Source organism: Hyphomicrobium sp. (assembly GCF_036780825.1).
Classification (GTDB): domain Bacteria; phylum Pseudomonadota; class Alphaproteobacteria; order Rhizobiales; family Hyphomicrobiaceae; genus Hyphomicrobium_C.
In genome coordinates, this window is record NZ_DAIQCD010000024.1 from 1 (window position 1) to 40,775 (window position 40,775).

38 protein-coding genes and 1 pseudogene are annotated in these 40,775 nt (G+C 64.4%); 15 read left to right on the forward strand and 24 right to left on the reverse strand.

Annotation, left to right across the window (positions count from 1 at the left end; genetic code table 11):
* Positions 1–197 precede the first annotated feature (197 nt).
* Entirely contained in the window at positions 198–2,366 is a 2,169-nt protein-coding gene (locus V7P99_RS10535) for a DUF1217 domain-containing protein (protein ID WP_333794775.1), read from the reverse strand.
* Positions 2,367–2,701: 335 nt separating this feature from the next.
* Positions 2,702–3,121, reverse strand: coding sequence for a MarR family winged helix-turn-helix transcriptional regulator (locus V7P99_RS10540; protein ID WP_333794776.1), 420 nt, complete (start codon positions 3,119–3,121; stop codon positions 2,702–2,704).
* A gap of 262 nt (positions 3,122–3,383) precedes the next feature.
* On the opposite strand from V7P99_RS10540, the gene V7P99_RS10545 reads away from it, so the two are divergent.
* The 8 genes from V7P99_RS10545 (at position 3,384) to truA (ending at position 10,910) form a co-directional block, all read left to right on the forward strand.
* Positions 3,384–4,418 (forward strand): helix-turn-helix domain-containing protein, encoded by a 1,035-nt coding sequence (locus V7P99_RS10545; RefSeq protein ID WP_333794777.1) that lies wholly within the window; start codon positions 3,384–3,386, stop codon positions 4,416–4,418.
* Between the two features lie 105 nt (positions 4,419–4,523).
* Complete coding sequence (gene recR / locus V7P99_RS10550) at positions 4,524–5,129, forward strand: recombination mediator RecR (RefSeq protein WP_333794778.1); 606 nt, start codon at positions 4,524–4,526, stop codon at positions 5,127–5,129.
* A 191-nt stretch (positions 5,130–5,320) separates the two neighbouring features.
* Positions 5,321–6,709 carry an MATE family efflux transporter gene (locus tag V7P99_RS10555; protein ID WP_333794779.1) on the forward strand — a complete coding sequence of 463 codons (1,389 nt, stop codon included), beginning with the start codon at positions 5,321–5,323 and terminating at the stop codon, positions 6,707–6,709.
* A 101-nt stretch (positions 6,710–6,810) separates the two neighbouring features.
* Positions 6,811–7,935 carry a glycosyltransferase family 4 protein gene (locus tag V7P99_RS10560; RefSeq protein WP_333794780.1) on the forward strand — a complete coding sequence of 375 codons (1,125 nt, stop codon included), beginning with the start codon at positions 6,811–6,813 and terminating at the stop codon, positions 7,933–7,935.
* Between the two features lie 70 nt (positions 7,936–8,005).
* Positions 8,006–8,527, forward strand: coding sequence for a peptide deformylase (gene def, locus V7P99_RS10565; protein ID WP_333794781.1), 522 nt, complete (start codon positions 8,006–8,008; stop codon positions 8,525–8,527).
* Between the two features lie 141 nt (positions 8,528–8,668).
* Positions 8,669–9,619, forward strand: a complete 951-nt coding sequence (fmt, locus tag V7P99_RS10570; RefSeq protein ID WP_333794782.1) for a methionyl-tRNA formyltransferase — start codon at positions 8,669–8,671, stop codon at positions 9,617–9,619.
* Between the two features lie 74 nt (positions 9,620–9,693).
* On the forward strand, positions 9,694–9,951 hold the full coding sequence (locus tag V7P99_RS10575) for a hypothetical protein (protein ID WP_333794783.1): 258 nt from the start codon (positions 9,694–9,696) through the stop codon (positions 9,949–9,951).
* Positions 9,952–10,097: 146 nt separating this feature from the next.
* On the forward strand, positions 10,098–10,910 hold the full coding sequence (gene truA / locus V7P99_RS10580) for a tRNA pseudouridine(38-40) synthase TruA (protein WP_333794784.1): 813 nt from the start codon (positions 10,098–10,100) through the stop codon (positions 10,908–10,910).
* Between the two features lie 34 nt (positions 10,911–10,944).
* Here truA and V7P99_RS10585 read toward each other — a convergent pair whose 3' ends face one another.
* From V7P99_RS10585 to V7P99_RS10595, 3 genes are read right to left on the reverse strand one after another with little or no spacing between them, the layout of a single operon-like run.
* Positions 10,945–12,378: an ATP-binding protein gene (locus tag V7P99_RS10585; protein WP_442909895.1), complete on the reverse strand. Its 1,434-nt coding sequence runs from the start codon at positions 12,376–12,378 to the stop codon at positions 10,945–10,947.
* 10 nt (positions 12,379–12,388) lie between these two features.
* A complete protein-coding gene (locus V7P99_RS10590; RefSeq protein WP_333794785.1) occupies positions 12,389–13,114 on the reverse strand; it encodes a response regulator transcription factor in 726 nt (241 codons plus the stop codon).
* A complete protein-coding gene (locus V7P99_RS10595; RefSeq protein WP_333794786.1) occupies positions 13,111–13,686 on the reverse strand; it encodes a MarR family winged helix-turn-helix transcriptional regulator in 576 nt (191 codons plus the stop codon). The genes V7P99_RS10590 and V7P99_RS10595 overlap by 4 nt, the downstream gene beginning before the upstream one ends.
* 273 nt (positions 13,687–13,959) lie before the next feature.
* Between V7P99_RS10595 and V7P99_RS10600 the strand changes: the two genes are divergently transcribed.
* The 4 genes from V7P99_RS10600 to V7P99_RS10615 all read left to right on the forward strand — a co-directional run bounded on the left by V7P99_RS10600 (position 13,960) and on the right by V7P99_RS10615 (position 17,531).
* Positions 13,960–14,856 carry a branched-chain amino acid aminotransferase gene (locus V7P99_RS10600; RefSeq protein ID WP_333794787.1) on the forward strand — a complete coding sequence of 299 codons (897 nt, stop codon included), beginning with the start codon at positions 13,960–13,962 and terminating at the stop codon, positions 14,854–14,856.
* A gap of 146 nt (positions 14,857–15,002) precedes the next feature.
* Entirely contained in the window at positions 15,003–15,287 is a 285-nt protein-coding gene (locus V7P99_RS10605; protein WP_333794788.1) for a hypothetical protein, read from the forward strand.
* A gap of 60 nt (positions 15,288–15,347) precedes the next feature.
* The gene (locus V7P99_RS10610; RefSeq protein WP_333794789.1) at positions 15,348–16,946 is read left to right on the forward strand and encodes a phytoene desaturase family protein; all 1,599 of its coding nucleotides are present in this window, start codon (positions 15,348–15,350) and stop codon (positions 16,944–16,946) included.
* A gap of 174 nt (positions 16,947–17,120) precedes the next feature.
* Positions 17,121–17,531 (forward strand): hypothetical protein, encoded by a 411-nt coding sequence (locus V7P99_RS10615; protein ID WP_333794790.1) that lies wholly within the window; start codon positions 17,121–17,123, stop codon positions 17,529–17,531.
* A 153-nt stretch (positions 17,532–17,684) separates the two neighbouring features.
* Here the strand turns inward: V7P99_RS10615 and V7P99_RS10620 are convergent, their stop codons facing one another.
* From V7P99_RS10620 to panB, 3 genes are all read right to left on the reverse strand, one after another.
* Positions 17,685–19,052 (reverse strand): outer membrane protein assembly factor BamB family protein, encoded by a 1,368-nt coding sequence (locus V7P99_RS10620; RefSeq protein ID WP_333794791.1) that lies wholly within the window; start codon positions 19,050–19,052, stop codon positions 17,685–17,687.
* A gap of 71 nt (positions 19,053–19,123) precedes the next feature.
* Positions 19,124–19,864: a tetratricopeptide repeat protein gene (locus V7P99_RS10625; RefSeq protein WP_333794792.1), complete on the reverse strand. Its 741-nt coding sequence runs from the start codon at positions 19,862–19,864 to the stop codon at positions 19,124–19,126.
* A gap of 264 nt (positions 19,865–20,128) precedes the next feature.
* Positions 20,129–20,998: a 3-methyl-2-oxobutanoate hydroxymethyltransferase gene (gene panB, locus V7P99_RS10630; protein ID WP_333794793.1), complete on the reverse strand. Its 870-nt coding sequence runs from the start codon at positions 20,996–20,998 to the stop codon at positions 20,129–20,131.
* A gap of 369 nt (positions 20,999–21,367) precedes the next feature.
* Here panB and V7P99_RS10635 point away from each other — a divergent pair, with 369 nt between their 5' ends.
* Both V7P99_RS10635 and V7P99_RS10640 read left to right on the forward strand, forming a co-directional pair.
* Positions 21,368–23,050 carry a L,D-transpeptidase gene (locus V7P99_RS10635; protein ID WP_333794794.1) on the forward strand — a complete coding sequence of 561 codons (1,683 nt, stop codon included), beginning with the start codon at positions 21,368–21,370 and terminating at the stop codon, positions 23,048–23,050.
* A 123-nt stretch (positions 23,051–23,173) separates the two neighbouring features.
* Positions 23,174–23,547 (forward strand): annotated as a pseudogene (locus tag V7P99_RS10640) (IS5 family transposase); the annotation flags it as partial.
* Positions 23,548–23,659: 112 nt separating this feature from the next.
* On the opposite strand, the gene V7P99_RS10645 reads toward V7P99_RS10640, so the two are convergent.
* The 4 genes from V7P99_RS10645 to V7P99_RS10660 all read right to left on the reverse strand — a co-directional run bounded on the left by V7P99_RS10645 (position 23,660) and on the right by V7P99_RS10660 (position 26,818).
* Positions 23,660–24,076, reverse strand: coding sequence for a universal stress protein (locus tag V7P99_RS10645; protein ID WP_333794795.1), 417 nt, complete (start codon positions 24,074–24,076; stop codon positions 23,660–23,662).
* 157 nt (positions 24,077–24,233) lie between these two features.
* Complete coding sequence (locus V7P99_RS10650; RefSeq protein WP_333794796.1) at positions 24,234–25,055, reverse strand: SDR family oxidoreductase; 822 nt, start codon at positions 25,053–25,055, stop codon at positions 24,234–24,236.
* A 231-nt stretch (positions 25,056–25,286) separates the two neighbouring features.
* Complete coding sequence (gene folE / locus V7P99_RS10655; protein WP_333794797.1) at positions 25,287–25,889, reverse strand: GTP cyclohydrolase I FolE; 603 nt, start codon at positions 25,887–25,889, stop codon at positions 25,287–25,289.
* Positions 25,890–26,173: 284 nt separating this feature from the next.
* Entirely contained in the window at positions 26,174–26,818 is a 645-nt protein-coding gene (locus V7P99_RS10660; RefSeq protein WP_333794798.1) for an alpha/beta family hydrolase, read from the reverse strand.
* Positions 26,819–27,149: 331 nt separating this feature from the next.
* Between V7P99_RS10660 and mepA the strand changes: the two genes are divergently transcribed.
* Positions 27,150–28,313 (forward strand): penicillin-insensitive murein endopeptidase, encoded by a 1,164-nt coding sequence (gene mepA, locus V7P99_RS10665; protein WP_333794799.1) that lies wholly within the window; start codon positions 27,150–27,152, stop codon positions 28,311–28,313.
* Positions 28,314–28,377: 64 nt separating this feature from the next.
* Here the strand turns inward: mepA and V7P99_RS10670 are convergent, their stop codons facing one another.
* The 12 genes from V7P99_RS10670 to V7P99_RS10725 all read right to left on the reverse strand — a co-directional run bounded on the left by V7P99_RS10670 (position 28,378) and on the right by V7P99_RS10725 (position 40,545).
* Complete coding sequence (locus V7P99_RS10670) at positions 28,378–29,229, reverse strand: metallophosphoesterase (protein WP_333794800.1); 852 nt, start codon at positions 29,227–29,229, stop codon at positions 28,378–28,380.
* A gap of 117 nt (positions 29,230–29,346) precedes the next feature.
* Positions 29,347–30,720 (reverse strand): glycolate oxidase subunit GlcF, encoded by a 1,374-nt coding sequence (gene glcF, locus V7P99_RS10675; RefSeq protein ID WP_333794801.1) that lies wholly within the window; start codon positions 30,718–30,720, stop codon positions 29,347–29,349.
* A gap of 70 nt (positions 30,721–30,790) precedes the next feature.
* Positions 30,791–32,011, reverse strand: coding sequence for an FAD-binding protein (locus V7P99_RS10680; protein ID WP_333794802.1), 1,221 nt, complete (start codon positions 32,009–32,011; stop codon positions 30,791–30,793).
* Between the two features lie 94 nt (positions 32,012–32,105).
* Positions 32,106–33,605: an FAD-binding oxidoreductase gene (locus tag V7P99_RS10685; RefSeq protein ID WP_333794803.1), complete on the reverse strand. Its 1,500-nt coding sequence runs from the start codon at positions 33,603–33,605 to the stop codon at positions 32,106–32,108.
* A gap of 173 nt (positions 33,606–33,778) precedes the next feature.
* A complete protein-coding gene (locus V7P99_RS10690; protein ID WP_333794804.1) occupies positions 33,779–33,970 on the reverse strand; it encodes a hypothetical protein in 192 nt (63 codons plus the stop codon).
* A gap of 254 nt (positions 33,971–34,224) precedes the next feature.
* Complete coding sequence (locus V7P99_RS10695) at positions 34,225–35,271, reverse strand: D-alanyl-D-alanine carboxypeptidase family protein (protein ID WP_333794805.1); 1,047 nt, start codon at positions 35,269–35,271, stop codon at positions 34,225–34,227.
* A 122-nt stretch (positions 35,272–35,393) separates the two neighbouring features.
* Positions 35,394–35,999, reverse strand: a complete 606-nt coding sequence (gene leuD, locus V7P99_RS10700; RefSeq protein WP_333794806.1) for a 3-isopropylmalate dehydratase small subunit — start codon at positions 35,997–35,999, stop codon at positions 35,394–35,396.
* A gap of 206 nt (positions 36,000–36,205) precedes the next feature.
* Positions 36,206–36,637 (reverse strand): hypothetical protein, encoded by a 432-nt coding sequence (locus V7P99_RS10705; protein ID WP_333794807.1) that lies wholly within the window; start codon positions 36,635–36,637, stop codon positions 36,206–36,208.
* 148 nt (positions 36,638–36,785) lie between these two features.
* Positions 36,786–37,262: a hypothetical protein gene (locus tag V7P99_RS10710; protein ID WP_333794808.1), complete on the reverse strand. Its 477-nt coding sequence runs from the start codon at positions 37,260–37,262 to the stop codon at positions 36,786–36,788.
* A 275-nt stretch (positions 37,263–37,537) separates the two neighbouring features.
* Complete coding sequence (locus V7P99_RS10715; protein ID WP_333794809.1) at positions 37,538–37,954, reverse strand: metallopeptidase family protein; 417 nt, start codon at positions 37,952–37,954, stop codon at positions 37,538–37,540.
* A 111-nt stretch (positions 37,955–38,065) separates the two neighbouring features.
* Positions 38,066–39,475 carry a 3-isopropylmalate dehydratase large subunit gene (gene leuC / locus V7P99_RS10720; protein WP_333794810.1) on the reverse strand — a complete coding sequence of 470 codons (1,410 nt, stop codon included), beginning with the start codon at positions 39,473–39,475 and terminating at the stop codon, positions 38,066–38,068.
* 167 nt (positions 39,476–39,642) lie between these two features.
* Positions 39,643–40,545: a LysR family transcriptional regulator gene (locus V7P99_RS10725; protein WP_333794811.1), complete on the reverse strand. Its 903-nt coding sequence runs from the start codon at positions 40,543–40,545 to the stop codon at positions 39,643–39,645.
* Positions 40,546–40,775: the final 230 nt, after the last annotated feature.

Below are 40,775 nucleotides of genomic sequence, written 5' to 3' on the forward strand. Positions count from 1 at the left end.
AAATTAATATGCAACTGCAGATTGCATCTCTATGAGGAGAACACGTAACGGACCGGGGAAAACGCACAAAACGCCATTGACCAGAGCATGGAGAATTGACCGGCAATATCTGGAGGAGATCGCCCCTTATGCTTCGGCAGCCCGCAGAGAGCGGGCTTGGGGCGGCGGTCGAGACTGCGGGCGCGCGCAGGAACTTTCTAAATCCGAACCTTCATGGACTGGATGCTGGTGAGCAGATCCATACCAATGCCGAGCTCCTCCTGTCCTCCCAACAGCATGGAGGGGATGGAGGAAACGGACTGCGGGTTCTCGATGTCGTAGAGCGCCGCAAACCGGGCCAGGAACTTCTCCACCTTCGCCGGGTCTTTGAAATCTTCGATATTGATGCGGCTCGAGATCATCTTCGCCAGAACATCGATGTCCGCCTGCGCGGCCTCATCCGGCAATCCGAGCGCCGTCATCACAACCTCGAGCAGCGCCTTGTCGGCCAGGATGCCGTAGGCGGAGGTGATGCTTGAGGCTTTGCGCTGGAAATAGAGGGCGAGACGCACGCCCTGATTATCATCGCCGGCCTTCTGCTCCATGGTCTGGCGGATGTAGAGATCCTGCGTGTCCTTCAGCGATGCGGGATCCTGCACCAGTCCAAGCGCCGTCCGCCTCGCCCGGCCATCTGTTCCGAAGTTGAACGCCTCGGCCACCTCGCGAAGACGCGTGTTGCTCGCTGTATTAGCAAAGCTCTTCGGGTCGTCCAGATCACTCATCAGCGCCTGCCGCAGCATCGCATCGGAAACGTCGTTCCCGAGGCCGTAGGCGGTGCGAATGAAGCTGACCAGACGCTGATTCGAAAGAAGTTGCTCCACACTCTCGATCGTGTCGATGGTCTCGCTGTAATAGTCGCTCTCGACCTGCCCGGCCGCCTTCTGATGATCATAAGGCCCGAGCGTAGCTGTATAGAGATCGATCGTTGACGACTTGAGGGACGCGAACTGCGCCTGCAGCGCCCCCTGCGGCTTTCCATCGGCACCGAAGTTGAACGCCTCCGCAAGCGCGACATAACGCGAATCCCGCAGCCGGTTTGCGTAGCTGAGTGGATCGCTCGTATCGCTCGTCAGAACCTGCCGGATCTTCGTCTTCGACTCATTGTCGGGATCGAGCCCGAACGCTCTCATGACGTAGCTGAAGACTCGGTCATCCTTGAGGATGTCGTCGACCGACAAAAATACACTCATGGCGAACCGGTAGTCGCGCGTGTGCAGGTCCTCGCTTTCAAGCGACTTCGCCTCATAATTGGCGAAGTATCCGTCGATCAGGCTGTCCTGCTGCTCGATCGTCTGCGCTGAAACGCCGGCATCGAGCGAGCCGTCGGCATTGAAATTGAACATCGCCGCAAGCTTCGCGTACTCCGGCTTGCTGTTTGCGTAGCTGTCAGGATCCGAGAGGTCGCTGGTCAGGATGTCCCGCACCATCTGGCTAGAGACGAGCACCGGGTCGATCCCCGCCGCGACCACCGCGTAGTCGCGCAGCATGTGGTTGCCAACGAGATCATCGACCGACGTCACGCCTCCGATGAGGCTCGTATAGACGCTCGTCTTGAAGGCAGCCGCTTGCGGGGATGCGCCGGCTCCCGTCTCCTCGTAGTTGAAATAGATCGTCTCGGTCAGTTGCGCCGTCGTCTGCGCCTGCCCGCCAGGCGCGACGCTGCCGTCACTCTCGAATGAGAATGCCGCCGCGAGCTTTTCGTACTTGGCGTAATTCGGTGAGCCCTCGACGACGGACAGGTCGCCGCTGATCACGGCTTTGATCGCCGTCTCCGACGCGATGCTCGCATCGATGCCAAAAGCTGTCAGCGCGAACTTGAAGAGCCGTTCGTCATTGACGAACTGGTCCGCCGACGAGATCGTTGCCATGCGCGCCTGATAATATGCGACTTCCTCCGCCGCCGCCTGGCCCTTCCGCAGCCGCTGCTCCGAATAAAGGCCCACGATGCTTTCGAGGTCCGAAGGGTCCTGCAGAACCAACGTGCCAGTCTTCACGTTGCCATCGGCGTCGAAGTTGAAGGCGCGCGCAAATTCCAGGTACCGCGTATCCACGAGCTTGCGGACGAAGCTGTCCTCTTGCGTAAGGTCGCTCTCCAGCACCTTGCGCATGAACGCCTTGGCATAGGTCATGTCCTCCAGGCCATGGGCCTTCATCGCGTAAGCGTAGAGGCGCTGATCCTTGAGAAGGTCGTCGACGGATTTAACTTTGCCGATGTTTTCCGTGTAATAGGCGTGCTCTCTGGCCACCTGCGCGTCGGAGAGCGTCCTCTGCACCGATTTGACGATATCGGCCGTGTACATGCGGTAGGAGAGAAACGTGGAGATCATCGCCGGCCCCGTAACGCAATCTTGCGGATCGAGCCTGATTCTCCGAGATCGGTGCGGATACGCACTGACTGAGAACGTGAATCAGCCTCTCAAACAATGACCTGGAGCGCGTTCACGCCAAAACGGCAATCCATCAAGCGTGTAAGCACACCAGACACGGCCGCGCGGCTCTCTGCACGAATCAGCTGCGGCCGGCCGAGTTTGGCCGAGCGAGCTTATCCGAATCTGCCCGCGCGTCGGCGAGGCCGCGCCGAAACGCGGCCAGACCGAGCGGATCGAGTCTAGATCGAAGCTGTAACGGGTCTCTTAACGGCGCATCGGAGGGTGCGTCCGGGCTATTTCTGAGCTTCCGCTTCCGCGAACTGGCGGGATGCCGTGGCTGCCGGCTGGGAGACCGTGCCGACGATCATGCCGAGACTTGTCAGGAACTCGCCCACATGCCGGCCGTCGAGGGCCGAGAGGAGCTTCTCCTCGATCCGGCGGACGATGGGCGAAACCGTCCGGAAAAGCCGCAAACCCTCCTCGGTGATCTTGACCTCGTAAGCCCTCGCATCATCCTGGTCGCGCTGCCGCTGAATAATGCCCTTCTTCAGCATGCGCCGGACAATGTCGGCCATCGTCGATCGATCGATGCCAGTTGCGTCTACGAGCTTGCTCTGGCTAAGGCCCTCGCCGGATGCCAGGGAGAAGAGGACGGCGTATTGGCGCGGCGTGAGATCGTAGCTCGCCATATCGTTCTGGTAGATCTCAGTCACCACCTGCACGGCCCTGTGGAAAAGATGGAGGGGCGACTGTCCAAGTTCTGCTTCTATCGAATTGCACGCCATAGTTGCCCTACCGTCCCCTTTTGCTCGCAAAGATAGCTACATGCCGAGGTGGTATTCCGTTTAAGTCGAAAACCTTCCGTCGACTTCTCAGTCGAGAAAACGTATTGAAATAGCAAAGGATGCGACGGCGCTCGCACCACGCAGCTTTATATGTCGACTGCTGGGGCACTGGGGGCAGACGAGCAATCGGATGATCTTTTCAACCCACGACGTTCATCCTAGGGAACGGATAAGCTATTGGCTCGAGGTCGCGACCCGTGGTTTCGTCGAGCACGAGTTCGGAACTGACGATGCGGCGACGTTTTCTGGGCGCGTGACGCTCGCAGCGTTGCCGGGTCTCGGATTGGCGACATTCGACGCCACGTCCGCGCGCGTCCGCCGCACGGAGCGCAGCGCGTCCCGCTCCGACAATGGCGATCTTCTGATCAACGTGCAGCGGATCGGCGAAAGCCGCGTTTCCCAGGATGGCCGCGATTCCATCGTCCGCGGCCGGGCCATGTTCCTCGTTGATTCGCAGCGCCCGTTCGAGATCGACCTCCGGACCTTTTGCTCGAACGTGGTTGTACGGGTGCCCCGTGCCGAGCTCGAGGCCCGCATGGGCAATCTGGCCGGTGTGACCGCGCGCCCGATCACGACCGCAAGCGGCGTCGGGTCTGTGGCGATGGGCTTTCTCGAGCTCTTGCCGAAGGAAGCGGGCAAGGTCGGCGACATCGCGGGCCTGAAGATCGCCGCGCAGGCCTTGGACCTTGCCGCGCTGGCATTTTCCGCTGAGGAGAACATGGGCACGTCCCTGTCCTCCGCACGGGCGACCGCACTTCTCCGCCTCAAGGCGACCATCGAGCGGCTCCTGATCGATCCCGGCCTCAAACCCGTGCGGGTTGCAGCGGAAACCGGGATTTCCGTGCGCTACGCCAATGCGCTGCTGGCCGAGGAGGATACGTCCATCGAGCGCTACATCGCAGACCGCCGCCTGGATCGCTGCCGCCGTGCCCTCGAAGATCATACGCAAAGCCACCGCGCCATCGGCGAAATTGCCTTCAACTGGGGGTTTTCCGACCTCTCGCACTTCGGCCGCCGCTTCAAAGCCCGATATGGAATGACTCCGACGGAGTACCGGCGCCAGGCGGAAGCCGCGGCCGCCAAGCAGCGGGGGGATTGGCCGGTTCCGGCTGCGGACATCGCCAATCGCCGCAATCGGGAAAAACGACCCTGCGAATCCTGCTGACCGGACCCCTATCCGCCCTGTCCTCGCCGGCGTGCGACGCGATGAGCGGCCGGTAGCTAGCGGAAAGGTCTTGGCAGCGCGCACAAGATCATCAACAAGACTGGAATGTCGAAGAAAATAGCCGGGCCCGAGATCGAGCGGCTCATTCAGCTTCTGGCCCGCCTGCCCGGCCTCGGGCCGCGCTCGGCGCGCAAGGCCGCGCTCGCACTCTTGAAGCGCCGGGAGGATCTGCTCGTCCCCCTCTCGGAAGCGCTCGCCACCGCCGTACGCACCATCGTCATGTGCCCGGTCTGCGGCAGCCTCGACACGGTGTCGCCCTGCACCATCTGCCGCGATGAGCGGCGCGACCGGGAGGTGATCGTCGTCGTCGAGGAGATGGCCGACCTCTGGGCCCTCGAGCGCGCGGCCGTCGTCAACGGCACGTATCATGTGCTCGGCGGCCACCTATCGCCTCTCGACGGCATCGGTCCGGAGCGGCTCAACATTGCGGGTCTCCTCGACCGCGCCGCCTCCGGCCCGGTCAAGGAGATCATCCTGGCGCTTAATGCCACTGTTGAAGGTCAGTCGACCGCCCACTATCTGACGGAGCAGCTGGCTCCCACCGGCGTCATCGTCTCGCGTCTCGCTCAGGGCGTCCCAATCGGCGGCGAGCTCGACTATCTAGACGAAGGCACGCTGGCTGCCGCAATCAAGGCTCGTAAACGCATCTAGAATGCGCCCGGCCGGGACGTACGATCAAACAAGAAGCTTGGAACCGTTCCGGCATCCTGCTTGAACCGGAATGGTCTTAGAGTGCTTCCGGAAAAGTGGGAAAATAAATACTTAGAGCCGTTCCCCGATTCCGCCGAAACCGGAACGGCTCTAAAGCTCCCGTCCGCGGGCCGCGGAGCCAGAGGGTTTTCATGGACGCTCGACCGGAGATGGCCGCGCAGCCGCCTGCGCCACCGATATTCGCCTCGGGCTCTTTGCTGCGCCACATTCTGGTCATGAGCGGCGCCGGTGGCGTCGGTCTCGGCGCCATCTTCCTGAGCGACCTCGCCAATATCGTCTTTCTATCCTGGCTCGAGGACCAGGCGGTGCTTGCGGCCGTCGGATACGCCAGCTCGATCCTGTTCTTCATGACATCGGTCGGCATCGGCCTCGCCATTGCAACGAGCGCCCTCGTCTCGCGTGCACTCGGCGCCCGGCGAACCGTCATGGCTCGCCGCCTTTCGGTGAATGCGCATCTTGCCAATCTGGTCGTCGGCGTCGCCGCGGCGGTCCTGATCTATCTGACCATTCCGTGGCTGCTGACGCTGCTCGGCGCCACGGGGCACACTCATGATCTTGCCGCGCGCTATCTCTACATTCTGACGCCGTCGACGCCCGCTCTCACGCTTGCGATGGCGTCCGCTGCCGTGCTCCGCGCGGCGGGTGACGCACGCCGTGCCATGAACGTCACGCTCTACGGTGCGCTCGTCAACACGGCGCTGGATCCGATCCTCATTCTCTTCGTCGGCCTTGGCATGGACGGTGCCGCCTGGGCCACCGTCACCGCCCGCCTCGTCTTCATGGCGGTTGGACTTTATGGCGTGATCCGCGTGCATGGCCTCCTAGCGCGTCCGCGCCTGAAGGCGTTCATCACCGACGTGCCGGCGTTCGCCGCCATTGCCGTGCCCGCCATCCTGACCAACATCGCAACACCCGTGTCCAATGCCTATGTCACGGCAGTCATCGCCATCTATGGCGACGAAGCGGTCGCCGGCTGGGCCATCATCGGACGCATCCTCCCCGTGGCCTTTGGCGCCATCTACGCACTTTCGTCATCGATCGGCCCCATCATTGGGCAGAATTTCGGCGCCCGCGAAGGCCAGCGCATGCGCCACGCATTCAAGCTCGCGCTGGCCGTCAACGTTGCCTTCACGGCCGTTGCCTGGTTGCTCCTGGCCTTATTCTCACAGAGCCTCATCAGCGCCTTCAGCGCCACAGGCGAGGCAGCGAGCCTGATCCATCTCTTCAGCATCTGGCTCGCGCCTTTGTTCACGTTCATGGGCGCTCTCTTCGTCGTCAACGCCGTTTTCAACACGCTCGACTTTCCCCATTACGCAACACTGCTCAACTGGGGCCGCGCGACGATCGGCACCATCCCACTGGTCCATCTGGGAGGCTGGTTCGCGGGCGCTCAAGGCGTTCTTTTCGCGCACATGGCGGGGGGCGTCGTATTCGGTGTGATCGCCGTATGGCTTTGCCTGCGTCTCTTCGAACGCCTGCTTGCCGAGGATGCAGAAAGCGTCCGCGCGTCCCTCCACTGAGGATCCAGAGCCTTCGAACCTGTGCATGCTGCGCCGGCAAGGCCCCCCTGCCCTGTTGATCGGCGCACCGCTCATATAGGCTCGGCTGCAATCGAATCGGCATGATCGGCCCGCGCAGCGCAGTGACCCAGCCAATCTCGGAACGGATCGCGATCGTCGCGCCTTCTCTCGAAGCCGCCGCCATCCTGCGGCGCGACTTCATCGCCTGGCTCACCGGCCACGGACACCGTGTGCTGTGCCTCACGCCGCCTGGCGCCGGCCGGCATATTCTCGCTTTGCGTGCAATCGGCGCCCAACATCGCGTCGTAGAGCTGCCGCACCCCACCCTGCGCATCCTGGCCGACTGGCAGCAGATCACCGCGCTCACCGCACAATTTCGCGATTGGCAGCCCAATATCGTGTTGGGCTCCGGCCTGCCCACGCTCATGTTCGCCGCCCTCGCGGCACGTCGCGCCGGCGTGAGGCGCGTCGTGAGCCTTATCAACGGCCTGCCGAACGACGGCATTGCAAGTCTCGGCCGCCGGCGCTTTGCGCACGCCCTCCGCGCCAGCGACGCCGCCGTGTTCCACAACCGCGAAAACTTGGCAACGCTGACGCATCTCGGCCTCCTCTCTCCGAACCTGCAGACGCTCGTGGTGCCTGGCAGCGGCGTCGATCTCAAGCGCTTCCGCGCCAAGCCCTTGCCTCCGCAAGAGAAGGGGCTCGTATTCCTCATGCTCGCCCGGCTCGAGCGCCGCCGCGGCGTGCTCGAGTACAAGGCCGCCGCCGAGCACCTCAAGGCGCAATGGCCCAACGCGTCGTTCCGCTTCGCCGGGCCGCCGAGCACGGCTCCCGACGCCATTGCGCCCGAAAGTCTCGCTGACGGCGGGGCCGTCGAATATCTCGGCGAGCTGGAGGACGTGCGCCCCGCCCTCGCAGCCTGCCATGTCTTCGTCTATCCGTCCTATGGTGAGGGCATGCCGCGCGCCGCGCTCGAGGCGTTGGCGACGGGCCGGCCGGTCATCACCACGCATACGCCGGGCTGCTCGGACGTCGTGGACGAAAAGGTTTCGGGCTGCCTTGTGCCGCCTGCAGACACGGCCGCCCTCGCCATCGCCATGGAAAGCTATCTCCGAAACCCGCATCTGCTTCCGGCGGGCTCGCGCGCCGCCAGGCTCAAGGCCGAGCGCCGTTTTGACGCCAAGCGGGTGAACACCGCCCTGGCCCGCAGTCTCGGCGTCTCCTGACCAGAGCCGCGGGTCCCGTAGCGTCGATCCTCGGATTGACCCGCCAAGCGGACTTCCTTATTTCATCTTCATGTCCACCTTACCCATCATATGCCTACCGGATCCCCTGCTTCGCCAGGTCTCGGCGCCCGTCGAGCGCGTCGATGCTGAGCTCCTGAAGCTCGCCGACGACATGCTGGAAACCATGTACGACGCGCCGGGCATTGGCCTCGCGGCGATACAGGTGGGGGTACCGAAACGGCTCATCGTGCTTGACGTCTCCGAGGACGAGGATCAGCCCGATCCGATGACGCTCATCAACCCTGAGATCCTCAAGATCGACGGGGATCTGGTGCACGTGCACGAGGAGGGGTGCCTCTCGATTCCCGACGTCCGCATCGAGATCGAGCGGCCGGCGAGCGTCGTCGTGGGCTATCTGGACCGCGAAGGAAAGCCGCGGGAGCTTCCTGCCGAGGGTCTTCTCGCAACCGCCCTCCAACACGAGATCGACCATCTGAACGGCAAGCTCATCATCGATTTCCTGTCGCGTCTGAAGCGCGACATGGTCGTGCGCAAGTTCAAGAAGCTGGCCCGCGAAGCGCCGGCCGATTAGCTAGAGCAAATCCCATTCAAGCGGGATCGCCCGAAATGGCTGAAGATGTTCGCTCAAACAAGACGATAGAGACTTTGCAGTGAGCGCAAGCGAACGGAAAATGCTCTAGCCTCTCCTCCCACTCTCGCGCCGGAACACCCCATGCCGCTCAAGATCGTATTCATGGGAACGCCTGATTTCTCGGTTCCGGCGCTCGATGCCATTCGCGACGCGGGCCACGAGATCGTGGCCGTCTACAGCCAGCCGCCACGTCCCGCCGGACGTGGCATGGCGGAGCGTCCCTCCCCTGTCCACGCTCGCGCCGAGGCTATGGGCCTCCCCGTACGCACCCCGCGCTCGCTCAAGGAGCTGGAGCAGCAAACGCTCTTTGCCGACCTTGCGGCCGATGCCGCTGTCGTCATCGCGTACGGTCTCATACTGCCACCGGCTATCCTCGCCGCCCCCCGGCTCGGCTGTTTCAATGTGCACCCGTCCGCCCTGCCGCGGTGGCGCGGCGCAGCCCCCATCCAGCGCGCCATCATGGCCGGCGACACCGAGACCGCCGTGATGGTGATGCAGATGGACGAAGGGCTCGATACCGGCCCCGTCGACCTTTCGAAAAGCGTACCCATCGGCCCGGACACGACCGCCGGCCAGCTCCACGATATCCTGGCGCGCCGCAGCGCTGCGCTGATCGTGCATGCCCTGGCCGAGTTGGAGCGGGGCAAATTCGTGGCCGTTCCGCAATCAGAGAATGGCGTGACCTACGCCGCCAAGATCGAGAAGAAAGAAGCCGAGATCGACTTCACGAAATCGGCGTCCGAGGTGCACAACCATATCCGCGGCCTGTCACCCTTTCCGGGAGCCTGGTTCGAAGCGACCCCGCAGGATGGAAAACCGGAGCGCATCAAGGTGCTTCGTTCGACCCGCGCCGAAGGCACTGGTGCGCCAGGTGAGATCCTGGACGATGAAATGACCATCGCCTGCGGCCAGGGGGCAATCCGCCTCCTCGAGGTGCAGCGCGCCGGCAAGCGTGCCATGAACACGCAGGAATTCCTGCGCGGTTTTCCCATGCGGCCCGGCACGCGCCTCGGGCAGCCGAACGCGCATTAAGCATCCGCGCAGAACTTCCCCTCCGATCGGAGCGTTGCCTTTTACTCTGCCAGCATGCTCTCTGGAGAAGATCGATGATCCGCATGCTTGCCGCCGCCTCGGCGACCGTTTTTCTTTCTTTCGCAGCCATCTCGGCAGGCGCCGGCGAGTCCACCACGACGCGCATCATTCCCCAAAACGTCTACGGCGCCACCGTGACCGTCGAGCGGGGCGTCCGCGTCACGCGCCCGCTGCCGCCCGAAGGGCACGTAATCGTCAACCCCGGCAATCGCACACCGCTCAGCCTCAACATCTACGAGCCTGGCGTGCCGTTCGTGCAAGAGCGGCGTTAGAGCCTGATCGTTCGAGGGTGGCGCGGACACGCACCCATCGAGAACGTGAATCAGTCTCCTCAATAGAGCGCACGAGAAGCTTGAGGCGCGCCTCAGAGCCCGCTAGGCAGGGCCATGATGCCAAGAAGCGATAGTTCACGCGCCCCATGCCCCGCTACCGTCTGACAATTGAATACGATGGAACGCCTTTCGTCGGCTGGCAGATTCAGCCCGAGGGCACGTCCGTGCAAGGAGCGCTTGAAAGCGCGATTACCAAGCTGACGGGCGTTTCCGCCGGCATTCGCGGGGCCGGCCGCACCGACGCAGGCGTTCACGCGCGCGGGCAGGTGGCCCATGTCGATATCGAGAAGGCGTGGCCCGCTGACAAAATCCGCGACGGACTCAACTTCTACCTGAAGCCCCTACCGATCGTCGTGCTCGACTGCACCTCCGTGTCACCGGATTTCGATGCCCGCTTCAGCGCCACAACCCGCCATTATCTCTATCGCATCCTACCCCGGCGCGCGCCGCCGGCCCTGGAGCGTCATCGTGTCTGGTGGATACCGCGCACCCTGAATGCGGAAGCCATGCGCGAGGCCGCCGCCGTGCTCGTCGGCCGTCATGACTTCACGACCTTCCGCGCGTCCCAATGCCAGGCGAAGTCTCCGCTCCGCACGCTCGATCGCCTGGACGTTACGCGAGACGGCGAGGAGATCTGCATCTTCGCCTCGGCCCGTTCGTTCCTGCACAATCAGGTGCGCTCCATGGTGGGCAGCCTGAAGCTTGTCGGCGACGGAAAATGGTCGAAGGAGGATCTTGCGCAGGCGCTCGCGGCACAGAACCGTGCCGCTTGCGGCCCGGTGGCTCCCGCAGCCGGCCTCTATCTCATGTCTGTCGACTATGACCGGCCGCTGGACGAGGCGCCTCGTGCGAGCGAACAACCTAGAAAGCCAAGTCCACCAAGCGTGAACACGCTCTAGAGCCACGCTCGCTTCGGAGCGAGCGCGCGCACCATCAGAGCGGCACCGAGATGATGGCGCGCAGGCCCCCCATCGAGCTTTCGCCGAGTGTGACCTCGCCACCGTGGCTCTTGGCGATATCGCGCGCGATCGCGAGACCGAGGCCGCTGTTACCGTCGTCCTGGTTGCGCGAGCGGTCGATGCGGTAGAATGGCCGGAACACGTTGGCGCGCTCGGACGGAGGAATGCCGGGCCCGTTATCGTCCACCTCGACGCGCAGCCATGAGCCCTCCGTCGCCGCGCGGATCACGATCTGGTCGCCATAGCGCACCGCGTTCGAAACCAGGTTGGTGATCGCGCGCTTGAAGGCCTGCCGCTTGAGCGGAAGCATGATGTCGCCCCGCCGGCGCCGGAGCTTGAGCTCGATGGCCGTACCGTAAACCTGGGCTTCCTCGTGCACCTCCTCGAGAAGTTCGGTGAGGTTCGTCATCGTCGCCTCCTCGCCGCCGTCGCCGCGCGCAAACGCGAGATAGTCCTCGAGCATGTGGGCCATTTCGTCGACGTCGGACTTGAGCGACTGCACCTCCGGCGTCTCGCCCATGAAGGCGAGCTCGAGCTTGAACCGCGTGAGCACGGTACGAAGATCGTGGCTGACGCCCGCGAGCATGGTCGTGCGCTGCTCGACGTGCTGGCGAATGCGGCTGCGCATTTCGATGAAGGCGGTTGCCGCCTGACGCACCTCGCGGGCGCCGCGCACCTGGAAGTCGTCTGCCATCGGCCGCCCCTTTCCGAAGGCATCGGCGGCATCGGCAAGACGCAGGATCGGCCGGATCTGATTCCTGAGAAACAGAATAGCGACAGTGAGCAGGATCACGCTCGATCCCACCATCCAGAGCAGGAAGATGTGCGAGTTCGAGGCGTAGGTCTGCGTGCGCACGGCGAGGAAGCGCAGGATCGATTCCGTATGCTGCACCCGGATTTCGACATGGCGCGACTGACCCACCGTATCGATCCAAAAGGGACGCTTGACCTGCCGCGAGATCTCCTTCGAGAGCGCTCGGTCGAGCAGATCGAAGAACGGCTTCTGGCGCGCTTCGGGCAGGTCACCGGGCGGCAGGATCTGCATCGAAAGGCTAAGCCGCTCGCGGGCGATGCGAATGATCTCGTCGTACTCGCTCGTCTCCGCCTTGTCGTAGAAATCGATCAGCGCCGCAATGTCGCGCGCCGTCGTCTCGGAGAGGCGCCGGGTCACGTTCTGCCAGTGGCGCTCCATGAAGACAAACGCGATCACGCCTTCGAGCACCACGATGGGAGCGATGATGATGATGAGCGCGCGGGCATAGAGGCCCTTGGGCATTTTCTCGGCCATGAGGCCGACGGCGCTCTTGTACCAGGACTTGAGCGTTGCCAGCGCCGGCGCCGACGCGTCCATGACGGAGCGGAGCGCCCGGCCGGCGCGGCCCGATGCGGACGTTGAGGGGCCGGGCATATCCAAGGTGTTAGTCCGCGTAGAGAATGTAGCCCTTGCCGCGCACGGTCTGCAGGTAGACCGGATTGGAGGGATCGGTTTCTATTTTGCGGCGCAGTCGGTTGATCTGCACGTCGATGGCGCGGTCGCTGCCCGTCGCATCCTCCGTCGAGAGCTCGTGGCGCTGGATCGGCACCCCCGGCTTCTGCGCGAACTGGCGCAGAAGATCACGCTCGCGCTCGGTAAGCTTGATTGTTTCATTGTTCCGCTTGAGCTCGCCGCGCGCGATGTGGAACACGAGGGTGCCCATGCGCAGCTCGTCGGACTGGTTGGCCGGCGTGGTCTGTGCCGCCTGTCCGCGCCGCAGGATATTGCGCAGCCGCAGGAGAAGCTCACGCGGCTCGAACGGCTTCGAGATGTAGTCGTCCACGCCGACCTCGAGCCCCTCGATACGCTGCTCCGGCTCGGCGCGCGCGGTCAGCATGCAAATCGGGATGTCGCGCTGAGCCTTGATCTCCCGCGCAAGCTCAAGCCCGCTGATGCCCGGCATCATGACGTCGAGCAGAACGATATCGAAATCAAGCCCGCGGAGCGAGGCCTGGGCCGTCTCAGCGTCCGCCGCTGCCGTCACGCGGAAACCCTGCGAATAAAGATAGCGCGCGAGCAGGTCGCGGATTTTCTGATCGTCGTCCACGATCAGAACGTGCGGCGCGTCGTCCGGGAGCGGCTCCCTGCGTTGACTGGCTAACGAGGTCATGACCCGTTCTCTTCGCTCAACTTCTCGCTCTCTCGAGGCGTGCGAACCAGCCTCTCGACCTGCGCGCGATCCTCCTCGGAGATCATGGCGCAGAGAAAGCGCTTGATGGTGGCTTCCGCTTCCGGCCCCGCCGCCTCGAGCGCCGCTTCAATCCGCCCGACCTGAAGGGCTGTCATCCGATCGGAAAGCCGCGCCCCCTTGGGCGTCACGTAGAGCAGCCTCTCGCGGCGGTCCTGGGCCCCGGCCTTCTGCGTGATGAAGCCTTCACCGATGAGCTGCTTTAGCACGCGCGCCAGCGACTGCTTGGTGATCTTCAGGATCTCGAGAAGGTTGGCAACTCTGAGGCCGGGGTTCCGGTGCACGAAATGCAGCACGCGATGGTGCGCGCGCCCAAACCCGTATTGGGCCAGCGCGGCGTCCGGACCGCTGGTGAAATCCCGGTAGGCGAAAAACAGGAGTTCGACGTGCGCGATCAGATCCGGCTGCTTGCCAGCGGCCGGCAAGCCTTCCGAACCGGTGCGTGGCCGTCCGGCGCGGCGTGTGAGAGAGGAGGCGCGAGTTATGTCAGCCATGTTGACATATTTGAAGCCCATTGATACGTCTGGCAAGTCATTTTCGGACAGGGCGATCGATCGGATCGCGGCCGCGTGGGAGCGAGGCTCCGTTGCCGGCCATCGGTCGCGCCGCGGCTAGGACGCGGCGGTCTGCGAGCGCCTGGCACGAAAAGGCCCATGGCAAAGAGCCCCGGCAGGAGCACGGCGCACGAACGTCGGCGATTGCCGGTGATGAGGGTCATCGTGGCCCTGCCCGCCGCCCAGGATTTGCAAACCGAACAGGACGTAGCCATGGCTGAAATCGTTCCTTACCACGATCGCAACGGTTTCATCTGGATGGATGGCAAGCTCGTACCGTGGCGCGAAGCCAACGTCCACATCCTCACGCACGCGCTCCATTACGGCAGCGCCGTCTTCGAAGGCCTGCGGGCTTACGGCGGCGAGATCTTCAAGCTCACCGAGCATTCCGAGCGCCTTGTCGAGAGCGGGCGCATCCTCGAATTCGAGATCACCCAGAGCGTGGCCGAGATCGATCAGGCTTGCCGCGACGTGATGGCCGCCAACAAGCTCGTCGACTGCTACGTGCGCCCCATCGCCTGGCGCGGCAGCGAGCAGATGGGCGTTTCGGCGCAGAAGACGAAAATCCATCTCGCCGTCGCGGCCTGGGAGTGGGGCTCCTATTTCCCCATGGAGCAGCGCCTCAAGGGCATCCGCATCGGCTTCGCCAAGTACCGCCGCCCCGACCCCGCAACGGCGCCGACCCGGGCCAAGGCCGCGGGCCTCTACATGATCTGCACCATCGAGAAGCACCGCGCCGAGCGCGCGGGCTATGCCGATGCCTTGATGCTCGACTGGCGCGGCCGCGTTGCCGAGTGCACGGGCGCCAACATCTTCCTGATCAAGGACGGCGTGCTGCATACGCCCGAGGCGGATTGCTTCCTCGATGGCATCACGCGCCGTACGGTGATTGCGCTCGCCAAGAAGCGCGGGTTCGAGGTGCACGAACGCGCCATCATGCCCGAAGAGCTCGGTTCGTTCTCCGAGTGCTTCATCACCGGCACGGCCGCCGAAGTGACGCCCGTCTCCGAGATTGGCGAATTCCGGTTTACCCCTGGCCAGATCTCCGAGACGCTGCTCAACGACTATATGGCGCTCGTGCAGCCCGATAAGACCCTCGCTGCCGAGTAGGCCGCCGCTTCCCGAAATCCGATCCACATTTACAGGTGACGGCATCTGTCGGCACCTCTCGCCGCGCTTCGCGCCTGTCTCCGCTTGCCCGATGCCGAAAAGTGGCAGAAAGTAGGCGCCATGGGGTCTGGCCACGGAGTGAAGTCATGGCGATCCTGCAAAAAGCCGTATACGGCGGCGCGACTTTGGCCATCGTTCTCGGGGCGGCCATGCTGACGGCAGGCCCCGGTATGGCGCAGGAAGGGCCCGGCGGCGCCATTAATCCTGGCCGCGACTGTCAGACCATCACCACCTGCCGCTTCACCAAGGGCGGAAGCTACCGCGGCTGCCTCTCTTCTTATAGCTGCCGCGTCTGCCGCTATGTGGCCACGAAATGCGCCACCGGCGGCAACGGCCGGCGCTGTCTCACCTCCGTTTGCACCTGGGGCTGATTGCACTTGAGGCTCGCCCCGATGTAGTCCTCTCGGAAGCAACCGGGAGGGCAGCGAAGCGTGCATGACGTGGCGATTATCGGCGGCGGCCACAACGGTCTCACCGCGGCGGCGTATCTGGCGGGCGCGGGCCTCAAGGTCGTCGTGCTGGAAAAGAATGCGAACGTCGGCGGCGCCGCTTTCACGGAGGAGTTCGCGCCCGGGTTCCGCAACTCGGTTGCCGCCTACACCGTGAGCCTTCTGAACCCGAAGGTCATCCGCGACCTCGACCTGCCGCGCCATGGACTTCGCGTCGTCGAGCGTCCGGTGGCCAATTTCTGGCCGGTGGATGCGGAGCGCGCCTTGCTGATGCCCTACGGCCTCGCCGCGCGCCAGCGCGCCATTGCCGCCTTTTCCGAGCACGACGCGGCGCGCCTTCCCGATTACGACGCCGCCCTCGACCGCGCGGCCGCCGTGTTGAAGGGGCTCGTTCTCGAAACGCCACCCAATGCCGGCGGCGGCTTGCCGGCGTTTTGGAAGTCCGCGCGGCTCTCCCGCTCGATCCTCAAGCTGCCCCGTGAGGCGCAACGTGACCTCGCGGGCCTTTTCACGGAAAGCGCCTCGGATTTCCTCGCCCGCTGGTTCGAGAGCGACATCGTCAAAGCCGCATTCGCCTTCGATGGCATTGTCGGCACCTATGCCGCACCGTCGACGCCGGGCACCGCCTACGTGCTGCTCCACCATTGCTTCGGCGAGGTGAACGGCAAGGCCGGCGTGTGGGGGCATGCCGTCGGCGGCATGGGCGCCATCAGCGCCGCCATTGCCGCCACTGCCGTCGAACGGGGCGTCACCATCCGCACCTCTGCGCCTGTGCGTGAAATCGCGGTTGAGAAGGGCCGCGCCGCAGGTATCGTCTTGGCCGATGGAGAGCTTATCCGTGCGCGCGCCATCGCTGCCGCCGTGCCGCCAAAGCTCCTGTTCTCGCGCCTCGTGCCCGAGGGCGCCGTCGCGCCCGCGATCCACCGCCGCCTCGCGACGCTGAAATCGGGCTCCGGCACGTTCCGCATGAACGTCGCGCTGTCGGAGCTGCCCGACTTCACCTGCCGCCCGAACCGCAACGGAACCGAGCACCTCGGGTCCGGTATCGTCATCGGCCCGACACTCGATTACCTGGAGCGCGCCTGGCTCGACGCCCGCATCGAGGGCTGGTCAAGAGAGCCGGTGGTCGAGATGCTGATCCCCTCGACGCTCGACCACACGCTCGCGCCGCCTGGCCGCCACGTGGCAAGCCTGTTCGTGCAACATGTGGCGCCCCACCTGCCGGCGCCGCGCTCCTGGGCCGATCCTGCCGAGAAGGAACGATTCGCCGATCTCGTTATCGACACGGTGACGCGGCATGCGCCGAACTTCCGCTCGGCTGTCCTCGCCCGCCAAGTGCTTTCGCCGCTCGATCTCGAGGAGCGCTTCGGCATGATGGACGGCGACATTTTCCATGGCGCCCTTTCGCTCGATCAGCTCTTCGCGCTTCGTCCCGTCCTTGGCCACGCCGATTACCGCATGCCTTTGCCCGGCCTCTATCTTTGCGCGTCCGGTGCCCACCCCGGCGGTGGCGTCACCGGTGTTCCGGGGCACAATGCAGCACGCGAAATCATTCGTGATTTCAAGCGCCGGTTGCGGTGAAAAAGGACCTGAAAAATCTCCTTTTTATGCCCCCTTAGGCTCGCATGTGAGCTATCAAACATATGATATAGCAGCGAAAAATCGTATCAATCCGGGTCCGGATTTAACGGTTTGTAAAGCCATTCAGCGGAGCTTCGAGTTAAGTGAATCGCAATGATTCTGAGGAGCTGCGAGATGGGCAAGCTTTCGATCTACATGGCCATGAAACGGGACTTGGCGTTCGAGTTCGAGCGGGAATTGCGCGCCGTGCGTAACCTGATCCTCGGCGTCACGCGGCTTTCCGGCACCGAATATACGATCGAACTGATCGGCAATGAGGGCTTCGTGGGCGGCAGCCGTGCCCGCGCGGCGTTCATCGAGGCATTCCATGCCGCGACCCACGAGGCGCTGGTGAAGTACGCCCACGATCTCGCCCACGAATGCCTTGAGCACGGGATGGACCAGGAGATCGTGAGCAGCGCCCTTGGCGGCCAGCCACCTTTCCAGGCCGGGCGGCCCATGCGCGAGCCGCAGCAGCATGCGCCTTCCCCGCACATGCCGACACACGACGGCTCCAACACCGTCCGCTTGGCCGCATGCGCCTGACCGGGCGGGACACACGTTTGAACCCTGATGACCCTACCTGGGGGAAGTTGGTCTAGAACCGTTCCGCTTTAAGTGGAATCGGGGAACGGCTCTAAGTTTTTGTTTAATCGTGCTTCTTCTCGGAAAACCGGTTCCCACTTTTCCGGAAGCACTCTAATTGAAGGCGACGAGCTTGGCCTCGTCGGTCAGCACGAACATCTTGCCCTGCGCGACGACCGGCGGAATGTAGACCGCGCCGCCGATGGCCATCTGGCCCGTGACGCGTCCCGTGGCGGCGTCCACGCCGGCGAGCTGTCCCTCCTTAGAGGCGAGCCACAGCGTACCGTTCGCGAGCACCGGTCCCGCCCACGTCTTGGAACCGGGCAGCTTGAGCGTCCATTGCGTGCGCCCGTCCGTGCGGTGAAGGGCCATCAGCAGCCCCGACGTATCGACGACGAACACGCTGTCACCGGCAACGAACGGCGGTTGCACGCCGGGGATGGTGAGCGACCAGAGGCGCTCACCGCTCTTGGCGTTCGTGGCGACCATGCGCCCGCCATGGCCAATGGCGAAAACGATGCCGTTATCGATGACCGGGCGGGCAGCGTCGCTCATGGACGCAAGCTGCGACGTGGTGCGCGAGCGCGAAAGGCTTTCGGACCACAGACCGCTGCCGTCGGCCACGCGCAAGGCGACGAGGTCGCCCGTCGGATACGGCACGACGACAACGTCGCCGTCCACCGCCGGGCTGGCGTTGAGACCGAGGCTCGCCGACTGTGGCAGCCCGCGCACGACCCACAGCTCGGCTCCATCGATGGTCGAAAGGCAGTAGAGGCGACCCTCCACGGTCAGCACGAACACGCGGTCCTGCGTCACGGTCGGTGCGACGCGCACCGGCACGCCGAGATTCTTCTCCCAGATGCGGTTGCCCGAAGCCGGATCGAGCGCAATGACGGTGCCGTAACCGCTGGCCGCAAACAGGCGTCCTCCCTCGGCCGCAATACCGCCGCCATACCCGCCGCCGTCCTCCGCCGTGAGGTAGAGGATGTTCTGCGCCGCCACCGTGAGGCCGCTGGGGCCCGCCGTTTTGTCCGTGGTGGGCTTGAGGGAGGCCGTCCACAGCGCCGATCCGCCCGAGAGGGAGAACGCGGCAACGACGCCGCCAGAATCGAGCGCGAAGATTTTGCCGTCATAGACGATCGGACTGGCCGAGACCCGGCCCACCTTGCTGGTGCCGCGGCCGGCGCTCGCGGTCCAGGCCTGGCGCAGGCTGCTGCCGGAAAGAGCAAGATGCCCCGGCGCGTTGCTCGGCACGCCCCCCGGCTGCGCCCAAACCTCGTTGAGCTGCGGCGGCGGGAGCGCGATGGGCCCCGACGCCTCCGCCAGCTCACCCACGTTGCGCTCTTGCGCCGGCAGCACCGCAATCCGTTTCCCCGGCAGCGGCGGCGTCGTCTCCTTGAATGGATTGAGCTCGCCGACCTTGGGCAGGCTCGGCAAGCTCTCCGAGCAGCCGCTGATGGCAAGCGGCGTGGCCGCGGCCATGGCGACCGCCACGCATGTTGCAATCCGGCCCAAGCGATCGCGCACCATATTGAAACCTCGGAAGCCGGCCATCAGGGGGCCGGAGCAGGTGTCTCTGTGCTCTTGGCTGCATCAGCATTTGCAGCCGGCGCCGGAGCGCTCGAATTGGCCAGATCCTCGCTCGCGATCTTGGCCATCAGGCGATGGACCCTTTCACTGGCGCCCTGGCCGAGCCCCGGATCGGCGAGAAGCGGGGTGAGCAGACTGCGCGCCTCGTCACGCTTGCCAGCTTCGAGTGCCGCGGTGGCAAGCAGCTCGCTCGCCGTGAAACGCCAGGGATTCTCTGCCGCTGTCAGAGGCTTGAGCCGATTCTCCATCTCCGTAAAGTCGGCCTGCCCCAGACGCAGCGATGCCGCCTGCAGGCGCGCGAAGTTCGCAAGGAGAGGATCGGCGCTGGAATCGTTGGCCAACTTGTCGAAAACCGCCAGCGCTTCCGCCCGCTTGTCGAGCTTGAGGTACGCGCCGGCTTCGGAAAGGCTGGCCAGCGTGGCATACCCTCTCGGCCCAGCTTCCGCCAGCTCCGCGAATTCCTTCGCCGCCTCCTCGGTTTTGCCCGAGTTCATGAGCTGGGCCGCGACCTCGTACCGGGCGCCGGCCGCGTTGGCGTTGGCATGACGCTGGGCCTCCCAGATCTTGCTGCCTGCGACCACCGCCACGATGGCGATGGCCGCCAAGATGAAGTAGGTCCCGTAGCGCTGCCAGAGCTTTGCGTACTGCTCGCGGCGCAGTTCCTCTTCCACCTCGCGGAACAGCGCGTCGTTATTGTCGACCATGAAGCTCCGTGCCTCAGCTATGGGTTGGCAGGCTGGCTGCCGAATGCCCGACGATAGGCTGGCAGCGCGGTGGCCCCTTGATTGGGCCAATCAGGACACGCTTGATAGCGCGGCAGCGCCCGCAAGGGCAAATGGCGAGTGGACGGTTCCCCCACCTTCTCCGCCAGGTTGTCTCCGATCTGGGAGCAGAGAACCGACGCCAAGGCTCTCCAGTCTGCCGCCGTTCTTAGAGCCGTCCCGCTTTAAGTGGAATCGGGGACGGCTCTAAGTGCTCAACTTTTTCGGCTTTTTCGTGACTGCGGCGAGGTCTCGCGGCTCATCCTTCATGGCATAAGTATGCTCGGTCCCCGGAAAGCGGCGCGCGCCCACCTCCTCCGCGTAGGCGCGGATGGCATCCTCGATGGCCGTCGCCACGGCGCCGAACTTTTTCACGAACTTTGGTACTCTGGGCGAAAGGCCCAGCATATCCTCCATGACCAGGACCTGCCCGTCGCAGTGCGAAGAGGCGCCGATGCCGATGGTCGGGATTGGAACCTGCTCCGTGATCCGGGCGGCCAGCGGCGCCGACATCGCCTCGAGCACCACCGCGAAGGCCCCGGCATCTGAAAGCGCGAGCGCGTCGGCCTCGATGGCAGGCCATTCGTCGCGCGTCCGACCCTGGGTCTTAAAGCCCCCGAGAACATTGATGGACTGCGGCGTAAGCCCGATATGCCCCATCACCGGGATGCCTCGATCGACGAGATAGCGTGTAGTTTCCGCCATGCGCCGCCCACCTTCGAGCTTCACCGCCCCGCAATCCGTCTCCTTCATGACGCGCGCGGCGTTCCGGAACGCAACGGAAGGGCTTTCCTCATAGGACCCGAACGGCATGTCCACGACGACCAGCGCGCGCCTGGCTCCGCGAACGACTGCCCGGCCGTGCACGATCATCATATCGAGCGTCACTGGCACGGTCGTCTCGAAGCCGTGCATGACCATGCCGAGGCTGTCTCCCACGATCAGGAGATCACAGTACTTGTCGGCGATCGCGGCCGTGTGCGCATGATACGAGGTCAGCGCGACGATCGGCTTCACCCGTTTCATGGCGGCGATATCGGGTGCCATCAGGCGATGGGTCTGCGCGTGCAGCGACATGTCGTCAGCGTCTCCTGGTATGCATGCGGAATCTAAACCTCACCGCTTTGGAACGCCACTCGGCCGTGACCCGAACAAAGTATGGCGTCTCCTGCGGACGCCACGCGCTTGCGAGACCTCCGCAGTTGAGATTGGGCAACACCATCCCGCAAGATCAGCCTTTGGCGAGGCCGCGCAAATTGCTTGCGCAAGCGTGCCGATGATAACCTTAAAGGCCCGCTAACTGAGCGTTAGCCGATTTATGTCAATCCTTGTGACGGCTGATTTTTGCGTAACGGCTGCAGGGATGGTTGCATGGTGGTGCATGTTTTCGCGAGACCGCATCGGTCCACCAGGCTCGCCCGCGCGCTAGGCGCCGCCTCGCTCTCTATGCTTAGCACAGCCTTTCTCGCCATGGGCGCGGGCTCCCCCGTTCCGCCGGCCAGCGCGCAGGATTTGTTTGGCTTTTGGGATGCGCCCTCCTCCTATACGGCCCGGAAAAAGCCAACCGCCACAGCCCGCTCCAAAGCCTCCCAGGAGAAGCCCCAGCCGAGAGAAGAGGAGAGTGCCAGCCGCCGCGCCGAAGGCCCGCTCGTCGTCAACATCTCGCTCTCGCGCCAACGCCTCACGATTTACGATGCACACGGTCCGGTGGCCTCCGCGCCCGTTTCGTCCGGCCGGGCGGGCTACGCCACGCCGACCGGCGTCTTCACGATCCTTCAGAAGCGCCGGATGCACTATTCGAACATCTATCAGGGCGCGCCCATGCCCAATATGCAGCGCCTCACGTGGTCGGGCGTAGCGCTGCACGCCGGCGTTCTGCCGGGCTATCCGGCCTCGCACGGCTGCATTCGGCTTCCGCAAGGCTTCTCGAAGAAGCTTTTCGGGATGACCAAGCTCGGTACGCGCGTCATCGTCACCCGCGATCCGGTGGCGCCGAAGCCGATCGTGCACGCACGACTTTTCACCGCGTTCCCGCCCGAAGACGATATCGCCGCCGGAACCGATGTTGCCCAGACAACGAAGGTTGCAGACGCCTCAGGGAGCGTTGTCGTGGCGGCGACGGGATCCGCGACGGATTTCGAGGGTTGGACGGACGCCCATGCGATGGAACACCGGTTCCGCGAGCGCCGCCGCCTCGAGGCCGGAAAGCTCCTGGCCGACATCCGCGCCGCCGGCTACGCGAGGGCCGAGCGGGACATACGTCTCGCCATGGCGAACAAGACCGCCGATGCGGCGCACCGGACCCTGGCTGACGCGCGCGAAGAGGCGGCCCGGCTCGAGGAGCAGCTTGGCACGCTGGAGGCTTCGCTCGCGGAGGGAGAAGCGGCCCTCGCCGATCTCCCTACAACCGCTTCGGAACGAAAGACGTCCGACCGCAAGGCCGAGGCCTCAGAGGCCTCCAAGCGTATCGCCCGCCGGCTAGCGCTCGAGGAGCGGGTCGCCCGCCTTCCGGGCGAGATCGAAGCGGTTCGGGACGCCCACATAAGAGCCCAGGCGGAACTACAGAAGGCCGAAGCCGCCGCACGTGAGGCCGAGATCGGCCTAAGCGCCGCAACGGATGCGCTGGACGAGGCCGAAACCGCGCTCAAGCAGGGGCTGGCCAAGGAGAAAGCGGCAGAGAAGCGCGACGCCATACGGGACCGTCCCGTCTCGGTGTTCATCAGCCGCGCCAAGCAGAGGCTCTACATCCGCCAGGGGTACGACGACGTGCTCGATGCGCCGGTGACGATCGACCGCCCGGACGAGCCAATCGGAACACACGTCTTTACCGCGCTGGACTTTACGGAGAACAGGATGGACATGGTCTGGAACGTGGTGACGGTTCCCCACGACCCTTCCCGGAAAGCACGGCGCAAGACCGGCAAGGAAGCGAGCCGGCCGGCTCCCGAGCCCATCTTCGATCCGAAGGCCCAGACCGCTGCCGCAGCCCTCGATCGGCTCACGATCTCCGAGGACGTGCGCGCCGAGATTGCCGACGTGATGAAGCCCGGCTCCTCTCTCGTCATCTCGGACCTCGGGATCGGCAACGAAACCGGAGCCTACACGGATTTCATCGTGCCCATCCGCTGAGAGCTCCGCCCAGGCGCCCCATCGATGCGTATGTCCGCGCGCACCGCTAGGCTCCGAACCCAATCAGGCCTTTGCTTTTCCAACGAACAGTGGTTCAAGCTCTGAAACATCGGAGCTTGGATCATGGCGAACGGATTTTGGCTGAGCGACGCGCAGTGGAAAGCGATCGAACCGCATCTTCCCAAGAACCAGCCGGGCGCGCGCCGCGTTGACGACCGGCGCGTGCTGAGCGGCATTATCCATGTGCTGCAATCGGGCTGCCGCTGGCGTGACTGTCCGCCGGAATACGGGCCTCACGCGACGCTCTACAATCGCTGGAACCGATGGTCGCGCCGTGCCGTCTGGCGCCGCTTGTTCGAGGCTTTACGTGAGGTCTCGGCGGACGCGTTTCACAGCATCGACTCGACAACCGCCAAGACGCACCGCTCGGCAGCCGGCGGAAAAGAGGGGCGGAAGCGCAAGCTATCGGCCGTTCCCGCGGCGGGCGCACGACCAAACAAAAACTTAGAACCGCTCCCCGATTCCATCTAAAGCGGAACGGCTCTAAAGCCGCTCCGCAATGAGACTGGAACGGCTTCAGAGTTTCGTCTTTCAGCAATGAAACCGCGCTCAGCGGACAACCGTGACCGGGCAATGGGCGCGATAGACGACGTCACGCGATACCGATCCGAGTACGAGACGCTGCACAGCGCCCTTGCCGCCCGTCCCGACCACGATATGGCCGAACCCATTCTGCTCCGCATGGAAGATGATCGCCTGAGCCGGATCGCGGCTTTCGATCAGCTCCGTGCGAACATCAGGCGCGCCCCGCTTCTGGGCTTCTGCCGCAGCATCGGCAAGGACGCGCCTTGCGTCGCTTTCGGTCCAGAGCAGAACCGGAGGGCCGCCGCGGCCGTATCCGCCGATGAGCTGATTGACCGCCACGAGCGTCAGTTCCCCACCCAATCCTTTGGCAAGCTTGGCGGCAAAATCGATGGCGGGCAGGCTGTGCTCGGTGTCGTCAATAGCGCAAAGAACCTTGATCATTTTCCGACCCTCTTTCGTTGGATGTATATTTGTTTATTCAGGGTAAAATGATCTCACGCGACGTGGCAAGCGACATTGCGCAAGGTCAATGCCGCCGATCGAGCGCAATCTGACGAGTTTATTAGTTGCTATAAAGAGTTAGCGCGATTGTTCAGTTCTACCACGCATTGAAGAGCCGCCGTACCAGCCGCACGGCGAGATGGCCGGGCACCCACCCGCGCGCCCACACCGCGAGCGTGGCGTTGGGCTGATACCTGAGCCGCGGCCAGATGCTGGTGGAGGCGCGCCAGATGCTGCGCGCCACGACGTCGACCTCGGCGCCCGCATCCTCCCAGGCCTGGAGATTGGGCATCACGAGAGACACGAACTCGTCGTAGGCTGTGAGGCCCGGCTTTGTCGCCACCTCGCGCGAGCGCTCGAAGAAGTCGGTCTTGATCATGCCGGGCTCTATGATCTTGACCTTAATATTGTGCTGGCGCAGCTCGAGCCAAAGCGCCTCGGAGAAGCCTTCCAAGGCCCACTTCGTCGCGCAATACATAGAATAGAGCGGCAGCGTCAGTCGCCCCGCCGCAGACCCGACGTTGACGATGCGCCCCTGCCGCCGTTCGCGCATATGCGGGAGAACGGCGCGCGTGACGTTCATGACCCCGAAGACGTTGGTTTCGAACTGGCGGCGGATTTGATCGTCGCTCTGCGCCTCGAACGGCCCGATCAGCCCATAGCCCGCGTTGTTGACCACAACGTCGATGCCACCGCATTGGGCGATCACGTCCTCGACGGCGCGCTCGACCGAAGCAGGATCTGTCACGTCGAGCTTGAGCAGCTTGATGCGGTCCGACACGGTGCCGAGGTTGCTTTTCTCCGGCGTCCGCATCGTGGCAGCGACGGTCCAGCCCTTGGCGGCGAACAGTTCTGCCGCAGCCCGTCCGATCCCGGTCGAGGCGCCTGTAATCAGCACGGTTTTATTAGCGGCGTTCAACGCGGATCCTCGGTGTAACAAGGCCGCCGAGACAGCCCGGCGGTGTTGGGACTGATGGAAAGGCTCAGGTAGCTGATCGAGTGAGATGCGAGCCGTCTTGCCGGAAGCGAGCGGGAACAGCCGTCCTCGGGAGACAAGCAGAGACTGGAGAGCCCGCATCGAGGTGCGTGATACTCTCAAGCAAAGTCCCGCAGCGCGTTCACGTTGCGATCGGATGCGGAGTGAACGCCCTTAATCGATCATCGTCAGGAATTCCTGCCGCGTGATCGCGCTGTCGCGGAAGATGCCAAGCATGCGGCTCGTCACCATGTCCGTGCCAGGCTTATGGATGCCACGCGTCGTCATGCAATGGTGCTCGGCCTTGATCACCACCGCCACACCCTGGGGCTGCAGCGCGGACTCAATGGCGTTGGCAATCTGCGCCGTCATCTTCTCCTGGATCTGCAGGCGCTTCGCATAGACTTCCACCACGCGCGCAAGCTTCGAGATGCCGACGACGCGGCCGTTCGGAATATAGCCGACCCACGCCCGGCCGATAATCGGCGCCATATGGTGCTCACAATGGCTCTCGAACCGGATGCCGCGCAGCACGATCATCTCGTCGTAGCCTTCGGTCTCCTCGAAAGTCTTCTGCAGGATCGCCTCGGGATCGTCGCGGTAGCCCCGGAAATACTCCTCGAACGCCTTGGCCACACGCTTCGGCGTCTCGATCAGCCCGTCGCGTTCAGGATTGTCGCCCGCCCAGCGAAGAAGCGTGCGAACGGCTGCCTCCGCCTCTTCGCGCGTTGGCGCCGGTGCCTCTGAAGTTGAAATATTGACGAGCTTGTTTTTCATGGCTGGGGCGTTTGCCTATGTCCCGTGGAGCCTTATTGGTCGACGCGAACAATACGCGCGCACGTTGGCTCCGGATCAGAATTTGAAGGAAAGGCGGCCACACGGGGACGCCGACGAAGAACCCCGTAGGGCGGGGGCTTCCTTAACATAGTCGCCCCCGGGGGAAAGGAAAAGAATAGCCCGGGAAATTGCGCGCGCCGATAAGGTCAAGCCACCGTCATGCTTAACGGCGGCGCGGCACCACGCCGCAAGCAACACCGTCGTCCTAGCGCAGGCTTGTTTGCTTAACCAAGCGTTTCCACAAACCGGAGGATCTCCTGCGCCGCCCGCTCGAGGTTCCCGTCAAGCGTTGCACCGGAGCGGCGCCGGGGCGCGAGGTCATGATCGCCATCAGCGGCCCAGCACACGGTGATTGCGGGTGACAGGCCATAGCCGGCCACCTCCTCAGGCCCACCGAACGGATCGCGCTCGCCTTGCACGATCAAAGTGGGGCATGACAGGGGAATGAGATGTCGGGTCCTGAGCTGATCCGGCTTCTTCGGCGGATGGAACGGATAGCCAAGGCAGACGAGCCCAGCGATAGAGTCGCAATCGAACAGCGATTGGGCCGCGAGGCTCGCCACCCGCCCGCCGAGCGACTTGCCGCCGATCAGCAGAGGCCCGCCGCGGCCGAAAGACTCACGGGCGGCCGCAACGGCGGCTTCATACTCAGGAACGAGGCGCTCTGCTTTTGGCGGCGGGCGGCGGGATCCTGAGGTCTCCCGCTCCGCCATATACTCAAAATCGAAGCGAAGCACCCTGAGGCCCATCCCAGCCAGGAGATCCGACATCCGGCTCATCCAGGGGCTCGTCACCGGTGCACCGGCGCCGGGAGCCAGCAACAGCGTCGCCCCCGCATTCGTCTCACCCGCGATAAGGAACGTTGTCATGAGCGCCTCCGATAGGACGGGTCGAATCCGCGCAAGCTTGGACGGCGTTCACGGGGGCCCATTCCATGCCGACCAGAGCGCATACGCTATAGGGTCGCATTTTGGCCCTGCCCTCGGCTAAGATGCGCTATGTGATTTGACGCGGGGGATCGTGCCCTTGGCCCGACGCAACATGACACGGCCGCCTTCGGCGCGGCTGGCAGTAGCGCCGGCATGGTTGCTGGCAGTCCCATTTGCGCTTTTTTCCAGCGCCGCATGGAGCGCGGACGCGCCAGCGCCTCCGGATCCTGTTCATGCCGAGCTCGGCCGCACATGGCACGCGCCGGCTGCCATGACGGCGGAAGCCGCTGCGGAGCACGCAGCCGGCGACGCGATCGTGCCGCCGCTTCCAAAGCCAGCCCAACGCCCAGCAGCATCACCACCGGCAAGCGCCGTGGGCGTCCCCATGCCGAAGCCCCCGCCTCCGGCTGCAAAAGCCGCCGCCATCACACCGGACAAGCCGGCGGCGTCGAGCAAGCCCGCCAAGCCGGCTCTCACTGCGAAGCAACTCTTCGGCACGGTGAAGACCGCCGCCCCTCTCGAAGCCCGGGCCATCGGCTGGTACGCCAAGGGCTGCCTCGCCGGCGGCGAGCCGATCGCCGTCAACGGACCGGGATGGCAGGTGATGCGCCTTTCGCGCAACCGCAACTGGGGGCACCCGAACCTCGTCGCCTTGATCGAGCGCCTCGCACGCGAGACCACCGCTGCCGGTGAATGGCCGGGTCTTCTGGTGGGCGACATGTCCCAGCCGCGCGGCGGCCCCATGATCTCCGGCCACGCGAGCCATCAGGTCGGCCTCGACGCCGACATCTGGCTCACGCCGATGCCCGACCGCAAGCTCACCCGCCGCGAGCGGGAGGACATGTCGGCTGTCTCCATGCTGAGGAACGCCGGGGAAGTGGATCCCAAGGTCTGGGGCGAAGGGCAGGTGAAGCTGATCAAGCGCGCCGCATCCTACCCGGAGGTCGAGCGCATACTCGTTCACCCGGCTTTGAAAAAGGCCCTCTGCGAAGCAGCCGGAACCGACCGTGGCTGGCTCAACAAGGTTCGCCCCTATTTCGGCCACTACTATCATTTCCATGTGCGTATCGGCTGCCCGAAGGGCTCGTCCAACTGCCGGAGCCAGGCTCCCGTTCCGAGCGGCGACGGATGCGGAACGGAGCTGGCCGACTGGCTGAAGCGCGTTGCGCCCAAGCCGAAGCCTCCCCCGACCGCAGCCAAGCCGCCGGTGAAGCCCGCCAAGCCCGCGCCGCCGAAGCCGGAGATCACGCTTGCCGATCTGCCGCCCGACTGCGGGGCGGTGCTGACTGCGGGCGGACACCAGCCTCCGACCAAGCCCGCCGCGGTCGTCGACCGGAGCAAGAACGCCGCGCCTGAGAAGGACAAGACGATCAGCACGGCCGCACCGGCGCCAGCCAAGACTGTTCCGTCCCCGACCAAGGCGTCAACGAACTGAGCTGACGTTCATCGGGATCCAACCTCTCGGAGGCGCGTCTCTCATTACGCTCTCCCAAATCCTCTTAGGCCACCACCGCGCCCGGCCGCAGCGGAGGATGCCCGAAGGGGCGCACTGGCATTGTGTAGACGTTGGCCGCCGGAACCGTCACAATCTCCCTTTCCGGCCAGCGCAGCGCCGTGAGCTTGCCGCCGAAGCAGCATCCCGTATCGATGCAGATGGTATTGTTGACCCAGCCGGCATCCGGCACCGGCGTATGTCCGTAGACGATCGACGTTCGCCCCTTGTACTCCGCCGCCCAATGATAGCGGATCGGCAGGCCGAATTTGTCAGTCTCGCCGGATGTCTCCCCGTAAAGGCAGAAGCGGCGAATTTCACCTGTGAGGCGGCCGATCATTCCTTCCTTGATGCCCGCATGCGCCACGGCAAGCCGCCCTCCATCGAGCCAGAGATAGATCGGCAGCTCTTTGAGAAAATCGCGGACAGCAATCCGGAACGTCTTGGGGTCGTGCGCAAGCTGTTGGATGGTGCGGTCGAGGCCGTGGCTTGCCTTCACGTCGGCTCCGTCGAGCCAGCGCTGGAACTTCACGTCATGGTTGCCAGGCACTGCGAGGGCCGAGCCGCCCCGCACCATACTCATGACGAGGCGCAGCACATCCGGTGCGCGAGGTCCACGGTCGACGAGATCGCCGACGAACACAGCCTTGCGCCCGAGAGGCGGCACGACCGAGACCCGGACGTCGCCGTGCGTCCCGCTCCAGCGCACGCGATAGCCGAGCGCGGCGAGCAGGGCCTCGAGTTCGCCCGCGCATCCGTGCACGTCTCCGATGATGTCGAATGGACCGCTGTCTGCGCGCAAATCGCAGCGGTCGAAAGCCCTGTCGTCGATTTCAGTTCCGGTCATGCGGTTGCTCATGTAGCGCAATTCCGGAAAAGTTGAAGATATATCCGACGAGCCTGCTCCATCCCTGCGCTGCAAAGCGGCACATCGCTCCACGGCGGGGCGCCGCGCGCATCGTGTAAGCGCCAACCATTACGTCTCGATGAAGTCCTCGACCTGCCGCCTGGGTTTCGGCACATCGGTCATATAGCCGGCGAGATGCTCGAGCCCAACGGGCACGGGCCCGCCATAGGCCCAATCGATGAGCTCGACGGTGTGGGCGAACGGCGTGTCGCTCGCATTTTCAAGGTGCGTGATGCAGCCGATGTTGCCGGCTGCCACCACATCGGCCCGGGTGGCGCGGATGTTGTCGAGCTTGCGCGCCTTGAGCTGCCCGGCGATCTCGGACTGCAGGATGTTGTAAGTGCCGGCCGAGCCGCAGCAGAGGTGCCCTTCCGGCACATCCACGACCGCAAAGCCCGCCTGCTTCAAGAGGGCCCTCGGCTCATCGTGAATCTGCTGCCCATGCTGCAGCGAGCACGCCGAATGGTAGGCCACCCGCAGCCCCGACCACCGCTCCGGCGCGCCAAGCTTGTAGTCGAAGAGAAACTCCGCAACGTCCCTGGCCAAACTCGAGACACGCTTCGCCTTCTCGGCGTAGGCCGGATCGTGGCGCAGCATGTGCCCATAGTCCTTCACCGTCGTTCCACACCCCGAAGCATTGACGATGATGGCGTCCACCTCGCCGCGTGCGATTTCCTTCCACCAGGCATCCACGTTGCGCCGCGCGAAGGCTTTCGCCTCCTCGGCCTCGCCCATGTGCTGAACCACCGCCCCGCAGCAGCCGGCGCCATCCGCGACGACGACATCCACGCCGCGGCGCGCGAGCAGGCGAATGGTGGCGTCGTTGATGTCGGGCCGGAGAACCTGCTGCACGCAACCCGTCATCAAGATCACGCGCGCGCGCCGCGTGCCGTGCGTCACCGCCGTGCCGGGGCCGAGGAAGCGGCCACTGCGCAGAGCTGGCGAAACGGGTGCCAGCGCCAGCATGGCCGCCGCCTCCTTGAGACCAAAGCGCTCCAGGAGCGGGATCAGCGGCCGTGCCAGCGGCGCCATCTTGAGCGCGAATCGGAAGCGGCGCGGATACGGAATGACGAAGGTGAGGAGCCGCCGCAGCATCCGCTCCTTGGAGCTGCGGGTCGTGCGCTCCGCGATCTCGGCCCGCGCGATATCGACGAGGTGCATGTAATCGACGCCGCTCGGACACGTCGTCATGCATGAAAGGCATGTCAGGCAGCGATCGACATGGTGGCGCACCTGCGGCGTCGGCGGCTTTTCCCGCCCGCGCTCCAGCATATCCTTGATCAGGTAGATGCGCCCGCGCGGGCTGTCGCGCTCGTCGCCGAAAAGCACATACGTCGGACATACCGCCGTGCAGAGCCCGCAATGCACGCAGCGCCTCAGGATCCGCTCGGCCTCGGCGATGCGCGGATCGGAAAGCTGCTCAGGCGCGAAGTTCGTTTGCATCGTCCGTCTTTCGGGCGGTGACCCTTGATCGGGCCGGCGTCTCTTACATTCCAACGCGAGTGAACATGCTTTAAACCGTAGCGTACATCCGTCCAGGATTGAGCAGCCGCATCGGATCGAACGCGTGTTTGATTCCGCGCGTGATCCGGTCGACCGCGGGCCCGAGCGGCTGGAACACGTCGACGGACTGGCGAACCGTCTCATCGGCGCGGATCAGCGTCGCATGGCCGCCATGGCTGGCAACGGCGCGGCGGATATCGGCGCTCGCCGCATCGGCCGATGCCGGCGTCTCCAGCCACACGAGGCCCCCCGACCAATCGTAGAACGTCTCGACCCGCATATGGCGGCGCACCGCCGCGACGAGAGCCGCCGCCCTGCTCGGCGTTGTCGAGATCCGCCAGAGATGCGCTCCGTTTGCCGGGAAGAAGGAGAGCCGCCTCACCTCGCCCCAGAATGCGAGAGAGCTTTCAAGATCGAGCTCAAGCGGCGCGCCAAAGACTTTCAGCGCATCCCTGAGCTTCCCCTTGCGGTAGGCGACCGAGCGCGCGAAGTTCTCGACGCGGATCGCCGTCAGGGCGCGGGCCTCCCCGCCGAGCGCCTTGTGGCCAAGACGCGAGGCGAGCGCCGGCGCCAGGTGCACCGTGCCCGACACTTCATACGGCTGCATGAGCGCACTGCTCATCAGCTCGACCGCGAGATCTTCCGTCAGGTCGGGATAGACGAGCGTCGCCACATCGTCCGGCAGCGGCAGAACCTTGAAGGTGACCTCTGAGATGACGGCCAGCGTCCCCCAGCTCCCGGCGAGCCCACGCGCCACATCATAGCCGGTGACGTTCTTCATGACGCGCCCGCCGGATTTGAAGATCTCCGCGCGCCCGTTGACGCCGCGCATTCCGATCAGATGGTCGCGCGCCGCGCCCGCAGCGATGCGTCTCGATCCCGAAAGGTTCGTCGCAAACACGGCGCCGATGGTCTGCAGTCCAACTCCGACTCCCAGCGCGGCCCCGATGTCGATCGGCTCGAACGCCAGCATCTGCCCACGCGAGGCGAGTTCCGTTTCGATCTGCGCCAGCGGCGTGCCCGCGCGCGCGCTCATCACCAGCTCAGCCGGCTCATAGAGCGAGATGCCGCGCATGGCGCCCGTGGTGAGCGCAACCGGCGCGATCACGGGGCGGCCGATGCCGCGCTTGGATCCCGCCCCGAGGACCTCGACCGGGATCGCGCGCTCGGCAAGCGCCGCCATCATGCTCTTCAGCTCCCACTCGGTCGCAGGCCGCATGATGTCGTTCATGCGCGCAGCCCCGGATGGTGGGGCCGCCGGATCACGTCATCCGGTTCGCGCAGCGGAGCGCAAGCCATGTGTGTTATGTCGGACGCCATCGTCGTCACGCCGCCTCCGCCGGATGGCCTTCGGATGTCCCGAGAGATGCCTCCTCGGTGCGCCGCGTCAGGACAGCCTCAACCGCATCGAGCGGAAACACCTTGCCAAAGTTGAGAAGCCATTCGGGATCGAACACAGACTTGATGCGCAGTTGCACGGCGATGTCCTCATCCGTGAATTGCGTGCGCATGAGATCGCGCTTTTCGATGCCGACGCCATGCTCGCCCGTGAGGCATCCCCCCGAAGCGACGCAGAGCTTCAGGATCTCCGCTCCCGCTGCCTCCGCCCGCTCCGTCTCGCCCGGCTTGCCCCCATCGTACATGATGAGCGGATGCAGGTTGCCATCGCCGGCGTGGAAGATATTGGCCACCGAAAGTCCATGGCGCCGGCAGATCTCGGCGATCTCATCGAGGACATGCGGCAGGTGGGCCAGCGGTATGGTGCCGTCCATGCAGTAGTAATCGCCCAACCTCCCGAGGGCCCCAAACGCCGATTTGCGCCCTTTCCAGATCTTCGCGCTCTGCTCCTCCGATGCACTGACCACGAGCGACAGCGGATTGAGCTCGTGTGCGATGCTGGCGATATAGGCGAGCCGATCGGAGATCTCCTGCTCGGACCCCTCGACCTCGATGATCAGCAGGGCTTCGGCGTCGGTCGGATAGCCGGCCTTCGCAAAGGCTTCGCAGACTTCGATGGCCGGCCTGTCCATGAATTCGATCGCCACCGGAATGATTCCCGATGCGATGATCCTCGCCACGCACATGCCGGCTTTCGAAGAGGAATCGAAACCGATCATCATGGGCCGCGCCCCCTCGGCCGCTCTCAGGATGCGCACGGTCGCCTCCGTTATGAGGCCGAGCTGCCCTTCCGATCCGATGACGAGCGCCAGAAGATCGTAGCCTTCAGCGTCGAGATGCGTGCCCCCAATCTCGATGATCTCGCCATCGATGGTCACCATTTTGATGCCGAGCACGTTGTTGGTGGTGACGCCGTATTTGAGGCAGTGGGCGCCTCCTGAGTTCATCCCCAAATTGCCGGCCAGCGTGCAGGCGAGCTGGCTCGACGGGTCCGGCGCATAGAAGAAGCCCTCCGGCGCCACCGCATCCGAGATCGCGAGGTTCGTGATACCCGCCTCGACGCGCGCGAAGCGGTTCTCGTAATCGATCTCGAGCACGCGGCTCATTTTCGAGACGCCGATCACGATGGAATCCTGAAGCGGCAGCGCCCCGCCACAAAGCGAGGTGCCCGCACCCCGCGGCACGACGCGGATACCGTTGGCGCGCGCATACCTCAGAACCTTGGCGACCGCTTCGGTCGTGGTCGGAAGCACCACCGCCAGCGGCATCTGGCGATAGGCTGTCAGCGCATCGGTCTCGAAGGCGCGCCGCCCATCGTCGTCAGCGATCACGCTCTCGGCGCCGCTGATCGCCACGAGGTCCTTTACGATCTGGTCCCGCCGCCCGACGATCTCGGGATCGGGATCTGGCAGCGCGATCGACGACATCCTGGCATTCCTCTCCGCGGGCGCAGAACCGGCTTCTTCTGAAGCGGCGAGTCTCGCATGCGGCGGGAGAGGCGGCAAGATTCAGGTCACGCCTTGGGCGCGCTACCGGAAACAACGCACGCGCCCATGGCGCGGTCTAACGTGGATTGAAACGCGCGAAGCACCCAGCGTTGCTACGCAACGTGCAAGCGATCGTATTCCCGCCGTCGCACGGTCCGCGCCACGCCCCCCCATGCCTGCGAGCGTCCCGCATCGCCAAGCTGGCGATGCAGGAGAGCGAAAAAATCCGCGACCTCCGCCGCGAATACACCGTGCCGTCCCTCGAGCACGACGGCCATGAGCTCGGCGTCCTTCACCTTGGACACTCCATCTTTTTTCTTCGTTCGACGTGCGCGCGGCATTGCAGATCCTGGAAACCGTTGGCGGACGAAGAAATGGAAGCAAATTCAGCGCCAGCCAGGCCCTTGCAGCGGCACCAGCGAAGCGGTTGATTTCCCGGGTATTTCAAGGCGGGGGCGGGAGGGCCGGAAGAACGGCTGTCCCAATTTGAGGGAGGGAAGATGAGGTCACGCGCCGACTGTCTCAGGTTGGCACCGGCTCTGTCCGGCGCCGTCAAGCCTCAGTTCGCGCTCGCGCCAGCTCCGGCCGCCACGCTCGCCGCTTTGGGTGGGACGTCCGCCCGCGGGTGCTTCTGCCCAGCAGCGGTATCAGCCGGCGGAGCCTTCTTCTTGATTTTCCTGGCCGGCGCCTTGTTACGGCGCGCGGTTCCGCACTCAAACGAACGCACGTCCCTGCGCACGCTCATGACCGCCTTCGCATCGCTGGCGATCGGCATAGCATCGATGCTGCGGGCATGGTTGAAGAGCTGCTTCCAAGGATAGCTTTCGAACCCATGCTCGAGCAGGCTTGCCGCACGAAGCGTTCGCTGCCCGCTCGTCGGCTCGCCGAGCACGATCGCCATGATCTGACGCCCGTCCCGGGTCGCGCTAGCGACGACATTGAACCCCGAATCGCAGATGAAGCCCGTCTTCATACCGTCCGCGCCCTGGAAGGAGCGCAGAAGCCCGTTGTGCGATCCGATCAGGATCTTTCCGATCTTGGCATTGAACATCGACCAGTAGGCGAGATGCTCGGGATAATCCCTGATAGTCGCCCGCGCGAGCTTGGCGAGATCGCGTGCTGTCGTGACCTGCTCCGGAGCCGGCAACCCGTTGGGATTGACGAACATTGTGCGCGTCATGCCGAGCCGCTGCGCCGTGCGGTTCATATGCGCAACGAAGGCCGCCGGCGATCCATCAATCGCTTCGGCAAGCATCACCGCGACATCGTTGGCGGACTTGATGATCAGCGCCTTGAGCGCCTGATCGATGGTGAGCGTCGCGCCGACATGCAGCCCGAGCTTGCTCGGCGGCTGGCTCTGGGCTCTCTCGCTGTAAGGGATACGCTGCGCGAGCGTGAGCTTGCCGCTCTTGAGGGCCTCGAACGTCACGTAGGCCGTCATGATCTTGGTCAGAGACGCCGGGTGCCAATGATCGTCGGCACCCTCCGCATAGAGCACCATTCCGTCGGAAGGATCGAACACGAGGGCTGGCCCACCTGCGAGGGCGGGGCCCCCGGCAAGAAGCGTCAGCGCCGACACGGCGGCGGAGAACCATCCCACGCGCATGGCTGTCCTGCTGCTGCCTGAACCAGTTCGGCCCCTACCACATTCGGCAGGGGCGCCGCAATCCGAGGCACCCCTCAGTCCCCATAGACGACGTGCGGTGTCCTGGATGGGAGGACCGGGCGTCAGGCCCACGGCCGGGCTGCCGCATTGCGGCTTTCGAAATCCTGGATCGCCTTCTCTTTCTCGAGCGTCAGGCCGATGCTGTCCAATCCGTTAAGAAGGCAATGCTTGCGGAAGGGATCGATCTCGAAGCGGATGACGCCGCCGTCGGGGCCGCGAATTTCCTGCGCCTCAAGGTCGACGGTGAGCCGCGCATTGGCGCCCCGCTCCGCGTCATCCATGAGCTTGTCGACTTCGGCCTGCGGCAGCTTGATGGCCAGGATGCCGTTCTGGAAGCAGTTGTTGTAGAAAATGTCGGCGAAATCCGGCGCGATGATGCAGCGGAAGCCGAAATCGAGGAGCGCCCACGGCGCATGCTCGCGGGAGGAGCCGCAGCCGAAATTCTCGCCCGCAATCAGGATCTCAGCGCCCCGGTAGGCAGGCTTGTTGAGCACGAACTCCGAGATCTCGTTGCCGTTCTGATCGTAGCGCAGCTCATAGAATAGCGCTTTGCCGAGCCCCGTGCGCTTGATTGTCTTCAGGAACTGCTTCGGGATGATCATGTCGGTATCCACGTTCCGGAGCGGAAAGGGAGCGGCAACACCCGTCAGCTTGGTAAATTTCTGCATTCTTTCTTTTCCCGCAGGTCTGAAGCCCGATCGACTGTAAGGCGAGCGCTCTTTTGGGCTCGCATCGAGAATGGAAATCAGTCTCTCCAACGAAACTCGAAGCACGCCATAACTCGTTCTTCTTCCGAGGACGCGCCGCGACCTGGTTCGAGAACCGCTCGCAGCCCCTTCGATACGAGCTTGCCGCGCGTATTTCAAATGCCGGATTACACGTTGAGGCTGTCGGCAAGCGCCCGGAAGTACCCCTCGGCCGCGAGCAGCCGGTCAACCCGCTTTCCGGTAGCCGCCGTGTCGCCCGCAGCATTCCCCGGATTTGGGCCGAGTTGCTCAAGCCGCCTTTTAACGCCCGCCAGCTTTCGCCCGTCAAGATGGTGTTGCAGCACGCCCACCAGCGTTTCGAGATAGCCGGTGATGCGTCCGAACTCCCGAATGAGCCCCCGTTGCGCCGCCTTATCGCTCGGCGCTTTTGCGAGCCGCGCCGAGAACTGCGCTGCCCGGCCGAGCGTATCGGCGATCGCCTCGGCATAGCGGGCCACCTTGGCGCGCCGCTTGCGGTCGAGCGCCGCCAGCGCACCGCCCCAGCGATTGACGGTCTCAGCGATGAGCAGCAGCCGCTTGGCAAATTCCACGGGGTACATGCGCCGAGCCGATCGGTAACCTGAAAAGCCCGAGCATAGGCGCGCCCCTGCCCGTGGGGATAAAACACCCTAAGCGAATGCAACACGCACCGCTGCGCCGGCCGGAAACGATTCCCGGCTAGCGGAAAAGTGGAAACTGGAAACGGCTCTAGCGTATCGCCGGGTCGGCGAAGCACTTGCGCATGTACTCACAGCGATGCGAGCCAGAGAAATGCATGCTGTCGCCCTTGGACGGGGAGATGAACGCGCAGATTTCCTCGAGGCCGTTTTCATCCAGCCATCCCTGTCGCCGCCCGCGCTGCACGGCGAAGCAATCCGCGGTTTCCTCATCAGGTCCGCGGAATTGATGCCCGCATTCGTGCGCATAGATCCACATCTTGACCGGCGTCGAGACCTTGGCCAGTAGCCGCGGGTTGAGGATGAGGAAGCCCGGATAGGCTGCGCCATAGTCGTCGAGCTGGCTGTCGATCACAGTCGGCCGCTGTCCGCAGATCTGCTGGCGGCCATCGAGCGTGAGTTCTCCCGGCGGCACCACATGCGCATCCCCGCCCACGTGCTCCGCATACTCCTCCGGAGTTGGAATATCGTCGGCGAAGGCCGTCGCCGGCAGAAGCGCGGCGATCAAAAAAGCTATGCCAAAAGAAATGTTGAGAAAGCGTCGGCTCGCCGAACGGCAAACGGTCGTCAAATGATCACCTCTACGCGACACCCCGCGCGCCCTGAGGACTACCTAGCAGCACGAACATGGCGGGCAAAAGTTAACACCCGGCCCGATATTCCGGAAGCGGCAAGAGCGCTCGTCCGCTGTGGCGGAATTACCGCCCGCATCGCACCGCTCTACGAGAAGCGAAGTCGCAACCGCGCGCGCTTCCGGAAAAGTCGGCCAGAATCGGCGCGGCTCTAATGCGCGACCTGCTGCTCGATGTCTTCCATGTCGTCGTCGGAGAAGCCGAAATGGTGGCCGATCTCATGAACGAGGACGTGCGCAATGATATCGCCCAGCGGCTCGCCGCTCTCCGTCCAATAATCGAGGATCGCGCGCCGGTAGAGGAAAACCATGTCCGGCTCGCGCGGCGCGTCGAGCACGCTCTTCTTGTCGAGCGAGAGGCCCTGATAAAGCCCCATGAGATCGAACGGGCTATCGATGCCGAGTTCGTCCAGCACCTCATCGAGGGCGAAATCCTCGATGCGGATGACGAGATCGCCGCACACGTCACGGAACTGGGGCTCGATCCGCTCCCACGCCGCCGCAGCCATGTTCTCGAAATCCGCGAGCGTCGGCGGTGTCGCCGTTCTCCAGTCTCGCTCTCCCGCCATAGCGCTCTCCCGCCGAAGTGATTATGCGACGGGAGAGATAGGCATTTTGCGCCGATAACCGCAAGCCCGAGCGGGGCATCTTGCGGGCTTCGGAAAGCGCGCAAGCAGATCCTACGCCGGCTGCCACGTCCGGATGTCGACGAAATGGCCTTCCAGCGCCGCCGCGGCCGCCATGGCGGGCGACACCAGATGCGTGCGGCCCTTATAGCCCTGCCGGCCCTCGAAGTTGCGATTCGACGTCGAGGCGCAGCGCTGCCCCGGCTTCAACTGGTCCGGGTTCATGCCGAGGCACATCGAGCAACCAGGCTCACGCCATTCGAACCCGGCTGCCTTGAAGATCTTGTCGAGTCCCTCGGCTTCGGCCTGCTGCTTCACGAGGCCCGAGCCCGGCACGATCATCGCGTAGGCGAGCCGGCTTGCGATCTTGCGGCCCTCGACGATCTTCGCCACCTCGCGCAGATCCTCCATACGCCCGTTGGTGCATGAGCCGATCCACACCACGTCGAGCGGGATGTCCGTCATCTTCGTGCCGGACGTGAGCCCCATGTATTCGAGCGCGCGCTGCATCGAGGCGCGCTTGTTCTCGTCGGCGACGTCATCCGGGTTCGGCACCGTGCCGGCGACGGAGACCACGTCCTCGGGGCTCGTGCCCCAGGAGACGATGGGCGGCAGCTTGGCCGCGTCGAGCTTTACCTCACGATCGAAGTGCGCGCCCTCGTCCGAATAGAGCGTCTCCCAATACTTCATGGCCATGTCCCAGGCGGCACCCTTGGGGGCCTTGGGACGGTCCTTGATGAAGGCGAACGTCTTTTCGTCCGGCGCGATCATACCGGCGCGCGCACCGCCCTCGATCGACATGTTGCAGACGGTCATGCGGCCTTCCATGGACAGGCTGCGGATGGCCTCGCCCGCATACTCGATGACGGAGCCCGTGCCGCCCGCGGTGCCGATCTCCCCGATGATGGCGAGGATGATGTCCTTGGCGGTGATGTGGGGCGGCAGCGCGCCGTCCACGGTCACGCGCATGTTCTTGGCCTTCTTCTGCACCAGGGTCTGCGTGGCGAGCACGTGCTCCACCTCGCTGGTGCCGATGCCGTGCGCCAGCGCTCCGAAGGCGCCGTGCGTCGACGTGTGGCTGTCACCGCAGACGATCGTCGTGCCGGGCAGCGTGAAGCCCTGCTCGGGGCCGACGACGTGCACGATCCCCTGCCGCTTATCGAGCTCGTTGAAGTATTCGACGCCGAAATCGCGGGCGTTGGCGGCCAGCGTCTCCACCTGGATCCGGCTGTCCTCATCCGCGATGCCGCGCGTACGGTCCGTCGTCGGCACGTTATGATCCACGACGGCCAGCGTCTTCTCGGGCGCCCGCACCTTGCGGCCCGTCATGCGCAGCCCCTCGAACGCCTGCGGGCTCGTCACCTCATGCACGAGATGGCGATCGATATAGATGAGGCAGGTGCCGTCGGGTTGCTGGTCAACGATGTGATCGTCGAAGATCTTGTCGTAGAGCGTCTTGGCCATGATGCGGGCTCGAAATAAGGGAAATCCTCGTCTCAAATAGCGTTTCGGCCGCCGGGTTGCAAATTAGCCGCCCTTAAGATGCCAATAAGCCGCGTCCTGTAGGCCGAAGCACGAACCTCCGGCAAATCAGCCCAAGGCTGAGCGGCCCACACCGGTGGGCGGCGCCGTCAATCGCGCCAATGGCGGGCCTTCGCAACCAGGAAGTCGCGCAGCACCTGCACCTTCTTCGAGCCCTTGAGCTCCTCCGGATAGACGAATAGAACCGGCAGGGTCGGCTTCTCGGTCCCGCATTTGGTCAGCACGGGCACCAGATCGCCATCCTGCTCGCTCATGTAATCGGGAATCATGCCGATGCCGATGCCCGCCAGCACGGCCTGCTTGATGGCCACCACGCTGTTGGTTCGGAACACCGGCTCACGCAGCTCTTCCCCTTCCCGTCCAGCCCTCTCAAGCCAGCTGATCGCCGGCAGGAGCTGCGCCGTCTGGCCGCTATACGACAACACCCGATGGCCCCCGCTATCGAGATCCGCGAAGGTCTCCGGCACGCCGAAGCGGCGGGTGTATTTGGTCGAGGCCATCGGCCGTACGCTGGCGGTGAAAAGCGGCCGGCGGATGAGATCCGCTTGCTCCGGCTCTCGCGTCCAGATGGCCACATCCGCGGCGCGCATGGCGATATCGATCTGATCGTCGTCGAGCAGAAGCTCGATCCGGATTTCCGGATAGAGATCCATGAACTCCCGGAGACGCTGCGACACCCACACCGTACCGAGGCCGACCGGAGAGGCGACGGAAAGGAGGCCGGACGGCTTCGTCGTCGTGTCGGCGAGCAGAGTTTCCGCCGTCTGCAGCTTGGTCATCACCTCCGCCACGGTGGCATAGAGGAGCTCGCCCTGCTCCGTCAGCACGAGGCCGCGCGCATGGCGATGGAACAACGAGACCTTGAGATCCCTCTCGAGCGCCGATACCTGACGGCTCACAGCCGACTGGCTCATGTGGAGAGCCTCCCCGGCGTGCGTGAAGCTGCCGGCGGCCGCCGCCGCGTGGAAAATCCGAAGCTTATCCCAATCCATGATACCATTTCCGCTGGCGCCGGCCGGCGCCCGATGCGCTTTGCCTGCACACGTATAATTGCCGAGCTTTGCGATTATTTGATATCGCTCAGGGGTAAACCATCGAAAACTGCATAGCAGCGCCGTTCCACCGCAGCCCGCCCGCTTCCGGTGGCAACGGCATGGCTGTTTGCTTATAAATCAGAAGCTTCTACGGCCCGTCCGTCTTTCAGCCGCGCCCCCCGCGCTCA

Excerpts from the sequence above, each read along its gene's own strand:
- V7P99_RS10635 (WP_333794794.1), top strand. The coding sequence starts at position 21,368 with ATGCTTAGCACAGCCTTTCTCGCCATGGGCGCGGGCTCCCCCGTTCCG.
- V7P99_RS10545 (WP_333794777.1), top strand. The coding sequence starts at position 3,384 with ATGATCTTTTCAACCCACGACGTTCATCCTAGGGAACGGATAAGCTAT.
- V7P99_RS10695 (WP_333794805.1), bottom strand. The coding sequence starts at position 35,271 with ATGCGCGTGGGATGGTTCTCCGCCGCCGTGTCGGCGCTGACGCTTCTT.
- V7P99_RS10620 (WP_333794791.1), bottom strand. The coding sequence starts at position 19,052 with ATGGCCGCGGCCACGCCGCTTGCCATCAGCGGCTGCTCGGAGAGCTTG.
- V7P99_RS10725 (WP_333794811.1), bottom strand. The coding sequence starts at position 40,545 with ATGGATTGGGATAAGCTTCGGATTTTCCACGCGGCGGCGGCCGCCGGC.
- V7P99_RS10585 (WP_442909895.1), bottom strand. The coding sequence starts at position 12,378 with ATGCCCGGCCCCTCAACGTCCGCATCGGGCCGCGCCGGCCGGGCGCTC.
- V7P99_RS10625 (WP_333794792.1), bottom strand. The coding sequence starts at position 19,864 with ATGGTCGACAATAACGACGCGCTGTTCCGCGAGGTGGAAGAGGAACTG.
- V7P99_RS10660 (WP_333794798.1), bottom strand. The coding sequence starts at position 26,818 with ATGACAACGTTCCTTATCGCGGGTGAGACGAATGCGGGGGCGACGCTG.
- V7P99_RS10705 (WP_333794807.1), bottom strand. The coding sequence starts at position 36,637 with ATGTACCCCGTGGAATTTGCCAAGCGGCTGCTGCTCATCGCTGAGACC.
- mepA (WP_333794799.1), top strand. The coding sequence starts at position 27,150 with ATGACGGCGGAAGCCGCTGCGGAGCACGCAGCCGGCGACGCGATCGTG.
- def (WP_333794781.1), top strand. The coding sequence starts at position 8,006 with ATGTCCACCTTACCCATCATATGCCTACCGGATCCCCTGCTTCGCCAG.
- V7P99_RS10605 (WP_333794788.1), top strand. The coding sequence starts at position 15,003 with ATGGCGATCCTGCAAAAAGCCGTATACGGCGGCGCGACTTTGGCCATC.
- V7P99_RS10645 (WP_333794795.1), bottom strand. The coding sequence starts at position 24,076 with ATGATCAAGGTTCTTTGCGCTATTGACGACACCGAGCACAGCCTGCCC.
- V7P99_RS10615 (WP_333794790.1), top strand. The coding sequence starts at position 17,121 with ATGGGCAAGCTTTCGATCTACATGGCCATGAAACGGGACTTGGCGTTC.
- truA (WP_333794784.1), top strand. The coding sequence starts at position 10,098 with ATGCCCCGCTACCGTCTGACAATTGAATACGATGGAACGCCTTTCGTC.
- fmt (WP_333794782.1), top strand. The coding sequence starts at position 8,669 with ATGCCGCTCAAGATCGTATTCATGGGAACGCCTGATTTCTCGGTTCCG.
- folE (WP_333794797.1), bottom strand. The coding sequence starts at position 25,889 with ATGAAAAACAAGCTCGTCAATATTTCAACTTCAGAGGCACCGGCGCCA.
- leuC (WP_333794810.1), bottom strand. The coding sequence starts at position 39,475 with ATGGCCAAGACGCTCTACGACAAGATCTTCGACGATCACATCGTTGAC.
- V7P99_RS10590 (WP_333794785.1), bottom strand. The coding sequence starts at position 13,114 with ATGACCTCGTTAGCCAGTCAACGCAGGGAGCCGCTCCCGGACGACGCG.
- V7P99_RS10600 (WP_333794787.1), top strand. The coding sequence starts at position 13,960 with ATGGCTGAAATCGTTCCTTACCACGATCGCAACGGTTTCATCTGGATG.
- leuD (WP_333794806.1), bottom strand. The coding sequence starts at position 35,999 with ATGCAGAAATTTACCAAGCTGACGGGTGTTGCCGCTCCCTTTCCGCTC.
- glcF (WP_333794801.1), bottom strand. The coding sequence starts at position 30,720 with ATGCAAACGAACTTCGCGCCTGAGCAGCTTTCCGATCCGCGCATCGCC.
- panB (WP_333794793.1), bottom strand. The coding sequence starts at position 20,998 with ATGTCGCTGCACGCGCAGACCCATCGCCTGATGGCACCCGATATCGCC.
- V7P99_RS10595 (WP_333794786.1), bottom strand. The coding sequence starts at position 13,686 with ATGGCTGACATAACTCGCGCCTCCTCTCTCACACGCCGCGCCGGACGG.
- V7P99_RS10670 (WP_333794800.1), bottom strand. The coding sequence starts at position 29,229 with ATGAGCAACCGCATGACCGGAACTGAAATCGACGACAGGGCTTTCGAC.
- V7P99_RS10535 (WP_333794775.1), bottom strand. The coding sequence starts at position 2,366 with ATGATCTCCACGTTTCTCTCCTACCGCATGTACACGGCCGATATCGTC.
- V7P99_RS10685 (WP_333794803.1), bottom strand. The coding sequence starts at position 33,605 with ATGTCGTCGATCGCGCTGCCAGATCCCGATCCCGAGATCGTCGGGCGG.
- recR (WP_333794778.1), top strand. The coding sequence starts at position 4,524 with ATGTCGAAGAAAATAGCCGGGCCCGAGATCGAGCGGCTCATTCAGCTT.
- V7P99_RS10575 (WP_333794783.1), top strand. The coding sequence starts at position 9,694 with ATGATCCGCATGCTTGCCGCCGCCTCGGCGACCGTTTTTCTTTCTTTC.
- V7P99_RS10560 (WP_333794780.1), top strand. The coding sequence starts at position 6,811 with ATGATCGGCCCGCGCAGCGCAGTGACCCAGCCAATCTCGGAACGGATC.
- V7P99_RS10715 (WP_333794809.1), bottom strand. The coding sequence starts at position 37,954 with ATGGCGGGAGAGCGAGACTGGAGAACGGCGACACCGCCGACGCTCGCG.
- V7P99_RS10555 (WP_333794779.1), top strand. The coding sequence starts at position 5,321 with ATGGACGCTCGACCGGAGATGGCCGCGCAGCCGCCTGCGCCACCGATA.
- V7P99_RS10680 (WP_333794802.1), bottom strand. The coding sequence starts at position 32,011 with ATGAACGACATCATGCGGCCTGCGACCGAGTGGGAGCTGAAGAGCATG.